General features: G+C 73.2%; 43 protein-coding genes. 16 read left to right on the forward strand and 27 right to left on the reverse strand.

Annotated elements, in window-relative coordinates:
• The 5 genes from AC3ERT_RS32210 to AC3ERT_RS32230 form a co-directional block, all read right to left on the reverse strand.
• Positions 1-123 (reverse strand): LacI family DNA-binding transcriptional regulator (locus tag AC3ERT_RS32210; protein WP_435137136.1); only part of this gene is annotated, 123 nt, incomplete at its 3' end.
• A gap of 126 nt (positions 124-249) precedes the next feature.
• On the reverse strand, positions 250-1911 hold the full coding sequence (locus AC3ERT_RS32215; protein WP_435178372.1) for a glycoside hydrolase family 13 protein: 1662 nt from the start codon (positions 1909-1911) through the stop codon (positions 250-252).
• A gap of 159 nt (positions 1912-2070) precedes the next feature.
• The gene (locus AC3ERT_RS32220) at positions 2071-2979 is read right to left on the reverse strand and encodes a carbohydrate ABC transporter permease (protein WP_335982552.1); all 909 of its coding nucleotides are present in this window, start codon (positions 2977-2979) and stop codon (positions 2071-2073) included.
• A 23-nt stretch (positions 2980-3002) separates the two neighbouring features.
• A complete protein-coding gene (locus AC3ERT_RS32225; RefSeq protein ID WP_435137127.1) occupies positions 3003-3950 on the reverse strand; it encodes a carbohydrate ABC transporter permease in 948 nt (315 codons plus the stop codon).
• Between the two features lie 177 nt (positions 3951-4127).
• On the reverse strand, positions 4128-5498 hold the full coding sequence (locus AC3ERT_RS32230) for an ABC transporter substrate-binding protein (RefSeq protein WP_435178374.1): 1371 nt from the start codon (positions 5496-5498) through the stop codon (positions 4128-4130).
• Between the two features lie 547 nt (positions 5499-6045).
• Between AC3ERT_RS32230 and AC3ERT_RS32235 the strand changes: the two genes are divergently transcribed.
• Positions 6046-9018: a CBM35 domain-containing protein gene (locus AC3ERT_RS32235; RefSeq protein ID WP_435178376.1), complete on the forward strand. Its 2973-nt coding sequence runs from the start codon at positions 6046-6048 to the stop codon at positions 9016-9018.
• A 49-nt stretch (positions 9019-9067) separates the two neighbouring features.
• Here AC3ERT_RS32235 and AC3ERT_RS32240 read toward each other — a convergent pair whose 3' ends face one another.
• Together AC3ERT_RS32240 and AC3ERT_RS32245 are read right to left on the reverse strand one after the other, a co-directional pair.
• Entirely contained in the window at positions 9068-10429 is a 1362-nt protein-coding gene (locus tag AC3ERT_RS32240) for a DEAD/DEAH box helicase (protein WP_435178378.1), read from the reverse strand.
• 61 nt (positions 10430-10490) lie between these two features.
• Positions 10491-11297, reverse strand: coding sequence for a LysR family substrate-binding domain-containing protein (locus AC3ERT_RS32245; protein ID WP_435137117.1), 807 nt, complete (start codon positions 11295-11297; stop codon positions 10491-10493).
• Positions 11298-11356: 59 nt separating this feature from the next.
• Here AC3ERT_RS32245 and AC3ERT_RS32250 point away from each other — a divergent pair, with 59 nt between their 5' ends.
• A complete protein-coding gene (locus AC3ERT_RS32250) occupies positions 11357-11749 on the forward strand; it encodes a DUF5997 family protein (RefSeq protein WP_435178380.1) in 393 nt (130 codons plus the stop codon).
• Here the strand turns inward: AC3ERT_RS32250 and AC3ERT_RS32255 are convergent.
• From AC3ERT_RS32255 to AC3ERT_RS32275, 5 genes are read right to left on the reverse strand one after another with little or no spacing between them, the layout of a single operon-like run.
• A complete protein-coding gene (locus AC3ERT_RS32255) occupies positions 11709-12731 on the reverse strand; it encodes an ROK family protein (RefSeq protein WP_435178382.1) in 1023 nt (340 codons plus the stop codon). The two genes, AC3ERT_RS32250 and AC3ERT_RS32255, sit on opposite strands and share 41 nt — an antisense overlap.
• Complete coding sequence (locus tag AC3ERT_RS32260; protein ID WP_435178384.1) at positions 12728-14521, reverse strand: dipeptide ABC transporter ATP-binding protein; 1794 nt, start codon at positions 14519-14521, stop codon at positions 12728-12730. Before AC3ERT_RS32260 ends, AC3ERT_RS32255 begins: the two co-directional genes overlap by 4 nt.
• The gene (locus AC3ERT_RS32265) at positions 14518-15432 is read right to left on the reverse strand and encodes an ABC transporter permease (protein ID WP_435137105.1); all 915 of its coding nucleotides are present in this window, start codon (positions 15430-15432) and stop codon (positions 14518-14520) included. The genes AC3ERT_RS32260 and AC3ERT_RS32265 overlap by 4 nt, the downstream gene beginning before the upstream one ends.
• Complete coding sequence (locus tag AC3ERT_RS32270) at positions 15429-16388, reverse strand: ABC transporter permease (RefSeq protein WP_435137102.1); 960 nt, start codon at positions 16386-16388, stop codon at positions 15429-15431. The genes AC3ERT_RS32265 and AC3ERT_RS32270 overlap by 4 nt, the downstream gene beginning before the upstream one ends.
• A 48-nt stretch (positions 16389-16436) precedes the next feature.
• A complete protein-coding gene (locus tag AC3ERT_RS32275) occupies positions 16437-18251 on the reverse strand; it encodes a peptide ABC transporter substrate-binding protein (protein ID WP_435178386.1) in 1815 nt (604 codons plus the stop codon).
• 300 nt (positions 18252-18551) lie between these two features.
• Here AC3ERT_RS32275 and AC3ERT_RS32280 point away from each other — a divergent pair, with 300 nt between their 5' ends.
• The 3 genes from AC3ERT_RS32280 (at position 18552) to AC3ERT_RS32290 (ending at position 22180) form a co-directional block, all read left to right on the forward strand.
• Positions 18552-19802 carry an ROK family protein gene (locus AC3ERT_RS32280; protein WP_435137096.1) on the forward strand — a complete coding sequence of 417 codons (1251 nt, stop codon included), beginning with the start codon at positions 18552-18554 and terminating at the stop codon, positions 19800-19802.
• Positions 19803-19883: 81 nt separating this feature from the next.
• Positions 19884-21407 carry a M81 family metallopeptidase gene (locus AC3ERT_RS32285; protein WP_435178388.1) on the forward strand — a complete coding sequence of 508 codons (1524 nt, stop codon included), beginning with the start codon at positions 19884-19886 and terminating at the stop codon, positions 21405-21407.
• A 32-nt stretch (positions 21408-21439) separates the two neighbouring features.
• Positions 21440-22180, forward strand: coding sequence for a copper homeostasis protein CutC (locus AC3ERT_RS32290; RefSeq protein ID WP_435137090.1), 741 nt, complete (start codon positions 21440-21442; stop codon positions 22178-22180).
• Positions 22181-22381: 201 nt separating this feature from the next.
• Here AC3ERT_RS32290 and AC3ERT_RS32295 read toward each other — a convergent pair whose 3' ends face one another.
• The 6 genes from AC3ERT_RS32295 to AC3ERT_RS32320 all read right to left on the reverse strand — a co-directional run bounded on the left by AC3ERT_RS32295 (position 22382) and on the right by AC3ERT_RS32320 (position 33260).
• Complete coding sequence (locus tag AC3ERT_RS32295; RefSeq protein ID WP_435178390.1) at positions 22382-25768, reverse strand: family 78 glycoside hydrolase catalytic domain; 3387 nt, start codon at positions 25766-25768, stop codon at positions 22382-22384.
• Positions 25769-25943: 175 nt separating this feature from the next.
• On the reverse strand, positions 25944-28829 hold the full coding sequence (locus tag AC3ERT_RS32300) for a discoidin domain-containing protein (RefSeq protein ID WP_488180750.1): 2886 nt from the start codon (positions 28827-28829) through the stop codon (positions 25944-25946).
• Positions 28830-28960: 131 nt separating this feature from the next.
• Complete coding sequence (locus AC3ERT_RS32305) at positions 28961-30004, reverse strand: glycoside hydrolase family 32 protein (RefSeq protein ID WP_435178394.1); 1044 nt, start codon at positions 30002-30004, stop codon at positions 28961-28963.
• 131 nt (positions 30005-30135) lie between these two features.
• Positions 30136-31014: a carbohydrate ABC transporter permease gene (locus AC3ERT_RS32310; protein ID WP_435178396.1), complete on the reverse strand. Its 879-nt coding sequence runs from the start codon at positions 31012-31014 to the stop codon at positions 30136-30138.
• A 5-nt stretch (positions 31015-31019) separates the two neighbouring features.
• Positions 31020-31964 carry a carbohydrate ABC transporter permease gene (locus AC3ERT_RS32315; RefSeq protein ID WP_335982520.1) on the reverse strand — a complete coding sequence of 315 codons (945 nt, stop codon included), beginning with the start codon at positions 31962-31964 and terminating at the stop codon, positions 31020-31022.
• Positions 31965-31979: 15 nt separating this feature from the next.
• Positions 31980-33260: an ABC transporter substrate-binding protein gene (locus AC3ERT_RS32320; protein WP_435178398.1), complete on the reverse strand. Its 1281-nt coding sequence runs from the start codon at positions 33258-33260 to the stop codon at positions 31980-31982.
• Between the two features lie 417 nt (positions 33261-33677).
• Between AC3ERT_RS32320 and AC3ERT_RS32325 the strand changes: the two genes are divergently transcribed.
• Together AC3ERT_RS32325 and AC3ERT_RS32330 are read left to right on the forward strand one after the other, a co-directional pair.
• Complete coding sequence (locus tag AC3ERT_RS32325) at positions 33678-34706, forward strand: LacI family DNA-binding transcriptional regulator (RefSeq protein ID WP_435137069.1); 1029 nt, start codon at positions 33678-33680, stop codon at positions 34704-34706.
• A 113-nt stretch (positions 34707-34819) separates the two neighbouring features.
• Positions 34820-35329 carry a peptidylprolyl isomerase gene (locus tag AC3ERT_RS32330; protein WP_335982514.1) on the forward strand — a complete coding sequence of 170 codons (510 nt, stop codon included), beginning with the start codon at positions 34820-34822 and terminating at the stop codon, positions 35327-35329.
• A gap of 128 nt (positions 35330-35457) precedes the next feature.
• Here the strand turns inward: AC3ERT_RS32330 and AC3ERT_RS32335 are convergent, their stop codons facing one another.
• On the reverse strand, positions 35458-36636 hold the full coding sequence (locus tag AC3ERT_RS32335) for an alanine--tRNA ligase-related protein (protein WP_435178400.1): 1179 nt from the start codon (positions 36634-36636) through the stop codon (positions 35458-35460).
• 404 nt (positions 36637-37040) lie between these two features.
• Between AC3ERT_RS32335 and AC3ERT_RS32340 the strand changes: the two genes are divergently transcribed.
• Together AC3ERT_RS32340 and AC3ERT_RS32345 are read left to right on the forward strand one after the other, a co-directional pair.
• Entirely contained in the window at positions 37041-39197 is a 2157-nt protein-coding gene (locus AC3ERT_RS32340; RefSeq protein WP_435178402.1) for a SpoIIE family protein phosphatase, read from the forward strand.
• Between the two features lie 55 nt (positions 39198-39252).
• Positions 39253-40401: a PP2C family protein-serine/threonine phosphatase gene (locus AC3ERT_RS32345; protein WP_435178404.1), complete on the forward strand. Its 1149-nt coding sequence runs from the start codon at positions 39253-39255 to the stop codon at positions 40399-40401.
• Between the two features lie 16 nt (positions 40402-40417).
• Here the strand turns inward: AC3ERT_RS32345 and AC3ERT_RS32350 are convergent, their stop codons facing one another.
• Positions 40418-41350, reverse strand: a complete 933-nt coding sequence (locus AC3ERT_RS32350; protein WP_435178406.1) for a MerR family transcriptional regulator — start codon at positions 41348-41350, stop codon at positions 40418-40420.
• A 110-nt stretch (positions 41351-41460) separates the two neighbouring features.
• Here AC3ERT_RS32350 and AC3ERT_RS32355 point away from each other — a divergent pair, with 110 nt between their 5' ends.
• Together AC3ERT_RS32355 and AC3ERT_RS32360 are read left to right on the forward strand one after the other, a co-directional pair.
• Positions 41461-43005, forward strand: a complete 1545-nt coding sequence (locus tag AC3ERT_RS32355; RefSeq protein ID WP_435178408.1) for an alpha/beta fold hydrolase — start codon at positions 41461-41463, stop codon at positions 43003-43005.
• Positions 43006-43087: 82 nt separating this feature from the next.
• Positions 43088-43288 (forward strand): hypothetical protein, encoded by a 201-nt coding sequence (locus AC3ERT_RS32360; protein WP_435137049.1) that lies wholly within the window; start codon positions 43088-43090, stop codon positions 43286-43288.
• Between the two features lie 19 nt (positions 43289-43307).
• On the opposite strand, the gene AC3ERT_RS32365 is transcribed toward AC3ERT_RS32360, so the two are convergent.
• Positions 43308-43769 (reverse strand): Lrp/AsnC family transcriptional regulator, encoded by a 462-nt coding sequence (locus tag AC3ERT_RS32365; protein ID WP_435137046.1) that lies wholly within the window; start codon positions 43767-43769, stop codon positions 43308-43310.
• 93 nt (positions 43770-43862) lie between these two features.
• Here AC3ERT_RS32365 and AC3ERT_RS32370 point away from each other — a divergent pair, with 93 nt between their 5' ends.
• Positions 43863-44300 (forward strand): rhodanese-like domain-containing protein, encoded by a 438-nt coding sequence (locus tag AC3ERT_RS32370; RefSeq protein ID WP_435178410.1) that lies wholly within the window; start codon positions 43863-43865, stop codon positions 44298-44300.
• An 18-nt stretch (positions 44301-44318) separates the two neighbouring features.
• Here the strand turns inward: AC3ERT_RS32370 and AC3ERT_RS32375 are convergent, their stop codons facing one another.
• Both AC3ERT_RS32375 and AC3ERT_RS32380 read right to left on the reverse strand, forming a co-directional pair.
• Positions 44319-45137, reverse strand: coding sequence for an EI24 domain-containing protein (locus AC3ERT_RS32375; protein WP_435178412.1), 819 nt, complete (start codon positions 45135-45137; stop codon positions 44319-44321).
• A gap of 56 nt (positions 45138-45193) precedes the next feature.
• Positions 45194-46234 carry a zinc-dependent alcohol dehydrogenase family protein gene (locus tag AC3ERT_RS32380; RefSeq protein ID WP_435137037.1) on the reverse strand — a complete coding sequence of 347 codons (1041 nt, stop codon included), beginning with the start codon at positions 46232-46234 and terminating at the stop codon, positions 45194-45196.
• A gap of 146 nt (positions 46235-46380) precedes the next feature.
• Here AC3ERT_RS32380 and AC3ERT_RS32385 point away from each other — a divergent pair, with 146 nt between their 5' ends.
• Together AC3ERT_RS32385 and AC3ERT_RS32390 are read left to right on the forward strand one after the other, a co-directional pair.
• Positions 46381-47586 (forward strand): PP2C family protein-serine/threonine phosphatase, encoded by a 1206-nt coding sequence (locus tag AC3ERT_RS32385; RefSeq protein ID WP_435178414.1) that lies wholly within the window; start codon positions 46381-46383, stop codon positions 47584-47586.
• Between the two features lie 86 nt (positions 47587-47672).
• The gene (locus AC3ERT_RS32390; RefSeq protein WP_435178416.1) at positions 47673-48218 is read left to right on the forward strand and encodes an NUDIX hydrolase; all 546 of its coding nucleotides are present in this window, start codon (positions 47673-47675) and stop codon (positions 48216-48218) included.
• A gap of 24 nt (positions 48219-48242) precedes the next feature.
• On the opposite strand, the gene AC3ERT_RS32395 is transcribed toward AC3ERT_RS32390, so the two are convergent.
• The 4 genes from AC3ERT_RS32395 to AC3ERT_RS32410 are packed head-to-tail and all read right to left on the reverse strand — an operon-like array spanning position 48243 to position 54159.
• Positions 48243-50378, reverse strand: coding sequence for a dipeptide ABC transporter ATP-binding protein (locus tag AC3ERT_RS32395; RefSeq protein WP_435178418.1), 2136 nt, complete (start codon positions 50376-50378; stop codon positions 48243-48245).
• Positions 50379-50428: 50 nt separating this feature from the next.
• The gene (locus AC3ERT_RS32400; protein WP_335982488.1) at positions 50429-51355 is read right to left on the reverse strand and encodes an ABC transporter permease; all 927 of its coding nucleotides are present in this window, start codon (positions 51353-51355) and stop codon (positions 50429-50431) included.
• Positions 51342-52295 (reverse strand): ABC transporter permease, encoded by a 954-nt coding sequence (locus AC3ERT_RS32405; protein WP_435138010.1) that lies wholly within the window; start codon positions 52293-52295, stop codon positions 51342-51344. The genes AC3ERT_RS32400 and AC3ERT_RS32405 overlap by 14 nt, the downstream gene beginning before the upstream one ends.
• Before the next feature lie 10 nt (positions 52296-52305).
• Positions 52306-54159 (reverse strand): ABC transporter substrate-binding protein, encoded by a 1854-nt coding sequence (locus AC3ERT_RS32410; protein WP_435178420.1) that lies wholly within the window; start codon positions 54157-54159, stop codon positions 52306-52308.
• Positions 54160-54693: 534 nt separating this feature from the next.
• Between AC3ERT_RS32410 and wrbA the strand changes: the two genes are divergently transcribed.
• Both wrbA and AC3ERT_RS32420 read left to right on the forward strand, forming a co-directional pair.
• Positions 54694-55296, forward strand: coding sequence for an NAD(P)H:quinone oxidoreductase (gene wrbA / locus AC3ERT_RS32415; RefSeq protein WP_335982482.1), 603 nt, complete (start codon positions 54694-54696; stop codon positions 55294-55296).
• 193 nt (positions 55297-55489) lie between these two features.
• Complete coding sequence (locus AC3ERT_RS32420) at positions 55490-56080, forward strand: lytic polysaccharide monooxygenase auxiliary activity family 9 protein (protein ID WP_335982480.1); 591 nt, start codon at positions 55490-55492, stop codon at positions 56078-56080.
• The last annotated feature ends 74 nt before the right edge of the window (positions 56081-56154 follow it).

The raw sequence follows: 56154 nt of genomic DNA on the forward strand, positions 1-56154 counted from the left end.
GACGGCGGTGAGGACCGCCTGCCGGGTCGCGTCGGACACCCCGGGTTTGCCGTTGAGGACGCGGCTGACCGTCGCCTGACTGACGCCCACCCGACGGGCCACCTCGGAAAGTCTACGAGCCATGGGGCATCACTCCGTGCGTGTCGGTCGTGGGTCGTGGGCCGGGACGAAGGGGCCGCCCGGTGCGGGGCGTTCGGGGCCGGGCGGCCGCTTCGCGGGGAATGCGCGGCGGAAATGGCGGAAATGCGGTCAGGGCCGGCGCAGCCAGACGGTCGTGTCGGGCGGCAGGTGGCCGGTCGCCGGGTCGAAGTCCACGTCGCTGGCCAGGAGCAGGTGGGTGTCCGGCGGCAGCGGCGCGGGGGCGGGGGAGAGGTTGGCGAGGCAGACGAAGCCGTCGGCGCGGGTGAAGGCGAGGACGGCGGGATCGTCGACGGGGAGCCACCGGAAGTCGAGGGCGCGCAGGCCGGGTTCGCCGCGGCGCAGTGCGAGGGCGGTGCGGTAGAAGGTGAGCATGGACCCGGGCCGGCCGTCCTGGGCCTCGGCGGTGCAGGAGGCCCACTGCGCGGGCTGGGGCAGCCAGGGTGCGGCCTGGGCGGTGTCGGGGCTGAAGCCGAAGGGGGGCCGGTCGCCGGACCACGGCAGCGGGACGCGGCAGCCGTCACGGCCGACGTCGGTGCCGCCGGTGCGGTGGAAGATCGGGTCCTGCCGCAGGTCGTCGGGGATGTCCTCGACCTCCCACAGGCCGAGTTCCTCGCCCTGGTAGATGTAGTGGCCGCCGGGCAGCGCGAGCGCGAGCAGGAGGGCAGCGCGGGCGCGCCGGGTGCCGAGCGCGAGGTTGGTGGGGGTGCGGTGCTGGCGCAGGGCGTGGCCGAAGGAGGAGTCGGCCCGGCCGTAGCGGGTGACGTGCCGGGTGACGTCGTGGTTGGACAGCACCCAGGTGGGACTGGCGCCGACCGAGGCGTGGGAGCTCAGTGTGGCGTCGATGACGGTGCGCAGGGCGGCCGGGTCCCAGGGGCTGTTGAGGTAGTCGAAGTTGAACGCGGTGTGCATCTCGTCGGGCCGCAGGTAGTGGGCGAAGCGGACCGGGTCGGCGAGCCAGACCTCGCCGATCAGCGCGCGCGGCGGGGAGTAGGCCTCGGCCAGGGCGCGCCAGGAGCGGTAGATGCCGTGGACGTCGTCCCGGTCGATGTAGGGGTGCGGCAGCGGCGGGGCGGCCGGGTCGAAGTCGGGCAGGGCCGGGTCCTTGGCGGGCATGGTGGCGGAGTCGATGCGCACGCCGTCGGCGCCGCGGTCGAACCAGAACCGCAGGACGCTCTCGTGCTCCTCGCGCACCTTGGTGTTGTTCCAGTTCAGGTCCGGCTGCTCGGGGGCGAACAGGTGCAGGTACCACTCGCCGGGGGTGCCGTCGGGGTTGGTGGTGCGGGTCCAGGCCGGGCCGCCGAAGACCGACTGCCAGTCGTTGGGCGGCAGTTCGCCCGCCGGGCCGCGGCCGGGCCGGAACCAGAACAGGTCGCGGGCCTCGGCGCCGGGACCGCAGGCCAGCGCCTCGCGGAACCAGGGGTGCCGGTCGGAGACGTGGTTGGGCACGATGTCCACGACGATCTTCAGGCCGAGGGCGTGGGCCTCGGCGATCAGGGCCTCGGCGTCGGCCAGGGTGCCGAACGCGGGGTCGATCCGGCGGTAGTCGGCGACGTCGTAGCCGGCGTCCGCCTGCGGGGAGGCGTACCAGGGGCTGAACCACAGGGCGTCCACACCCAGGCCGGCCAGGTAGGGCAGGCGCTCGCGCACACCGGTCAGGTCGCCGACGCCGTCCCCGTCGGAGTCGGCGAAGGAGCGGGGGTAGACCTGGTAGATGACGGCGTCCCGCCACCACGGGGACTGCTGGGCGGCGGTGTCGTTCGCTGTGGCCACGGGGGCTGGCTCCTTGGTTGAGAGGACGTGCGCCGTTCGCGGGCGCGGCGGGGCGGGCCCGGCCGCGGCGGCCGGGCCGGCGGGGTCGGCTGGGCGCCGGGCGTGTCGGTTCGGCTGGGGGCCGGTACGTCGGCGGCGGGTCGTACCGTCCGGCGGGTCTCAGCCCTTGAGGGCGCCGGCGGACAGGCCGCCGAGGATGTGCCGTTGGAAGAAGAGGAAGAGCACGATCATGGGGACGGCCGCGATGGCCAGCCCGGCGATCATCTCGGTCGGCGGGACCTGCGTGGTGGAGGTCGACAGCCGGTGCAGGGCGACGGAGAGCGTCTGCTTGTCCGGGTCCTGGAGCACCAGCAGCGGCCACAGGAAGTCCTTCCACATCCCGACGACCGAGAAGATGGAGATCACCGCGAGGACCGGGCGGGACAGCGGCAGCACCACGCGCAGCAGCACCTGGAGCCGGCCGGCGCCGTCGATGGCGGCGGCGTCGAGGATGTCGCCGGGGATCTGGTCGAAGAAGCGCCGCAGCACGTAGATGTTGAAGGCGTTGGCCGCGCCCGGCAGCCACAGCCCCCAGGGCGAGTTGAGGAGGCTGACGTGCAGGATCGGCAGGTCGGTCACCGTCAGGTACGCGGGCACCAGGAGCGCGGCGGCCGGCAGCATCAGGCTGGCCAGCATCCCCGCGAAGACCACCTTCCCGAAGGCCGGGCGCAGCTTGGACAGCGCGTAGGCGGCGCAGACGTCGACCGCGATCTGGATGAACCAGCCGCCGACCGCGTAGTAGACGGTGTTGAGGAAGAAGTGCGCGATGTCCATCTGCGTCCAGGCGTCGTGGTAGGCGGCGAGGTGGACGGACTTCGGCAGCAGGGTGGGGGTCTGGGCGGCGAACTGCTTGGGGGTCTCCAGCGCGGACGAGGCCATCCAGTACAGCGGGAACAGGAAGGCCGCGCAGAAGACCAGCACGGTCACGGTCAGCACGGCGAAGTACACGCGCCGGTTGCGGGGGCGGGCGAGCTCCTGGTCGGAGAGCAGGCTGCGGGTCGCCGGCGAGGAAGGCGTGGTCGTGGACATGGGGTGGGTTCCTTCCCCGGGTGTCAGTCGGCGTCTCGGGTCAGCCGCAGATAGAGCGCGGCGAAGACCCCGAGGACGGCGAAGAGCAGCACGCTCATGGCCGCGGCCAGGCCGAAGTCGTTGTTGACGGCGAAGGCGTAGCGGTAGATCAGCGTCATCACGGTGATCGTGGACGGGTCGGTGAAGCCGGTCATCTGGAACGGCTCGATGAACACCTGCATCGTGGCGATGATCTGCAGGAGGAGCAGGACCAGCATGATGAACCGCATCTGCGGCAGCGTGACGAACCGCAGCCGGGCCCAGATGCCGGCGCCGTCCAGTTCGGCCGCCTCGAACAGCTCCCCGGGGATCGACTGCAGAGCGGCCAGGTACATCAGCGTGGCCCCGCCCATGTTGGCCCAGGTCGAGACCAGCACCAGAGAGATCATCGCGGTGTGCGGGGACTGCACCCACTGCGAGGTGGGCAGGTGCGCCCCGCGCAGGACGGTGTTGAACAGGCCCTGGCCCGGGTCGTAGAAGTACTGCCACAGCATGACGCTGACGATCGGCGGCAGCATCACCGGCAGGTAGACCGCCACCCGGAAGAAGCCCTTGAAGTGCCGCAGCTCGTTGAGCAGGACCGCGATCACGAACGGCACCGCGTACCCCAGCACCAGCGCCAGGCCGGTGAACTCGGCGGTGTTCTTCCACGCCGTCCAGAACAGCGGGTCGGCGAACAGGTGGCGGTAGTTGGTCAGCCCCACCCACTGCGGGTCGGTGATCAGGTTGTCCTGCTGGAAGCTGAGGATCACCCCGCGCACCAGCGGGTACCAGGAGAAGTACGCGAAGCACAGGATGCCGGCGGCGAGGAAGGCGTAGGCCATCGCGTTGTCGGCGATCCGCCGCCGCAACCGCGAGCCGCGCACCGTGCGCGGGTCGGGGCGTACGTGGGGACGCGCGTCGGGACGGTGCGGCGCCAGGGACGTCGCCATAGGGGTTCTCCTCGAAGCTGGATGGGTACCGGCCCGCGGCCGCCGCGACGGGGATCGACGGCCGCGGCGGGCATGCCGGGCGGGCACCGCGGCCTGGTGGCGGCGGTCCGCGGGCCGCGCCGTGCGGTCAGGGCTGTGCGCGGCCCGCGGACGAAGGGACGGAGTGGGCGGGGCTGCCTACTGCCCGGCGAGCAGGGAGTCGACCTGCCGGGAGGCGGACGACAGCAGACCGTCGATGTCGGCGTCCTTCTGCGTGAGCACCTTGGCCATCACCGTGTCCAGCACCGCGTAGATCTGCTGGGCCTTGGGCGGCTCCAGGTTCAGCGGGACGGAGCCGGCCGCCTTCTCGAACGGGGCGTAGTTGGCCACCGGCTGGTTGGCGTACTTCTTGTCCGCCGCCGCCTTGGTCCGCTCCGCCGCCCCGGTCCAGATGTTCGGCTCGGGCAGGCCGACGGGCTGCTTGTTGGCCGCGGCGCGCTGCTGGCCCGCGGTGATCCGGTCGGGGTTCTCGTACTTGAACATCACCCACGCCAGGGCGGCCTTGATCTGCGCGGGGGAGTCCTTCGGGTTGAACATGAACCCGCCGCCGCCGGCCAGCGTGCCCTTGCCGTCCGGCATCGGGCCCAGCCCGTAGTCGTTCGGGTCGCCCTTGTACTGCGAGGCGATGGTGGGGATGTTGTCGGAGGTGGCCAGGTACATGCCCAGCTTGCCCGAGCCCATCATCTGGAGCAGGTCGGCCCACTCCAGCAGTTGCCGCTGCCCCATCGAGCCGTCGGTCCAGCGCATGTCGTGCAACTGCTGGAGGACGGCCTTGCCGGTGGCGTTGTCGAAGTCGGCCTTCCAACTCCCGTCGCCCTGCTGCTTGGCCACGTCACCGCCGCGTGAGTACATCTCGGCGGTGAAGTGCCAGCCGCCGGTGTTGGACTTGCTGTAGTCCCCGTAGCCGACGGTGCCGTGGCCGAGGGCGGCGATCTTCTTCGCGTCCGCGCGGACCTCGTCCCAGGTGGTGGGCGGCTGGTCGGGGTCGAGGCCGGCCTGCTGGAACAGCTTGCGGTTGTAGACCAGGCCCATCGAGTAGTTGCCCTCGGGCACGCCGTAGCTGTGGCCCTGCGCGTCCTGGAAGACCTTGCGCAGCGCCGGCTTGACCTGCGCGGACGCCGGATAGTCCGTCAGGTAGTCGGTGATGTCCGCGGCCTGGTGCTTGGCGATGAGGCCGGCCGGGTCGGTGAAGTAGACGTAGAAGGCGTTCTCCAGCTGCCCGCCCGCCAGCTTGGTGGCGAAGGTCTGCGGGTCCATCTGGCCCTCGTGCGGCACCACCTTGATCTTGGGGTGCGCCTTCTCGAAGGCGGCCACGTCCTGCAGGAAGATCTTGCGGTTCACCGGGTCGGTCTTGGCCGGCATGTCGTTCACCGTGATGGTGACGCTACCGTCCTTGGACGCGGAGCCTTTCGAGGTGCCGCCGCAGCCGCTCGCGGTGAGAGCCAATGCCGCCGCCGCGGCGACGACGACGGCGATGCGGGCTCTGCTGCCCGCCGGGAAACCGGTCATGGATCGTCCCTGAAGTGGAAATGGGGAAGCAGGGGCTCTGCCTCCCCCGAGGTGACGCACAAGTTACGTGCCTCTTCACCTCATGGCAATACGTAAATGCAAAGACGCAAATCGGGGACCGCTTGATGGAACGGGTGCGCAAAAAGCTTACGAAACGGCGTGCAAAACCACGACGTGCGGTGCGGCGGTCCGGCCGGGGCTTCGCCGGGGCTTCCGCCCAGGTCCCAGGGGTGTGCAGGCGGCGGCTGCCCGCGGGCGGGACGGGTTCCGGCGGGGGCGCGGACGGGTCGACGGCCCGCCCGCGGAAGGGCGCGCAAGCGCGCGGCAAGAAGCGGACACCGCACCCGCGCTGCCGCCGCGCCCCGTTTTCACGCGCTTCCACCGAATTCGCCGCCCCTGCTGGGAACTCCCGCCGCGCAAACCCGAAAACGCCCGGAATATGGCGCGCGGCGGTCCGCGAATTCCGGTGGAACGTATTGCCCGGCGGTTAACGCCGCGCTACGTTGCGCGTCACCTCATTCCGCCTCCCCGATTCGGGAGACCCCTCATGCCCCACCATCCTTTCGCCGTACACCGCCGGGCGGTCCTACCGCTGCTGTCGGTCGCCGCGCTGCTGGCCGTCGTCGTCGCGCTGCTCGGCTGGCCCGGGACACCTGCGTCCGCGGCCTCGACCGGCACGACCTACCAGGCGGAGTCGGCGACGCTGTCCGGCGGCGCCAGTGTGCAGAGCGATCACACCGGGTACACCGGCAGCGGCTTCGCCGGCGGTTTCACCGACGGCAACAAGGGCTCCGCCGCAGCCACCTTCACCGTCACCGCGAGCGCGGCCGGCAGCACCCCGGTGACCCTGCGGTACGCCAACGGCACCGGCTCCACCCGCACCCTGTCGGTCTACGTCAACGGCACCAAGGCCCTCGCCACCTCCCTGGCCGCCACCGCCGACTGGGACACCTGGGCCACCCGCACCGAGAACCTCACCCTGGCCGCGGGCGCCAACTCGATCGCCTACCGCTTCGACAGCTCCGACAACGGCAACGTCAACCTCGACGACATCACCGTCACCCCGGCCGCCGCCCCCGCGGCCGGGCAGTACGAAGCGGAGTCGGCGACGCTGTCCGGCGGCACCAGTGTGCAGAGCGACCACACCGGGTACACCGGCAGCGGCTTCGTCGGCGGTTTCACCGACGGCAACAAGGGCTCCGCCGCCGCCACGTTCACCGTCACCGCGAGCGCGGCCGGCAGCACCCCGGTGACCCTGCGGTACGCCAACGGCACCGGCTCCACCCGCACCCTGTCGGTCTACGTCAACGGCACCAAGGCCCTCGCCACCTCCCTGGCCGCCACCACCGACTGGGACACCTGGGCCACCCGCACCGAGAACCTCACCCTGGCCGCGGGCGCCAACTCGATCGCCTACCGGTTCGACAGCTCCGACAACGGCAACGTCAACCTCGACAACATCACCGTCGGCACCACGACCACGTCCCCGCCGACCACGCCGCCGACGTCCCCGGGCGGCGGCAGCGGCAGCGCCCCCGGCCAGGCGTACCAGGCCGAGACCGCGTTCTCCACCGGCGGCCCCTCGACGGCCACCGCACTGTCCGGATACACCGGCAGCGGCTACCTGACCGGCTTCACCGCCACCGGCGCGCAGACCGTCGTCGACGCCTTCGCCGCGTCCGCCGGGACGTACCCGGTCGCGGTCACCTACCGCAACACCACCAGCTCGGCGCAGACCCTCTCCCTCTACCTCAACGGCGTGCGCTCCACCCAGCTCAGCCTGCCCGCCGCGAACGACTGGGCCTACGTGACGAGCCAACTGCCCCTGCGCGGCGGCCTGAACCTCGTCGGACTCCAGCACGACAGCGGCGACACCGGCGACGTGGCCATCGACAGCGTCTCCGTCGACGGCGGAACCGCCCCCGCCGCCCAGGGCGCCACCGTGCCCTGGACCGAGTACCGCGCCGCGAGCGCCTCGACCACCGGCAGCGTCCTGCCGGCCGGCCGCAACTACCCGAGCCTGGCGGCCGAGTCCACCGCGCGCAGCGCGGTGCAGCTGAAGAGCACCGGGCAGTACGTCCAGATCACGCTCACCAAGCCCGCCAACTCCGTGGTGGTGCGCTACAGCATCCCCGACGGCTCCGGCACCAAGCCGCTGTCGCTGTACGCCGGCAGCACCAAGGTCACCGACCTCCAGACCACCGACGCCTTCTCCTGGCTGTACGGGGACGGCTACAACGACACCAACACCCCCGACTCCACCACCGGGCACCACTTCTACGACGAGGTCCGCTACCTCAACGCCACCACCTGGCCGGCCGGCACCGTCCTGAAGCTGCAGAAGGACGCCGCCGACACCGCCGCCTCCTACACCGTCGACGTCATCGACACCGAACTCGTCGACCCCGCCTACACGATGCCGGCCGGCTACGTCTCCGCGAGCACCTACGGCGTCACCCCCGGCAGCGGCGACGTCACCTCCGCGCTGACCAGCGCCGCGAGCCAGGCGGCCGCCGCCGGCAAGGGCCTGTGGCTGCCGGCCGGCACCTACAGCATCTCCGGCCGCGTCAACCTGGCCAACGTGTCGCTGCGCGGCGCCGGCCCCTGGTACACCACCCTCCAGTCCACCGCCCCCAACGGCGACGGCGGCCTGTTCACCACCGGTGGACGCAACCAGATCGCCGACCTGACCATCTCCGGCGACCAGACCTGGCGCAACAACAACCAGGGCGCCGCCGCCATCGAGGGCACCTTCACCGCCGGATCGCTCATCTACGACGTGTGGACCGAGCACGCCAAGGTCGGCATCTGGGCCGCCCCCGGCACCGGCCTGCTCGTCTCGGGCGTGCGGGCCCGCGACATCTTCGCCGACGGCATCCACCTCCACGGCGGCTCCGACGGCAGCCGCGTCGAGCAGTCCTCGGTCCGCAACACCGGCGACGACAACATCGCGCTGGACACCGAGGGCGGCGACGTCACCCACTGCACGGTCTCCCACAACACGGTCCAGCTCCCGGTGCTGGCCAACGGCATCGGCGTCTACGGCGGCGGCAGCAACACCGTGGAGAACAACGCCGTCAGCGACACCGTCGTCAACGGCTCCGGCATCACCGTCACCACCTACTTCGGGCAGAACTTCTCCGGACCCACCACCGTCCGCGACAACCTCCTCCAGCGCACCGGCTCCTACCACAAGAACTGGAGCACCGACATCGGCGCGCTGTGGATCTACGCCGCCGACCAGGGCGACATCCTCCAGCCGATCTCCGTGACCGGCAACACCATCACCGACAGCACCTACCAGGCCGTCCTGCTCAGCTACGACCACAAGATCGCCGACATCACGCTCGACCACGACACCATCAACGGCGCCGGGACCTACGGCATCGACATCTACGACGTCACCGGCGCCATGATCATCAGCAACACCACCGTCACCGGCGCCTCCTCCGGCGGCCTGTACCTCGACGGATCACCCGGCTTCACCGTCACCAAGGGCGACGGGAACAGCGGGCTGTAACCCTCACCGGGGACCCGCCGGGCGCAGGCGCTCCGCCCGCGCCCGGCGGTCAGCGGGCCTTGCGTACGCGCGCGGCCCTGCGGGCCTCGGTCATCGCGCGCGCCTCCGCGGCCTTGCGGGACTCCTTCTTCGGGCGCCCCGTACCGGTGCCCAGCCCCCGGAACGGTGCCTTGCCGGTCTTCTCCCTGTCCTGCACCGGTGGACGCCTGGCGCCGGTGATGCCGGTCAGTGCCGCCTCGCCGGAGCGGACCCCGGTGACCGTGGGCCGGATGCCGGCGTCCGACATCATCCGGTTCACGTCCCGGCGCTGGCCGGGCGTGACCAGGGTGACCACGCTGCCGGACTCCCCGGCACGCGCTGTGCGTCCACCGCGGTGGAGGTAGTCCTTGGGGTCGGCGGGCGGGTCCACGTTGACGACGAGGTCCAAGTACTCGATGTGGATGCCGCGGGCGGCGACGTTGGTGGCCACCAGCACGGTGATCCCGCCGTCCTTGAACTGGGCCAGCGTGTGCGTGCGCTGCGGCTGCGACTTCCCGCTGTGCAGGGCGCCCGCCCGTACACCGCTGCTCCGCAGGTGGCGGGTGAACTGGTCCACACCGTGCCGGGTGTCCAGGAACATCAGCACGCGCCCGTCGCGGGCCGCGATCTCGGTCGCCGTCGCGAGCTTGTCGGCGGGATGGACGTGCAGTACGTGGTGCTCCATCGTCGCGACGGAGCCCTCCGCCCGGTCGACCGCGGCGTGCACCGGCTCGCTCAGGTACTGCCGGACCAGCTGGTCGACGTTGCCGTCGAGCGTCGCGGAGAACAGCATCCGCTGCCCTCCGGGCGGCATCCGGTCCAGGATCTCCGTGACCTGCGGCAGGAAACCCAGGTCGCACATCTGGTCCGCCTCGTCCAGCACGGCGATCCGCACCCGGTCCAGGTGGCAGTCCCGCCGGGCCACCAGATCGGCCAGCCGTCCCGGCGTCGCCACCACGACCTCGGCACCCGCCCGCAGGGCCGCGACCTGCCGGTTCACCGACAGTCCGCCGACCACGGCCGCCGAGCGCAGCCCGACCGCCTGCGCGTAGGGGGCCAGCGCCTCGTGCACCTGCTGGGCGAGTTCCCGCGTCGGCACCAGGACCAGCGCGAGAGGGTGCTTCGGTGCGGCGCTGCGGCCCGCGGTGCGCGCGAGGAGCGCGAGCCCGAAGGCCAGGGTCTTGCCCGAGCCGGTCCGCGCGCGGCCGAGGATGTCCCGGCCGGCCAGCGCGCTCGGCAGGGTGGCCGCCTGGATCGGGAACGGTTCCCGCACCCCGCGCGCCTCCAGCACCCGCACCAGCGCGTCCGGGAGGTCCAGCTCCGCGAACGAACCTGCCGTCCGATCGGACCTGCCGGGCCCAAAGCGGCCGGCGGACGGCTGCTTCGTCGTCATGGGGTCCTGGTCCTTCCTCGTGTCGGCAGCCCCGAACCGACGGGGCCCCTTGTCCGGTGGGCTACGAGCGGCGGCGGGGTTTGCCGCGCCCGCCGCCCGTACTGCCGCTCCTGCGGGTGGGTTTCGCGCTGGAGCCGGACCCGCCGCGTGCGGGCTGCCGGCGCCCGTCCGCCGCCTTGCCCGGGCTCTTGCCCTGGGTGCCCTGTGCGGTCTGCGCGGTCCGGCCGCCCTGTGCGGTCCGGCCCGGAAGGGGACGGCCGCGGGTGCTGTTGACGGTGCGCCCGCGCACGATGCCGATGAGGTGCTCCACCAGGTCGGTCGTCCCGTCCTGCGACCAGGACAGGGCGACGCGGGACTCGGGGGCGCCCGGGACCGGCCGGTAGGTGAGGTCCCTGCGGTGGTGCAACCGGGCCAGGGACTGCGGGACCAGCAGCAGGCCCACGCCCGCCGCGACCAGTTCCACGGCGTCCGCGGTGGTGGCGGGGCGCTCTCTCGCGGGCTGCCCCGGCAGCTTCTCCCAGGTGAGGGTGGAGTCCAGCGGGTCCAGCACGATCTCGTCGGCGAGGTCGTCCACGGTCACCTCGTCGACCGCCGCGAACAGGTGGTCCTTGGGGACGACGACCACCGTCGTCTCCGTGTAGAGCGGGATCGCGCTGAGGTCCGGCCCGTCCACCGGAAGCCGGACGAATCCGGCGTCCGCGCCGGACCCGCGGTCCCGCAGCACGCCGAACGCCTCCGCGGCGGTCACCTGCACCAGGGTGAGCGGGATCTCCGGCAGCCGCTCGTTCCAGATCCGCACCCACTTGCTCGGTGTCACACCCGGAACGTATGCGAGCCGGAACGAGGAGGGTGCTTCCGAGCCTGTCACGTCACCAGGCTATCCGCTGCTGGTCAAAGGCGGCACGCACGCTCGTTATCCTTGACGGCATGACGTCGCAGCAGACCACCCAGACCATGAAGCCCGCGACGGCGGCGAAGAAGCTGGGCGTGTACCTCCCGGCCACGCCCGCCGGGTTCCAGGAGGGTGTCGTCTCCCGCGCCGAGCTGAAGGCACTCCAGACCGATCCTCCCGAGTGGCTGGTGGAACTGCGGCGCCGCGGACCGCACCCGCGGCCGGTGGTTGCCGCCAAGCTCGGCGTGTCCATCACGGGCCTGGCACGCGGCGGCGTCACCGAGGCGCTCACCACCGAGCAGATCGAGGCGCTCAAGCAGGACCAGCCGGAGTGGCTGGTCCAGGAGCGCACCGTGCAGGCCGAGTTCCGCAGGGAAGTGGTGCGGATCAAGGAGAAGAACGCGGAGCGCGCGGCCCGTACCCACTGACCGGCGCAGCCTCGGCGGCCGGTGCGGCGCCGGCCGGCGATCCCGCGCGCAGTTCCGCGCGCGCCCGGGACGCCGCCCCGATCGCGACCGCGTCGCTGCCCAGCAGTGCCGGGACCAGCCGGATCGGACAGCCGCTGACCGGTGGTTCGGCGGCCAGGGCGGCGAGCACCATCGGTTCCAGCAGCGGCCAGGCGCGGCTGACGCCGCCGCCGATCACGACCGTGGTGACGTCGACCATGCCGGCCGTGATCAGGATCGCGCGCGCGAGGGCCGCCCCTGCCGCCTCGAACACCGCGAGCGCGTCCCGGTCGCCGGCGGCGGCCGCGGCGGCGACCCCGCGCGCGTCGGTGTCCCGTCCGGTGCGCTCGGCGTACCGGGCCGCCAGCGCGCGGCCCGAGGCGAGGGTCTCCAGGTGGCCCCGGCCGCCGCAGGAGCACAGGAGCTCGCCGAAGCCGGGGATGTGGCCGATCTCCCCGGCCGCGCCGTGCGGTCCGTCCATGAGGGCGCCGTCCACCCACAGGGCGCCGCCGACGCCGGTGCCGAGCGTCATGCCCAGCGCGTGCGACTCGCCCGCGACGGCGCCGCGGGCGACTTCACCGCGCAGGAAGGCGTTGACGTCGTTGTCGAGGAAGGCGGGCACGTGGAGTGCCGCCTGGATGGTGCCGGTCACCGCGAACCCGGCCCAGTCCGTGAACGAGTCACTGGCGACCAGCACATGGCCGGTACGCGTGTCGACGATGCCGGCCGCCCCGACGCCGACCCCGGCCAGTCGTGACGGCACGCGGTCGAGCAGCAGCCGCAGCCCGTCCAGCACCGTCCCGACCATGGCGCCTCCGCCCTCGGTGGCGGGCGTGGCGAGTTCGACGCGGTCCAGGACCTCCAGGGACTCGGTGCACAGGATGACCTGTGTGGTGGTGCCGCCGATGTCCACCCCGGCGAAGACCGCTCGCGTGGGCCGCGGTGGCGCGGGTGTCGTCGTCACGCGGTCACGCCCGATCCGCCGGCGGCCGATCCGTCCCTGCCGGGCCCCTCGGCCCCGGTCTGCCGTTCGGCGCGCCGGCGGCGCTGGAGCACCGGGTCGGGGACGGGGACGGCCGCCAGCAGGCGGCGGGTGTAGTCCGTCGCCGGATGCAGCAGGGTCACCTCGCTGGGGCCCTGCTCCTCGATCCGGCCGGCCCGCATGACGACGACGCGTGCGGCGAAGTCCTGCACCACGGCGAGGTCGTGGGAGACGAACAGGCACGCGAAGCCGAGGTCGTCCTGGAGTTCGGTGATCACTTGAAGGACCGCTTCCTGCACGCTGACGTCGAGCGCGCTGGTCGGCTCGTCGGCCACCAGCAGCCGCGGATCGAGCACGAGCGCCCGGGCGAGGCTGACCCGCTGGCGCTGGCCGCCGGACAGCTCGCGGGGGGTGCGCCGGGCGAAACCGCGCGGCAGCCGGACCCGGTCCAGGATGTCCGCGACGCGGTCCTGGCGCTCCTTCGACGACATCCGGCGGCGGTGGACGCGCAACGGCTCCGCGACGCACTCACCCACCGACATACGGGCGTCGAGCGAAGCCACCGGGTCCTGAAGGACGACACCGACGCCGGACCGCAGGGAGCGGCGGGACCGCGCGGAGACCTTCCGCAGGTCGGCGCCGAAGAGGGTGACGGTGCCGGCGGTGGGGCGCACCAGCCCGAGCGCGACGCGGGCCGCGGTGGACTTGCCCGATCCCGACTCGCCGACCAGGCCGACGGTCTCGCCGGGCCGCACGCTCAAGGACACGTCGTCCAGGGCGCGTACCGCGCCGCGCCCGCGGCCGAAGGCCACGGTCACCGCCCGCAGGTCGACCACGGACTCGGCGGACCCGGCGGCTCCCGCGGACCGGGCAGATCCGGACGTCGCGGAGGCGCCGGACTTCGTGCCCGTGCCCGCCGCCACGCCCCGGGGCGCCGCCTCTTCGGGTTCCGCCACCGTCAGGCGCGGCACCGCCGCCAGCAGCCGTTTGGTGTAGTCGTGGCGCGGGCGCAGCAGGACGTCCTCGACGGGTCCGGTCTCGACGATCTCGCCCTGGAGCATGACGGCGACACGGTCGGCGAAGTCGGCCACCACGCCCATGTTGTGGGTGACCAGCAGCACTCCGGTGCCGGTCTCGGCGGTGAGGCGGCGCAGCAGGTCGAGGATCTCGGCCTGCACGGTGACGTCGAGGGCCGTGGTGGGCTCGTCGGCGATGAGCAGCACCGGGTCGTTGGCGATCGCCATGGCGATGACCACGCGCTGGCGCTGGCCGCCGGACAGTTCGAAGGGGAACGCGGACGCCCGCCGGGCCGGTTCGGGAATGCCGACGCGGCGCAGCAGTTCGACGGCGGCCTGCCGTGCCTCGCGGGCGGACAGCGGGCGGTGGTTGCGGATCACCTCGGCGATCTGGTCGCCGATCCGGGTGAGCGGGTCCAGGGCGGTGGCCGGCTCCTGGAAGACCATGGAGACGGTGCGGCCCCGCAGCCGGGCCAGTTGGTTCTCGCCGGTGGCCACCACGTCGGTGGCGCCCAGCCGGGCCCGTCCGGTGGCGTGGGCGTTGTCCGGCAGCAGGCCGATGGAGGCGAGCGCGACGGTGGACTTGCCGGACCCGGACTCGCCGACCAGGGCGAGGGTCTCGCCGGGCCGGACGTGCAGTGACACCCCGCGTACGGCGGGCACGTCCCCGGTCTCGGTGGAGAAGACCACGCTGAGGTCGTCCAAGTCGAGGATGGCGTCCCCCGCGGCCGCGGTGGGGTGTTCGGCGGCGTTCATCGGCGTCCTCTCACGTCGAAGGCGTCACGGAGCCCGTCGCCGATGGCGTTGAAGGCGCACACCACGAGGATGACGGCAAGGCCCGGCGGAAGGATCAGCCACCAGCGGCCGGAGTACGTGGCGGTCAGGCCCGCGGAGAGCATGCCGCCCCAGTCGGTCTTCGGCGGCTGGAGGCCGAGCCCCAGGTAGGACACGTACGCCACGAGCAGGATGGCGTCGGCGACCTGGAAGGTGGCCGCCACCACGATCGTGGAGACGGAGTTGGGCAGGATGTGCCGCCCGACGGCCCGGGTGTGGGTGCCGCCGATGGCGCGCAGGGTGTGCACGTAGTCGCGGTTCTTCAGGGTGAGGGTCTCGGCCCGCACCAGGCGGGAGGGGACCAGCCAGGAGACCAGGCCGAGGATCACGATCAGTCCGAGGACGCCCGGGGTGGAGATGGCCGAGACCACCAGGAGGATGAACAGCGCGGGGATCGCGATGCCGGCGTCGACGACGCGCATCATGGCCGCGTCGACCCAGCCGCCGGCGTATCCCGCGGCCGCGCCCCACAGGGTGCCGATGACGGTGGCCAGGACGCCCGCGGCCAGACCCACCACGAGGGAGACCTTGCCGCCGTACATGAGCCGGCCCAGTTCGTCGTGGCCGACCGCGTCGGTGCCCAGCAGATGGCTCCCGCTCGGTGCGAGGTTCACCTCGGTGAGCGTGGTGTGGATCTGGTCGGTGGAGTACAGCAGCGGGCCGGCGAAGCAGAACAGGAAGAACAGCACGACCACGGCGAGACCGACCACGGCCAGCCGGTTGCGGGCGAACCTGCGCAACGCCAGGCGCAGTCCCGCGGCGGCGACCGGGTCGGCCGGCTCGGCCGCCGGCCCGTCGCCGGGCAGCCGGCCCGGCTGGAGTACGGCACTCATGCGCGGTCCTCCTTCACTCGGGGATCGATGATCCGCTGGACGATGTCGGCGAGGAGGGTGCCCACGACGGTGGCGACGGCGATCACCAGCACGCAGCCGAGCAGCACCGGGTAGTCCGACGACTGCGCGGCGGTCCAGAACAGCAGCCCCATGCCGGGGTAGTTGAACAGCTGCTCGACGACGAGGGCGCCGCCGAAGAGCACCGGTACGTAGTAGCCGAGCATCGCCACGACCGGGGTGAGCGAGTTGCGGAACACGTGGCGCCGCAGGATCGCGCCGCGCCGCGAGCCGCCGGCCCGGGCGGTCCTGACGTAGTCCTCGGAGAGGTTCTCCAGCGTGGCCGCTCGCATGTACCGGCTGAAGACCGCCACGACGGAGGCGGCGCCGGCCACCACGGGCAGGACCAGCCCGGCCGGATCGGCGAAGACCTGCGCGAGGGAGTCGCCCTGCGGGGCCTGCGCGGGGAACCAGGGCAGAACGTGGCTGAAGACCAGCACCAGGATCAGGCCGAGGAAGTACACCGGCGTGGAGTAGGCGACGAAACTCAGCGTGGTGATGACGTAGTCGACCGGCTTGTTGCGCCGGACGGCCTGCCACATGCCCAGCGGCACCGCCAGCAGCAGCCCGACGAGCGCGGACAGCACCGTGAGGACCAGCGTCTTGGGCAGGCGCTGCACGATGAGCTGGGAGACCGGCTCGTTGAGCGTGTAGGAGGTGCCGAGGTCCCCGTGCAGCAGGCGGCCGAGGTAGGCGCCGTACTGCACGGGCAGCGGCTGGTCGAGGTGCTGGGCGTGGTCGAACTGCGCGATCTGCTGGGGGGTGGCCTGCGGGCCGAGGATTCCGCGCGCGGGGCCCCCGGGCAGGGCGTGCAGCAGGCAGAACGTCGCCACCGTCACGATGAGGATCACCGCGATGGCCTGCAGGACGCGTCTAGCCAGGTACAGGTAAGTGTTCATCGACTTCCGAACGGTTCGATCAGTGCCGTCGTGGGACCCGGACCGGGCTCACTTGCCGGTCCACTGCCACTGGGCGGGGTGGAAGTCGGCCAGCGAGTCCTGGGCGAAGCCGCCGAGGCCGTTCCTGATGACCGAGATCTGGTAGTCGGGCTCGGGCAGCCAGACCACCGGCAGGTCCTTGGCCAGGGCCGCGCTGTACTGCTGGACCGCGGTGTCGGACGTCGACGTGGTCGACTGCGCGATCAGCTTGTCGACCTGCGGGTTGGAGTAACTGCCGAAGTTCGAGCCGCCCTTGGTCTGGAAGAGCGAGTCGCCGGTGGGGAAGGCGGGGAAGTACCAGCTGCCGGCGGTGCCGAAGAAGGACAGCTGCCACTTGCAGGACGCCTGGTCGGAGGTGCACTGCGGGGTCTGGGCGAGCACCGAGTTGACCGGCGCGGTCTTGATCGAGAAGCCGATGCCGGTCTTGGCGAGCGACGACTGGATGGCGCTCATCATGTTGTCGGTGACGGTCGATCCGGACTGGGAGAGCACCTGCATGCGGAACTCGGTGCCCTTGGCGACACCCGTGCCGCACTGGCTCGCGGCGGAGCCGGGCCGCACGCAGGTCATCGTGCCGCCCTGGTCGGCCCAGCCGTGCGCGGTCAGCAGCGCCCTGGCCTTGGCGGTGGAGAACGGGTACGGGTTGTCCTTCTGCGCCGCCGAGACGAAGTCGGAGCTCTGCGCCTGCGGGACCGGCCCGTAGCCGGGGACGGCGGTGCCGTTGAAGATGACCTTGGCCAGGCTGTCCTGGTCGATGGACTCCTGCACGGCCTGCCGCGCGTACAGCTGCTTGAACACCGCCCCCATCGCGGGGTTGTCGAAGTTGTAGGGCATGTACGTGACCGCCCAGCCGGTCCACGGCTTGACGGTGTAGCCCTGACCGGTGAAGGACGCCTTCTGGTCCAGGTCGGTGGCGTTGATGTAGCCGTAGTCGACCTGCCCGGATCGCAGCGCGTTCTCCTCGGCGGCGGTCGTGGTGAACGGCAGCAGGTTCACCGTCGGGATGTGCGCCTTCTCGCCGCCGTCGTACTTCTTGTTCGCCGTGAGCACGACCTTGCCCGCGGTGGAGAACGAGCGGACCGTGTACGGCCCGCTGACGGTCTTCCACAGCGGGTCCGAGGCGTACTTGGAGATGTTCTTCGCCGCCGAGTTCAGGAACGTCCACACCTGCTTGGCACCGGCCGTGGTCGTGTCGGCGTCACTGACGGCGGCGGAGGCGGAGGTGCGGTCCCACAGGTGCTGCGGCAGCGGCGTGATCTGGCTCAGCTCGTTCGCCAGCATCCACTGGTCGTTGTAGGACCGGTCGAACGTCAGGGTGAAGCGGTGGTCGTCCAGGACCTTCAGGCCGGTCCAGTTGTCGGGCGCCTTTCCGGCGCTGTAGCCGGCCCACTGCGCTTTGTTCGCCTTGATGACGTTGAACCAGAACTGGACGTCCCGGGAGGTGATCGGTTTGCCGTCGCTCCAGTGCCGGTCCCCGAGTGTCACGGTGACGCTCCTGCCGTCCGCAGCGAAGTCCGCCGCGGAAGCTATCGACGCCTTCTTGTTCCAGTTGATGGTGCCCGTGGAGCCGTCGTAGGCGACCAGCGGCTCCCACAACGAGGCAGCTATCGAGACGTTGTTGGTGTTGAGGTGGGCCGGAGTGCCGATCGGCAGTATCCAGTTCGGCGTGAAGTTCGCGGGCAGCGCGTAGTTGATGGAACCGGACGACGCGGACGACGACGAGCCGTTCGCTCCGTTGCAGCCTGCGAGCAGCGATCCGGCGGCGAGCGCGGCGCCCGCCACCAGGGCCCAGCGGCGGCGTTCCGTCGTGCGGACAGGAAACATGATTCTCCTCAGGTGGACGACCGCTGGAACCGGATATACCGGAAACTTCTGGGACCGGCGGGTGCGGAACAGTCAACGACGTCTCCGGTCGAAAAAACAAACCCCTGTTGATAACAAGTATGTTTCTGCTGTTTCGAAAAAAGGTCCGCCGCATCGACCGAAGAGGCCCGATTTCCCGGCAGTGGCGGGGTTTCCGGTCCGGTGGCCGGGATTCTCCGGAGGGCGGACGCCCCTTCCTCCGGAAGCCTTCCGGGCGTACTGTCGGCGCCGTCCACCGTCAAATCGGAAGTAAGTTTCTCCATGCCCGACGTAAGTCCGCCGCACAGGAACAGCGCCTCCGGCACACCGTCGCTCGCCGAGCGCGTCCTGGAACTCATCGCCTCCGGGCAGGGCACCTCGCGCGCCGAACTCGCCGAGCGGCTGGGCGCGTCGGCGTCCACGATCTCGCTGACCGTCGGCCAGTTGGTCAGCCGCGGACTGGTCGCCGAGCACGGCACCAGCGCGTCCACCGGCGGCCGTCCCCGCAAGATCCTGCGGATCGGCGCCACCGACGAGTTCGCGGTCGCCGCCGACCTCGGCGGACGGCACGCACGCATCGGCGTGGTGCTGCCCGGCGGGGAGCTGACGGACGTCTCCACGGTGCCGTTCGCCATCGCCGACGGGCCCGAGGTCGCCCTGCCGGAACTGGCAGAGACCCTGGAAGCACTGGCCGAGGGGCACGGGCGCAGGAGGCTGCGGGGTGTCGGTGTCTCGCTGCCCGGGCCGGTGGACGTGCAGTCCGGGGCCGCCACGCTGCCCTCACGGATGCCGGGCTGGAACAGGTTCCCGGTCGCCGACTGGCTGCAGGACCGGTTCGGCGTGCCGGCCGCCGTGGAGAACGACGCCAACTGCATGGCGGTCGGCGAGCACGCCGTCCAGCCCGTGGAGCGGCGCCAGTCGATCATGGTGAAGATCGGCTCCGCGATCGGCACCGGCATCATCGTCGACGGCAAGCTCTACCGGGGCGCCACCGGCGCGGCCGGCGACATCACCCACGTCCGGATCGACGCGGCCGGCGACACCCCGTGCTCCTGCGGCAACACCGGCTGCCTGGAGACGGTCGCCTCCGGAGCGGCCCTGGTCCGCATCCTGCGCGAGCGCGGCGCGGCGGTCGCGTCCCTGGCGGACGTGGTGCGGCTGGCGTCCGACTCCGACCCGCTGGCCACCGGCGCCGTGCGCCAGGCCGGCAGCTACCTGGGCACCGTCCTCGCCGCGAACGTGAACTTCTTCAACCCCGACGCCGTGTACCTCGGCGGCATCCTGTCCACCCTCGAGCCGTTCGTCGCCGCGGTCCGCAGCCGCCTCTACGAGGGCTGCCACCCGCTCGTCACCGAGCACCTGACCATCGCCCGGGCCAGCCTCGGCGCGGACGCCGGGCTGTTCGGCGCCGGCCTGTTCGCCCTGCAACGCGCCATGGCCCGGGCGCTGCACGACGCGACCGAGGCCGTCCCCGCCGGCGCAGGTGCTCTGCCCAGGACCCACCCGCGCGGCCCGGCGCGCCTCGACGGCTGACCGGCGGCCGCGCGTGCCGCGCGGCCGCCACTGCCGCCACGCCGACGTAACCCCCGACCCCGACCACCGCAGGAGCAGCCCATGCCGCGTTCCCGAACTCCCGTAGCCCGCCCGGTCATCGCCATCGCCGGGATCGGCATCGAGTCCTCGACGTTCTCGCCCGCCCGCACCCAGGCCCCCGCCTTCCACCCGTCGCGCGGCGAGCAGGTGCTGGAGCGCTACCCGTTCCTCGCACCGGGCGAGCCGCTGCGGGAGGCGGCCGCATGGCACGGCGCGCTCGTCGGCAAGTCGCTGCCGGGCGGCACCGTCACCGCGGCGGCCTTCGCCGAACTGTCGGACGAACTCATCGCCCGCCTCGCGGACCTGCCGCCGCTGGACGGCCTCTGGTACGACATCCACGGCGCGATGACCGTCGAGGGTGTCGACGACGCCGAGGCGGTGCTGCTGGACCGAATCCGGGCCACCGTCGGTCCGGACGTCATCGTGTCCACCTCGATGGACCTGCACGGCAACGTCTCCCGCGAACTGGCCCACCGCAGCGACCTGATCACGTGCTACCGGATGGCACCGCACGAGGACCACATGGAGACCAAGGAGCGCGCGGTCCGCAACCTGGTGGACCTGCTGGTGACGGGCGTGCCCAGGCCGTTCAAGGCGTGGGTGCCGGTGCCGGTGCTGCTGGCCGGCGAGCAGACCTCGACCCGGATCGAGCCGGCCAGAAGCGTCTACGCCGCGGTCGCCGAGGTGGAGGCGCTCGACGGCGTCACCGACGCGGCGATCTGGGTCGGCTACGCGTGGGCCGACGAGCCCCGCAACCGCGCGGCGGTGGTCGTCACCGGTCCCTCGCGGGACGCTGTCGCCGCGGGCGCGGAGCGCCTGGCCCGGGGGTTCTGGGACCGCCGCAGGGAGTTCGGGTTCGTCGCGCCGACCGGCACGCTGGACGAGTGCCTGGACCAGGCGCTGTCCTCGGCGCGGCGCCCGTACTTCGTCAGCGACACCGGCGACAACCCCACGGCCGGCGGGGCGGGCGACGTGACCTGGGGACTGGCCCGGGTGCTGGCCCGGCCGGAGTTCCGCGACGCCGGCGGGCCGACGGTCCTGTACGCCTCCGTGCCCGGCCCGGCGGCGGTGGCGCGGGCCCGGCAGGCAGGAGTCGGCGCGACCGTGACGGTGACGGCGGGCGCCGAGGTCGACGACCGGCACGAGGGACCGCTGACGATGACGGGCGTCGTGCACGCCGTGCGGGACGGCGACCGGGACGCGCGGACCGAGGTGGTGCTGCGGGTCGGCAGCGTCTTCGTGATCCTCACGGAACTGCGCAAGCCCTACCACCACGAGCACGACTTCACCGACCTGGCGCTCGACCCGCGCGGCGCGGACATCGTCATCGTCAAGATCGGCTACCTCGAACCCGAGCTGTTCGCGATGGCCGCGGACTGGAAGATGGCGCTCACCCCCGGCGGTGTCGACCAGGACCTGGTGCGGTTGGGCCACCACCGCATCCGCCGTCCGATGTTCCCCTTCGACCCGGACATGGCCGCGCCGGACCTCACCGCCCGCCTGATCGCGCCCTCGGACGAGCCGCTGACCGGGGGCGACGAGTGAGCTCGGCGCGGCGTCTGCAACTGGAGATCGCCGTGGCGAGCCCCGCCGGCGCCCGGGTTGCGAGGCAGGCGGGGGCCGATCGGGTGGAGCTGTGCTCGGCCCTGGAACTGGGCGGAGTGACCCCGTCGGGCGCGCTGGTCGCGGCGGCGTGCGCGGTCGGACCCCCGGTGCACGTCCTGGTCCGCTGCCGCCCGGGCGACTTCGTGTACGACGCGGAGGAGGTGGCGCTCATGGCCGCCGAGGTGCGCGAGGCGGTGGCCGCGGGTGCGGCGGGCGTGGTGGTCGGCGCGCTGACCTCGGCCGGTGCCCTGGACACCGGGGCGATGCGAAGACTGCTGGACGCGGCCGCCGAAGCGGGGAGCGCGGCCGGCCGCCCGGTCGGGGTGACCGTGCACCGGGCGATCGACCAGGCGGCCGACCCGGTGGCCACGGCCGTCCTGGCGGCCTCGCTGGGCGCCACCCGCATCCTGACCTCGGGCGGGGCGGTGACCGCGCCGGCCGGGGCCGGGACGATCGCCGCGATCGCCGCGGCCGTCCCCGCCACCGAGGTGATGGCCGGCGCGGGCGTCGGACCCGGTGACGTGGCAGCGCTGGCGGCCACCGGTGCGGCGGCGGTCCACCTGTCGGCGAAGCGGGCCGCGCCCGCCCGGCGGGGTGGGACGTGGGTGCCGATGGGTCCGGCGAGCGGCTCGGCCGGCACCGACACCCACTTCGTCACCGACCCGGAGATCGTGGCGGCCGCGCGGGCAGAGGTCGACGCCGTCAACCGCTGAGCACGGCCGCCGCCCCTGGCGCCGGTCGTCACCGCGCGGGGCCGGAGCGCCTGCCGACCCGTCCGCCGCAGGAGTGTTCCCGTGTGCGCGACAGGCCCCGGACCCGCCGCGCTGCCCACCGCCGCCCCCCCGGCCGCGTCACCGGCGCCTTTCGCGGGCCGCGGGGGCGCCGGGCGGGGCGTCAGTTCACGGCCGTGCGGCTCACGGCCGTGCGGCCCGGAAGGACCACGCGCCCGTGCCGACGCGGTACACCGCCGTGTCGGCGTCGCGGCGCACCAGCACCGCGCCGCGCGACGGCGTCACGACGGCCTTCGCCCCGCCGGCCGGGGCGAGCGGCACCGCCACCGTGGCGCTGGTGTTGGGCGGCACGGACACCGCCAGCGACAGGGACGTGCCCGAGCGCCGCCAGGAGCTGGCGACGCGGCCGTGCGGAGTGTCGTAGGTGGCGTCGACCGTGGTGAGGTCGCCGACGACCGCCGGGGCCAGTGCGAGTTCGGAGAAGGCCACCGAGTCGGCGGTCTGGGTGATGCCGCCGAGCCCCGCGGTGAACCACTCCTCCAGCGCGCCGAGCATCCAGTGGTTCTGCGAGGCGCTGGTGCCCATGCCGCCCCACGACTCGGCCAGTGACGTCGAGCCGGTGGCCACCATGTGCCCGTAGCTGGGGTAGGTGGTCTGGGTGGCGATGTCCCAGATGACGTCGTGCCGGCCGGCGCCGGCCAGCACCCGCAGGGCCGCGGGCAGGCCGACCTCGCCGACCTCCAGGTGGTTGCCCGCGGCGCGGATGGCGGCGATCAGCGTGGCCAGCACCGCCGCCGACCGCGCCGCCGGCACGAAGCCGGCGTCGAGCGCCAGCGCGTTGCAGGCCTGGCTGCCCGACGCGTAGGTGGCGCCGGACGCGTCGAGGTAGGCGGCGTTGAAGGCGGCGGTGATCCGGGCGGCCAGCGCGTCGTACCGCTTCGCGTCGCTTCTCTCGCCCAGGACGCCGGCGATGTGGGCCAGCGTCGTGGCCAGCCGCTTGTAGGCGTAGGTCTGCACCACCTTGGTCGGGGTGGTGGTCTCCACCGACTCCCAGTCGCCGAGGCCGCCGTCGAGCAGGTCTCCCGAGGCGAGGCCGCCGAGGTATTCCAGGTAGCGCTTCATCGCCGGATAGGTGGAGCGCAGGGTCGAGGTGTCGCCGTAGGCGCGGTACAGCTGCCACGGCACCAGGACGATGGAGCCGCCCCAGTTGGCGTCGTAGCGGTAGGCGCCGGCGAACAGGGCGATCTCCGGTGCGGTGGTGGGCACCATCCCGTCGGGGGCCTGCGCCTCGATCATGTCGCGCACGAGCTTGCGGCCGTACGCCTCGATGTCGTAGTTGCGGGTGGCGGCGCCGAGGGCCAGGCCGGTCTGGTCCAGCCAGCCGAGCTTCTCGCGGTGCGGGCAGTCGGTGAACACCGAGTACATGTTGCTCTGCACGGACCGGTCGATGATGGTGTGGATGCTGTTGAGCAGGTCGTCGGAGCAGGTGAAGGAGCCCGCCTCGGGGTTGGCGGTGCGCAGGACGAGGGTCTTGGCGTCACCGAGCGAGGGGGCCCGGGGCAGGCCCCGCACCTCCAGGTAGCGGAAACCGTGGTAGACGAAGCGCGGCTGCCAGATCTCCTCGCCTGAGCCGGCCGTCACATAGGTGTCGTAGATCGGTTTGCCGGTGGTCGACTGGTCGACCGTGCCGGCCGCGGTCAGCTTCTCGCCGGGCAGCATCGTCACCGTGGTCCCGGCCGGGCCGCTCATCCGCAGTTGCTGCCAGCCCGCGCTGTTGGTGGCGAAGTCGATGACGTACACGCCCTCGGAGGGCGAGGTGATCGCGACGGCGGGGTGGACGTCGACGATCTCGATGGGCGGGGCGAGCCGTCCCACCAGGGCGGTGCCCGGCGCGGGCGGGGCGGTGACGGCCGCCTGCTGCCAGGCGCGGCGGTCGCCTTCGGGGTGGTCCCAGCGGGGCTGCACGCGGCGGGCGTCGAAGTCCTCGCCGCCGTACCAGTTGCTGAACGTGGTCGGGCCGAGCGCCGTCAGCCAGCTGCCGTCGGTGGCCACGGTGTGGCTGCGGCCGTCGGTGTAGCGGATCTCCAGCTGGGCGATCAGCCGCGGCGGCCCGAAACCGGCGGTGGCCTTGATGTAGCGGCTGGGGTTGTCGAGGGTGTTGAAGACGTCCCACATGCCGTTGCCGATCTCCACGCCCACGGTGTTGCGGCCGCTCGCCAGCAGCTTCGTGACGTCGTACGTGGCGTACGGCACCTCGGTCAGGACGTTGGTGTTCGGCGGTTCGAGGACCGCGGTGCCCGCGGCGCGGCCGTTGACGGTGGCGGCGTGGATGCCGGCCGCGGAGATGTACAGCCGGGCCCTGGCCACCTCGCCGGAGACGGTGAAGTCCTTGGCGAACAGCGGCAGTGCGGCCGGCGCGTCGTGCATGCTGGAGGGCGGGTAGGGCTTGTCGTCCTTCTTCACGTCGGCGACGCCGGTGAAGGGCCCGGCCGGGTCGTCGGCGGCCGAGACGCTGAACGTCCTGGGGTAGTCCGGGGTCATGCCCCACTGGCTGGGCGCGTCCCAGCGCTGGTAGACCACCACCGAGTCGAACGTGACGGCCGAGCCCAGGTCGAGCGTGAGCACCACCGGGTCGTCGGAGATATCGGTGTCGGACCGGACACTGCTCTGGTAGCCGTACGGCGCCTGCGTCGAGGTGAGCTTGCCGTCGGTGAGGTACTCCGGAGCCCACTGCCCGGGCACGGTCAGGGTGTCGGACGCGGTGACGGGCGCGCCGTGCGCCAGGTCCACGCCGGGGCGGGCGGAGTCCCGCACGGCGATCTCGGATATCTGCAACTGCGGCTTCCAGTGGGCGGTGTCGTCGAGCGCCGACGCGGGACGGCCCAGGTCGGTGACGGTCACCCGGACATAGCGCGCGGTCCGGGGTGCCGCCAGCTGCGCGGTGACGCCGTAGGGCTGCTCCCACTCGGCGTTGCCGATCCACCGCGCCGCCCAGTCGCCGGCGTCGAGCAGGCCGGTCTCCCACACCGCGGGCGCGCTCCACGCCGTCGCGCCGCCCTGCTCGTCCCACACCCGCACCCGCCAGAACGCCTGGGTACGGGCCGGGACCGGCTTGCCGCCGTAGGGGACCGAGAAGGTGCGCGCGCCGCTCACCCGGCCGCTGTCCCACAGGTCCGGGCGCCCCCGGCCGAGCGCGGCGGCGCTGGTGGCGACCTGTACCTGGTACGCCTTCTGCCGCACCGCGGCCGCGGTGGGCGCGGCGCCGGCCGGCAGGCCCAACCGCCAGCTGAGGGTGGGGCGTTCGACGTCGATGCCGAGCGGGTCGGTCATCGCCGCGGCCCGCAGGCCGAGGGGGGTGACGCCTCGGGCGGCGGCCGCGGGCGTCCCCTTGGCGGCGTCCGCGGCGGCGCTCGACACGCCCGCCGCGCTCAGGCCGAGGGCGCCGATCGTCCCGCCGCCCAGCAGCAGGAACTGCCGGCGGCTGGTACCGGCGGCCCCGGCGTCCTGCCGGGTGTCGTCGCGGACCTCTCCTGGCGTGTGGCGCCGCGGGTCGGACTCGGGTCCGGGCATGGCGTTCTCCTTCTGATGTGAATCGTTTCATTTACGGCGCGCGCGGAGCCCGGTGGGGCGTGCCGCGGGGATGTCCGTGCGGGTGACGCGACGGGCGCGGCCCCGCGTCCTCACCCGGTGTGCGGGGCACCTCGGGGGAGGACGCGGGCCGGTCCGGCGTCAGGGTGCGAAGGGGTCAGGGTGCGTAGACCTGGACCTCTGCCAGCTGCATCTGGTACGCGCCGCTCTCGTCCGCCCGCAGGTCGGTGCCCTGCACGCGGACGTAGCGCGCGCTCTGCGGGCCGAAGGCGAACGCCTGCGGGGAGCCGTCGACCGGCTTCGGGTAACCGGTCTTCGCCACCGCCGTGGTCCAGTGCGTGCCGTCCGTCGAGACGTCGATCGTGAAGTCGATCGGGAAGTCGCTGCCCACCAGTGTCTGGTCGAAGTTCTTCGGCCACAGGGTGACGCTGCCGACGGACGTCGTCCTGCCCAGGTCCACGGTCAGCGACTCGGTGTGGTTCTCCGCCTGGTCGGAGTCGCTCGCCCAGCCGAAGGAGCCGGCGACGCTGAACGGCTGCGCGTCCACCGCGGTCGCCGCGCCGTAGTTGCCGTCCTCGATGCTGCTGGTGGCGGTGACGGGCTGGTGGGCTGCCAGGTCGTCAGGGGTCGGCGGGGTGGTCAGCACGTAGCCGGCGGCGCTGCCGCGGGTCAGGGTCACGGTGTGCGCGCCGGCCCCGGTGTAGGTGTAGCGCACCGTGCCGAGGTCGTCGGCGGTCGCGCGGTGGCTGCCGTGGTTGTCGGTGACCGTGTAGGTGGCGTGCGGGGTCTGCCCGGACCACTGGAGGGTGACCGGCTGCCGGGCGGCGCTGTAGTCGACGGTCTCGCTCAACTCGTCGTGGTAGGTGACCGAGAGCCGGTCGGCGCTGTGGATGGTCCGGGAGACCGCGGTGCCGTTCATCGCGGCCGGGATGTTCGGTGCCACGGTGACGCCCGCGGCGGTCGGCTGGATGCCGAGCACGTCGCTGTACAGGCCGGTGGCGCCGTTGGCGTTCGCCGGGAACCACGCCTCCTGCCCGCCGGCCCGCGCGGTGAGGAACCACGTCAGCCGGCTCCATCCGTCGAAGCCGTCCTGCGTGTAGCGCTCCAGCGTGTTGTCGAGGTACGTCAGCGACCGCGAGCGCTCGCCGAGCACGGCGGCGGCGCGCATGTACTCCTCGGTCATCATCGGGTAGATCGCGCCGTTCTCCAGCCCGGTCTCGAACCCGTTGCCGTGCGAGCTCTCGGTGTCGCGGTTCAGCGCGATGAAGTTCTCCGGCAGCATGGTCAGGCCGTAGCGGCGCATCTGGGTGTCGATGCCGTCGAGGATCTGCCGGCCGCGCTGGAGGTCGACCAGCCCGAAGTAGATCGCCTGGAGGTTGATCTGGGTCTGCTGCACCTTGCCCTGCACGGTGCCGTCGGCGTTGCGCCAGTACGCGAACATGCCCGTCCCGGGGTCCCACAGGCCGCCGTCGGTGTCGTCCCGGTTGAACCGGGACTTCAGCTTCGCGGCGATCGAGGCGTACTCATCCGCCTGCGCGGTGTCGTGGAAGACGTCCTTCTCCAGCCCGGACCACTGCACCAGGGCCTGGTACATCAACTCGTTGACGTAGCCGCTCTCGTACGACACGTACTGCGCGTCGTTCCACTCGCGGATGCCCTTCTTCGACGCGCTGCTGGTCAGGTCGTTGTGGAAGAGGCCGTCGCCCGGGTCGTACTGCTGGTCGACCATGAACGCCAGGGACCGCTCCACCGACGAGCGCATCGAGGTGAGCCACGTCCGGTCCGGCGAGTACTGGTACATGTCCGCGACGGCCGAGGCGTACGACGGGTCCGCGTCGTACAGGCTGCCGTCGCCCCACGGGTGGTCCAGGTGGTAGGTGCGGCCGGCCATGTGGCCGGAGGAGGACTGCGCGGTGTCGCGGAAGTACGTCAGCAGGCGCTGCTGCGAGGCGGTCATGGCCGGGTCGTAGTAGCCCTGCACGGTCCGGTCGGCGTACACCATGTCGTACGGCCCCACACCGGGATTGCGCAGCCCGACGGTGGACATGCCGAAGTTCTTGTCGATCACGCCGGAGCGGCCGAAGTCGTTGAGCAGCGAGGTCAGGGCGGCGGTGTCGGCGACGCCCTTGATGGTGCCGCCCAGCGAGTAGTAGCGGGCGTAGTCGTCCGCGGCGAAGGTGTAGCTGACGGTGTCGCGCTGCGACGGGGAGGTGGCGACGGGCGCGAAGACGTACGCGTCGGTGCCGTTGGAGCTGTGGCCGCCGTAGACCAGGCCGCTGGCCGCGCTGCCCGCGGTGTAGTTCCAGGTGGGTGAGGTGGACAGCTCCGTCTCCTGGTAGGTGTTGCCGTCGCCGGTGTAGGAGAACTCGGTGGCGATGTTGCGGTTGCCGGTCGCCGTCACGCTCAGCGCCTGCCGGGTGGAGCCGCGCAGCATCGTGAAGTCGGACTCCTCGACGCCGTAGCGGTCCAGGTTCTGGGAGAGGAAGAACGAGTTCTGCCCGGTGTAGGCGTTGCCGAGGGGCAGGTCGCCGCCATCCTGGGGCCGCCGGATGTTGTCCCACACCCGGGCCCAGCCGAAGGTGAGCTGGCCGTTGTGGCGCACGGACCGGTCGGAGGTGTCCAGCCAGTCGTAGCCGCGGCTGGAGCTGAGCTCGATCCCGGCCCCGGTCAGGTCGAACCGCCAGGTCTCCTCCAGCGCGACCCGCGCGTTCGCCATGGTGAAGGACGCGGTGACGCTGCGGCCGTGCACCGAGACCGACGGGTCGGCGGCCAGCGCCGTGCTGGTCAGTTCGGAGCCGTCGGCGCCGAGCCGGACCGAGCTGTAGATGCCGGCGTCCAGCAACTGCGTGCCGCCCATGGTGAAGGAGGTGACGACCGACCTGCCGCCGTAGGAGTACACCATGCGGAAACCGCCGTCGGTCATGGTGACGGTCCGGGCCGCTTTGTCGACGACGACGGACGCCTGGGCCGCGGCGGCGTGCTGCGGTGCGGCCAGCAGGCCGCTCAGCAGGGAGCCGACGAGCAGCCCGAGGGTCAGCACCACTCGGCCGGCCGCGGTGCGCCAGGCCCCTTCGGTCCGGGGCCCCGCTCTTCCGGTTCTCCGGTCCTCCGCGGTGGCCGCGCCTCGTGGGGCGCGTGGGGCCCGTTCGGTGCGTGGGGTGCGTGCGGTCCTTCTCATGCGGGGCTCCTGTCGGTGTTCGGCGGCGGGGTGCCGGCGCCGGTGGCGCGGGTGATGCCGCGCATCTCGCGCTGCGCGTAGCCGCCCAGCCGGACCGGGTCGCGGTGGGTGACGGCGCAGTAGTAGTGCTCCAGCCGTCCGTTCCAGCTCATGACGGCGGGCTTGTGGGTGTGCAGGGAGTCGATGGAGCCGGCCGGGCCGACGTCGAGCAGGATCTCCTTGGACTTCACCCAGGTCCGCAGGTCGCGCGAGGTGGCGAAGCCCTCGCGGGCGTGCCCGTCCTCGGCCAGGCCGAAGTAGAACATGATCCAGAAGTCCCCGTCGCGCAGCACGCAGGGGTCCGAGGCGAAGCGCTCGTCGAACGAGCCGGGACCGCCCACGCTCAGCACGGGGTTCGCGTCATGGCGGGTCCAGTGCGCCAGGTCGCTCGAGACCGCCAGGCCGGTCTGCTCGGTCCACGGCCACTGGTCGCGGTCCTTGGCGTTGTAGAAGGTGTAGAAGAGCCCCTCGTGCTCCAGCAGCCAGGACTTGTACAGCCCGCCGCGCTCCCAGGCGCCGCCGTCGCGGGGGTCCAGTACGGCGCCGGTCTGCTCCCAGTGCAGCGGGTCGCGGCTGCGGACGAAGCCGATCGAGGCGGGGCCGGCCTCGTAGCCGGCCGCCGGGTAGGCGTGGAAGGTGCCGTAGTGCCACCCGTCGAAGTCGCGCAGCTCTCCGGCCGACCACAGGTCGTTGTCGCGGGCGATCGACGTCAGGGCCGCGTTGTAGCGGCGCAGCGGGTCCGACGCGTCGCGGGCCAGCACCACCCGGCCGGGGCCCCAGCCGTGCTCGGCGTCGTTCCAGGCCAGCGCGGTCTGGTAGCCGACACCGTCCCAGCCGACGTAGGTCATGCCCTGCCGCCCGTCCCGGGAGAACACGAACGGGCAGTCCACGGCGTGGCTGTCGAAGGTGCCCTCGGTGAACGAGGGGGCGACGACCAGGCGTTCGTCGCGGCACGGGGTGGCGATGCGGTCGATGGGATATTCGGCGGACTGCGTGGACATGGGGGTTCCCGATTCTCTCTGCGGGCGCACCGGGCCGGGCGCCGCCTGGGGCGGGCGCCTGCCCGGGCATCGATGTGAGCGTTCATACGGCGCGCCGGCGGGCGGTTCCGCGCCCGGACCGGCGGCCGGGCTCACTTCCCGGTCCCGGCCATCAGGCCGGAGACGTAGTAGCGCTGGAGCAGCATGAACAACACGACGCAGGGCAGCATGGTCACCGTGATCCCGGCTTGCAGCGCCCCCCAGTCGATGGTGTTGAGCGGGCCGTTCTGCGCGTTCACCAGGGCCACCGGCAGCGTGAAGCTGGAGTTGTCGTTCAGCAGCACCAGCGCGGCCAGGAACTCGTTCCAGCCGGCCAGGAAGGCGAACAGCGCGACCGTCACCACGCCCGGCCTGACCAGCGGCAGCATCACCCGGGGCAGCGCGCTCAGCTTCGAGCAGCCGTCGATCTCGGCCGCGTCGCCGATCTCCTCCGGCACGCTCTCGAAGGAGTTGCGCATCATGTAGACGGCGAACGGCATCTGGAAGGTGGCGTACACCAGCGCCAGGCCCAGCAGCGAGTTGGTCAGCCCCAGCCAGATCATCACGGTGAACAGCGAGACCAGCAGCGCCGGGTAGGGCACCAGCAGCATGCCGACGGTGAGCCCGAACAGCGCCTTCTTGCCGCGGAAGCGGTAGCGGGCGAAGGCGTAGCCGGCCGGCACCGCGACAGCCGTGGTGATCACCACCGTCATCAGCGTCACCGCGAGCGAGTTGAGCACGTACGTGCCCAGCGACGTGCCGGAGCTGTCCAGCTTGGCGAAGTTCGCCACCGTCCAGTGCGCCGGCCACCACTTCGGCGGCCAGGCGTTCGCCTCCGCGGCGGACTTGAACCCGCCCACGGTGGTCCACACGATCGGGAACGCGAAGAGCAGCGCCAGCACCGCCGCGAGCACGATCCGTACCGGGTTGCGGCTGCGCTCGCGCACCGCGACGGGGGAGCGGCGCGCTCGCGCCGCCTCGGACATCACCATGGCGGTCAGCCCTTTCCGCGTTGCAGCCGGACCTGGAGCACGGAGATCCCGGCCATCACCGCGACCACCACCACGGCCACCGCGGCGGCGTAGCCGCGCTGGAAGCTCAGGAAGGCGGACTTGTAGAGGTAGTAGACGACCGTCAGGGTCGAGCCGTCGGGGCCGCCCTTGGTCATCGTGTAGAACTGGTCGAAGCCGAGGAACGTCGTGGTGACGGTGAGCAGCACGACCAGCGACAGCGGCTTCCTGATCAGCGGCAGCGTGATGTCCTTCAGCACGCGGACCGGGCCCGCGCCGTCCAGCCGGGCCGCCTCGTAGATCTCGTCGGGGATCGAGTCCATGCCCATCAGCAGCACCAGCATGGCCAGGCCGACCGTCTTCCACACCGTCATGACGACCACCACGGCGAGCGTCGTGGACGGGTGTGCGTACCAGTCGGAACCGCCGGCGGACAGCCCGAGGTGCTGCGCGAGGTACGGCAGCACGCCGGTGCGCGCGTTGCTCATCGACAGCCACAGCAGGCCGGCCGGCGCGAAGCCGATGGTGACCGGCGCGAACAGCAGGGCCCGCACCGCGGTGCGCCCGGGGAACCTCGGCCGGACCAGCAGCGCCAGCGCCAGCGACACCGCGATGCCGATCACCGAGGTGACGGCGGTGTACTCGGCGGTGAACCGGACCGCGTGCCAGAACTGCCCGGAGGACAGCGCCTGGCTGTAGTTGGACGTGCCCGCCGGGGTGTGCGCCCCGAACGCGGGCCAGTGGAAGAACGACATCCAGATCATCAGGCCGAACGGCAGCACGAAGAATAGGCCGATGATCACGGCGCTCGGTGCGGCGAGCGCCCAGCCCTGCAGGTTCTCCCCGCGCCGGCGTCCGGGCGGCTGTGCGCCGGGCTTTCGCGCAAGGCGTGCAAGGCGCGCGGGGCGCGGGAGGGTGGCGGTGGTGGCCATGGCGACTGCCTCCCGCTACTGGTGGGTCAGCGCGTCGGCGGCGGACTGCGCGGTCCTGGCGGCGGCCGCGGGATCGGCCCCGTCGAAGACCACCGAGCGGATCATCGTCAGCCAGGGCCCCTGCGGGTCGGCGACGACGTCGTTGTAGTACGGCGACGCGACCACCCGGCCGTGCGGGACCAGTGACGCGGGCACGGCGAACTGGTCCCCGAGCGAGCCGGGCACCTGCACGTCGGTGCGGACCGGCAGGGCGGGCAGCTTGAGGTAGACGTCCTGCTGGGTCTTCTTCGACACCAGCCAGTCGATGAAGTCCCATGCCTCGTCGACGTGCTTGGACGACGCGGAGATGGACGCGGCGTCGCCGCCGGAGAACGTGCCGAGCTGGCCTGCGGTCGGGCCGGGTATCGGCGCGAGGCCGAAGGTGAAGCCCTTGGACTTCGCGTCGATGGCGGTGGTGTTGACGCCGTTGCCGCCCGCGAAGTCGATGCCGATCTTGCCGGAGGCGAAGACCGAGAAGAAGCCGTCGCCGGTGTCGGTCTTGGCGGTCTGGGGGATGTCGCCGTGCTGGTAGAGCGTCTGGAGGAACTTCAGCGCGTTCCGGGTGGGGGCGTTGTTGAACTGAAACGATTCATTAGAACCCACGACTTCGCCCTGCTGGGCCCAGATGAGCGGTGAGACGTCGTAGGCGAGCGTGCTCGGGGCGTTGCCCGAGAGGTAGAAGCCCTTGTCGCCGTGGCCGAGCCGGGTGATCGCGTCGGCGGCGGCGGTGATACCGGCCCAGGTGGTCGGCGGCTTGTCCGGGTCGAGCCCGGCCTGCTTGAAGAGGGTCTTGTTGTAGAGGTAGAGCGAGGTGTCGGCGACATAGGGGACGCCGTAGACCTTGCCGTCCTTGGTGGCCGCCTCGGTGTGCGCCGGTGCGAGGTGGCCGGCTGCGCCGTCCGCCTTGAGCAGGCCGGACAGGTCGAGCACGGCGCCGGTGCTGACCACCTGCGGCATGTAGACCACGTCGGTGGCCAGGATGTCCGGCAGCGCGCCGGACTGCGCCGCCGCGGCGAACTTCGTCATGTACTGGTCGGCCGGGACATGGGTGATCTCGACCTGGTTCTTGTGGGTGGCGTTGTACGCCTTGACCACGGCGTCGGTCACGGCCTCGTTGCCCGGGCGGACCCAGAGCTTGAGCTTCGCCCCGGTGTCCTTCGCCTTCACCGACGACGGCGACGGGGAGCCGCCGCCCGAACTCGCGCCGCACCCCGTCGCGGTGAGCACCGCGGCGACGGCGACGGCCGCCAGTCTCATTGCCGTTCTTGTGTGTCCGTTCATGGCCAACCTCGTCGTGAGTAGCCCCCCGGCGCGGCGGTGCGCGCCCGGCGCCGCGCCGGGGGCGGGGGTCAGGAGATGGGAAGGGCGGGGGGAGGCGCGGAGGCGCTGGGGGGAGCCAGTGCGCGGCCGCAGGCGGAGAAGTGGCGCCGGCCACGTGACGGCAACCGGTTTCCGTTTCTGAACATAACCCACCCGAAACTTGCTGGCAATGACTTGGTCGGCAGCAAGCAGACTCGAAGGAGAAGGTCCACCAACGGCTGCTGTGACCAGCCGCTACGCCGTCAAGCACCCCTGAAATCAGCCGTATTCGTGCCAGATCGTGTCACCGGATGGCGTCGGTCGGCGGGCACGGGGAGCGCGGAAAATTTTTCCTCCGTCAGGTACCGTGTATCCGTGAGCGAGGAAAACAAGGAGAGCGCGCGGCCGCGCAAGGCGACGGTCAGGGACGTCGCCGAGCGGGCCGGCGTGTCGATCAGCACCGTCTCCAAGGCCCTCTCCGGCAAGGGGGCCGTGCGCCATGAGACCCGTCAGCGGGTGCTCCAGGCCGCCGAGGCGCTGAAGTACCAGAGCAGCCAGTTGGCGACGAGCCTGTACACCGGCAGGACCGACATGGTCGGGGTGATCGCCGGCGACACCTTCGGGCGGCTGGCGGTGCCGGTGCTGCTGGGCGTGATCGAGGCGCTGGCCGAGCGGGAGGTCGCCCTGCTGCTGTGCGACGGGCGCGGGGACCCGATCCGGGAGCAGTTCTTCGCCGAGTCGCTGCTGCGCCGCCGGGTGGACGGCATCCTGGTCGTCGGCAGCGGCGCCTCGCCGCGCGAGCCGATCGGCGCGGACCTGCCGGTCCCGGTGGTCTACGCGTTGGAGTGGTCGACCCGCGGCAAGGACGTCTCGGTCGTCCCCGACGACGCGGAGGGCGCGCGGAGCGCGGCCCGGCACCTCGTCGCCACCGGCCGCCGGCGGATCGCGTTCATCTCGGGTCCGGGCCGGGACGTCGCCACGAAGGTCCGGCTGGCCGGTACCCAGGAGGTGCTGGCCGGCGCGGGCGGGCGGCTGGTGCACGAACCGCTGCTCGGGCACTGGACCGAGGGCTGGGGCCGGCAGGCCGCGATCCAGCTGCTGCGCGCGGGTGAGGAGTTCGACGGCATCGCGTGCGGCAGCGACCAGATCGCCCGCGGCGTGCTCGACGTCCTGCGGGAGAACGAGGTGCGCGTCCCGCAGGACGTCGGGGTGGTGGGCTTCGACAACTGGGACGTCATGGTCGAGGCGAGCCGCCCGCAGCTGTCGTCGGTGGACATGAGCCTCACGGAGGTCGGCCGGACCGCGGCCCAACTGCTGCTGGCCTCCATCGAGGAGGACGTGCCGCCGGGAATCCACCGCATCGACTGCCACCTCGTGCCGCGGGAGTCGACCGCGCTGGCGTGAGACGCACCGCCGGCGGGGGACCGGCCGGGATCGTCCGGAAGGTGACGGAAACGCCCCGGCGTTCGACCGCCCCCTGTGCTCGGGCGCCGGTCAGGGATGTCAGGATGGAGCCCATGGACAACAAGGACAACGTCTACTTCGACATCTCCATCGACGGCGCGCCCGCCGGGCGCATCGTCTTCCGCCTGTTCGACGACGTGGTGCCGAAGACCGCCCGCAACTTCCGTGAGCTGGCCACCGGCGAGCACGGCTTCGGCTACGCGGGCTCCGCCTTCCACCGCGTCATCCCCGACTTCATGCTCCAGGGCGGTGACTTCACCAGCGGTGACGGCCGCGGTGGCAAGAGCATCTACGGCAACAAGTTCGAGGACGAGAGCTTCCAGCTCCGCCACGACCGCCCGTTCCTGCTCTCCATGGCGAACGCCGGCCCGAACACCAACGGGTCGCAGTTCTTCGTGACCACCGTGGTGACCTCGTGGCTGGACGGCAAGCACGTCGTGTTCGGCGAGGTCGTCGAGGGCCAGGACCTGGTCAAGAAGATCGAGAGCAAGGGCTCGGGCAGCGGCGCCCCCAGCGCGAAGGTCGTCATCACCGAGTCGGGCACCGTCCCGGCCGCCGCGTGACACCGACGCACCCTGTGGCACCGACCTCCGCCTGACCTCCAGGCATACGGCGCCCCCGCAGCGGAGACCTCCGCGGCGGGGGCGCCGTGCTGCCGTGACCCGGCGGCCCCGGGCTCCGGCGAGCCCGCTCAGCGCTCGGCGCGCAGGGCGTCGACCAGGTCCCGCGGCAGCCCGTGCGTGTCGTGCAGGTAGGCGTAGTCGTCCTCGCCGAGCCCGCCGGTGAAGCGGCCCTGCGACAGCACCCGCCGGCCCCGCACCAGCTGCGCGGCGAACCGCCGCTCCTCGTCGAGGAGCACCTCGCGCACCCGGTCCGAGCGCAGCCCGAAGTGGCGCAGCGAGACCTCGACCGGCTCCGGCGGGAGGTCGGCGAGCGTACGGTCCGGGTCCTCGCGCCACAGCACGGCCAGCACCCGGCGGACCAGCCGCCGCAGGACGTAGCCGTGCCCGGTGGCGGCCGGCCGTACCCCGTCGGCGACCAGGACGGCGGCCGAGCGCAGGTGGTCGGCGGTGACGCGGTGGGTGGCCGGGTCGCCCTCCCACAGCCCGGGCAGCACCTCGCGCCAGGCGTCGAAGACGTCCGAGTCGTAGACCGAGGGCTTGCCCTGGAGGATGGTCACCAGCCGCTCCAGGCCCATGCCGGTGTCCACGCTGCCGCGCGGCAGCCGGTGGAGGGAGCCGTCGGCGCGGCGCTGCCAGCACATGGAGACGTGGTTCCACACCTCCACCCAGCGCGGGTCGGTGCCGGGGGTGCCGGCCGGATCGCCGCCGCCGGTCCACACGAAGATCTCCGAGTCCGGGCCGCAGGGCCCGGTGGGGCCGTTGGTCCACCAGTTGTCCGGGCCCAGGCGCTCCACCGGCACCCCCAGCCCGCCCCAGGCGCGCTCGGTGGCGGTGTCGGGTCCGAGGGCGTCGCCGGGGCGGCCGGTGTCGCCGCCGAAGACGGTGGCGTGCAGGCGGGCGGGTGGGATGCCGTAGCCGTCGACCAGCAGTTCGTAGGCCCAGGTGACGCTGCGGGTGCTGTCGTAGTCGCCCAGCGACCAGGAGCCGAGCATCTGGAAGGCGGTGAGGTGGGTGGGGTCGCCGACCTCGTCGAGGTCGGTGGTGCGCAGGCAGCGCTGCACGTCGGCCAGCCGGCGGCCGGCCGGGTGCGGGCGGCCGGTGAGGTAGTCGGTGAGCGGGTGCATGCCGGAGGTGGTGAAGAGCACCGGGTCGCCGGGCGGCCGCACCAGGCCGGCGCCGGGCAGGATGTGGTGGCCGCGGTCGCGGAAGAAGTCGAGGAAGGTGCGGACGGTCTGCTCGCTGTCCATGGCGGTGCGCCTTTCGGGCTCGGGCGGCCGGTCGAACGGCCGCCGGAGGCCCTGGGCAGGAGTGCCGAAGCGGGAAGGGAGCGCGCGCCGCGCGCACCGGCGGACCGTTTTCCGGTCGCCGGGGGAGAGGGGTGAGGTCAGGCGGCGGCAACCGGCGAGCTGGTCGCTCGCGCGGTCGCGGTGGTGGTGAGCGGCGTGACCTTCATGCCCCGACGGTAACAGCGCCGGTCCGCCCGGCGCCGCCCGTTTTCCCTGCGGGGTCGCCGGTTTCCCGCGCGGAGCCGCGCCGCGGCGCACCCGGCCGCCATGAACCAGACATTTACGGCAATACGACATTCATGCGACAGTAAGAACCAGCGCGCGGCCCTCCCGCGCGTGCGCCTCAGCGAGGGGAGCCGACGCCGATGAAAGCCCCCGGCGCCCGCGCCGCCGCAGCGGCCGACGACCACACCGCCGAACCGGACCACCCGTTCGGCCGCTCCACCGCCGTCTTCGCGCAGTTCGACGGCCCCGCGCACCTCCTGCGCAGCGCCAACCCCGCCTTCCACGACATCCTGGGCACCGACGCCGCCGCCCTCGGCCGCCCGCTCGCCCACAGCGTGCCCGAACTCGCCGAGCAGGGCCTGACCGCGCTCCTGGACGACGTCTACCGCACCGGCCGCCCCTACTCCGGCCAGGACATCCTGGTCCGCCTCGACGCGGGCGGCCACAGCCACGAGGCGTACTTCGACCTCACCGTGGAACCCCGCCACCGCCACGGCAGCCGGCAGGTGTGCGGCGTACGGCTGCTCGGCGTGGACATCACGCCCGTCCGGCACGCCCAGGCGCTCGCCGCCGAACAGCGCGCCCTGCTGGAGCAGATCGCCCGCGACGCCCCCGTGCACGAGGTCCTGGCCGGCATGACCCGCACCATCGAGGAGCTGTCACCCGGGGTGATCGCCTCCGTGCTGCTCGCCGACCCCGACGGCCTGCACCTGCGGCACGGTGCCGCGCCCGGCCTGCCCGACTTCTACAACGAGGCCATCGACGGCCTGCCCACCGGCGAGGGCATGGGCTCGTGCGGCACGGCCGCGCACCGGCGCCGGCCCGTCGTCGCCACCGACATCGCCACCGACCCCTCCTGGGTCGACTACCGCGACCTCGCCCACCGCGCCGGGCTCGCCGCCTGCTGGTCCACCCCGATCATCTCCTCCACCGGCCGCCTGCTCGGCACCTTCGCGATGTACCACCGCACCCCGCGCGCCCCGCAGCCCTCCGACCTCGCGCTGAGCTCCGCGTTCGCCCGGATCGCCGCGCTCGCCGTGGAACGGCACCGCGCCGAGGAGGCCCGCGCCATCGCCGAGGCCAAGGAGAAGGCCGCCCGGGAGGACCTGGCGTTCCTGCTCCAGGCCGGCACCGCGCTCGGCCGCGACCTGGACTACGAGCAGACCCTCCGGCACCTCGCCGAGCTGTGCGTGCCCGACCTCGCGCCGGTCTGCGTGGTCGACGCGGTCGCCGACGGGCGGATGCGCCGGATCGCCGCACTGGCCGCCGAGCCGCGCGCGCAGCACCTGCTCGACGTCCACGCCGACGGGGCCGCACCCGCGCCCGAACCGCCCGGCAGCACCCGCATCGCCCGCGGCGCGCCCGACCTGCCCGGCCCCTGGGCGGCCCTCGACGTCACCGGCCACGTCCGTATCCCGCTGCGCGAGCGCGGCCGCGGCTACGGCACGCTCACCCTGCTCACCACCGGCGACGACCCGCTCGACTGGCGCCGGGTCGCCCTGGCCGAGGAACTGGCCCACCGCGCCTCCACCGTGGCACGCCACGCCCGCCAGTACCGCGACCGGGCCCGGCTCGCCCACGACCTCCAGGCCGGACTGCTGCTGGCCGACATGCCCGAACTGCCCGGCGGCGAACTGGCCGCGTACTACCGGCCCGCCGGCGAGGGCCTGGACATCGGCGGCGACTTCTACGACGTGTTCGCGCTGCCCGGCGACCGGTGGGCGTTCATGATCGGCGACGTGTGCGGGCGCGGCGCCCCCGCCGCCACCATCACCGCGCTCGTCCGGCACACCGCCCGCGCCGTCGCCCCGCTGCTCGGCGACCCCGTCGCCGTGGCCGGCGCGATCAACACCGCGCTGCTGGAACGCGCCCCCGACAGCGGCGGCGACTTCGTCACCCTCGTCTACGGGCATCTGCTGTCCCGCCCGGACCGGCTCGACATCGACCTGGTCCGGGCCGGGCACCTGATGCCGGTGCACCACCGGCCCGGCCGCCCGCCCGAGCCGGTCCGCAGCGAGGGGATGCTGCTCGGGGCGTTCCCCGACGCCGTGCCCGAGCCGGCCGCGCTGCGGCTGCGCGCCGGCGAGTCGCTGGTGCTGGCCACCGACGGCATCACCGAGTCCCGCGACCGCGGCGGGCGGGAGTTCGGCGAAGCCGGCATCACCCGGGCGCTGGCGCGCGTCCAGCCGGTCACCGCGCCCGACGTGGTCTCCACCGTGACCAGCGCCGTCGCCCGGCACACCGCGGGGGTGCCCACCGACGACGACCAGGCGCTGCTGGTGCTCACCGCCCGATGACGGCGGGGCCGTGCCTGGACGGGAAGTACGGCGCGCCCGGCAGTAGGTTGGAGGCATGGAGTCGAGCGGCGCCGACGGGCAGTCGGTCGGTCGGCGGGCGCTGAGGCCGCCACCGATCCTCTTCGCCGTCGCGCTCGCCGCGCTCGCGGCCCTGCTCGCCGTCGACATCCTGGGTGGCCAGGAGATCCGGATCAGCGGCGTGTTCGTGGCCGTACCGGCGCTCTCGGCGGTGTTCCTCGGGCCGGTCGAGGTCCTGGTGATCGCGCTCCTGACGCTCGGCGCCGTCGGCTGGGCGGCGGACGACAACGGGTCCAGCCTCACCGCCGCGAATTTCCCCGTCATCATGACCACCGCGGTCCTGGTCGGCGCCGGCTCGGTGCTGGCCGCCCGGGTCCGGCGCCGCCGGGAACGGCAGCTCGCCCAGGCCAGGAAGGTCGCGGAGGTCACCCAGCAGGCGCTGCTGCGCCCGCTGCCGGACCGGCTCGGCCCGGTCACGATCTCCTCGATGTACCTCGCGGCCGACGAGGAGGCGGCGATCGGCGGCGACCTGTACGCGGCGGGCACGAACGACCGCGGCGGCCCCCGCGTCCTCGTCGGCGACGTGCAGGGCAAGGGCCTGGCCGCGGTCGAGGTCGCGGGCCTGCTGATGAGCGCCTTCCGCCGGGCGGTACGGTCCAGGGTCCCGCTCGGGGCGCTGCCCGGCTACCTCGACCGCGCGCTGCACGCGGAACTGGTGGACCTGGAGCGCGGCGGCGACCCCTGCGAACCCGGCGACGCGGTCGGCGACGACTTCCTGGAGCGGTTCGTCACCGCCGTCGTCGTGGACATCGACGCCGACGGCAGCGCCGTGCGGATCGCGAACCGCGGCCACCCGCCGCCGCTGCTCATCCGCGGCGACACCGTCCACCAGCTCTTCCCCGCCGTCCCCGACCTGCCGCTCGGCCTGGGCGACCTCACCCGCTCCGACCAGCACGTCGACCGCCACGACCTGACCGTCGGCGACATCCTGCTGCTCTACACCGACGGCGTCATCGAGACCCGCGACGCGGCCGGCGCCTTCTACCCGCTGGCCGACCGCCTCACCCGCTGGACCCGCGACGCCCCCGGCGCCCTCCTCACCGACATCCGCGCCGACCTCCTGCGCCACTCCGCCGCAGGCCTGGCCGACGACATCGCCATGGTCGCCCTCCAACGCGTCGTGTAGGGCCGGCGGCGGCGGGTCAGGCGAGTGCGGCGGTGAGCCAGGCGTGCGCCGCCCCCGGCGTGGGCCGGTCCGGACCGGTGACGAGGGCCACCAGGTCCCAGTAGCGGTCGATGCGGGGGTCGGCGGCGAGCACGCCGTGCAGCCCGCGGCGGAAGGCCCCGGTGTCCGCGACTCGCAGGGAGGCGGCGTAGGCGGCGACGAAGCAGTCCAGCGCCTCGCCCGCGTGCGGTGCGCGCCCGGCCCGCAGGTGCGGCGCCGCCAGGTCGTACGCCTCCTCCAGGCCCTGGTAGAGCACCGCGGGCCGGTGCCCGGACCCGGCCCGGTGCGCGGCCGGCTGGCCACTGCCGCCGCCGGTGCACTCGGCCGAGACGAAGGCGTGCAGCCGGGCGAAGGCGAGCGCCTGCTCGGGCGTCGGGTCGTCCGGGGGCTGCGGGACGGCGATGTCGACGACGCGCGCGGCCACCGGCGCCGGCATCCGCGGCGGCAGCCAGCGCCGCCAGAAGCGGGCCATCGCGGCCGTGCCGGGCGGCGCCTGCGTCGCGCACACCGCGCCGAGCAGCCGCAGCCGCTCGGCCCGCTCGGCGGGGTCGCAGTCGTGCAGCAGCCGCAGCGCCGTCTGCTGCCAGCGCAGCGCGGCCAGCCGCGAGCCGACCTCGCGCAGGCGGCCCGCGACCGCCGCCTCCAGCGCACCGCCGGCCGGCAGCGTGTCCGGCCCGCCGCCGTCCTCGCGCAGCACGCGCGCGATCTCCGCGACGCCCAGCCCGAACGCCCGCAGCGAGCGGATCGTGTGCAGCCGGTCCAGCGCGCCGGGCCCGTAGCGGCGGTGGCCGCCGGCGCTGCGGTGCGCGGCGGGCAGCAGGCCCCGGTCGGAGTAGAACCGCACGGTCTTGACGGTGACGCCGGCGCGACCGGCCAGCTCGCCGATGGTCCACAACTCGCCCGGTGGCATGGCTTGAACCTCCCTCAGGGGGAGTTCCTACGGTACCGGCGGACCGGGCGGCAGGCCGCCGTCCCGGCCGGCGCGCACCCGCGCGCACAGGACAGGTGAGGAGGCGGGCGATGGCCGGGAACACGGCGTTCGTCCTGGTGCCGGGGCTGCACACCGGCGGATGGATCTGGCAGGACGTGGCGGAGCGGCTGCGGGCCGCGGGAGCCGAAGCCGTCGCGCTGACGCTGAGCGGCGTGGGCGGGGAGACCGGGCCGGAGGGCGCCGGCCTGGAGGCGCACATCGCGGACGTGCTGCGCGCGGTGGAGCGCGCGGACGCCCGCCGGGTGGTGCTGGTCGGCCACTGCTACGGCGTCCACCCGGTGGTCGGCGCGGCGGACCGGCGGCCGGACCGGGTGGCGCGCGTGGTGCTGGTCGACACGCCGATGCCGCGGGACGGGGACCCGCCGGCCGCGCTCGTACCGCCGCACGCCCTGCGTACGGAACTGCTGCGCAGGTGCGCCGACGAAGCGGAGGGCGTGCGCACGCACGGGGACGTGGCGCCGCCGTCGCGGGAGGGGTGGCGGGAGTACGGCAGCCTCCACGGGCTCGGCGAGGCCGGGGCCGAGCGGCTGGCGGGGCGGGCGGTGCCGCAGCCGTGGGCGGCGCTGGCGCAGCCGCTGCGGCTGGCCGGTGCGGCGGGCGCGGCCGGCACCGTGCCCACCACGGGGGTGCTGTGCACGGCGAACGGGGCGAGTCTGGCGATGGTCGAGCAGGCGCTCGCGCTGGGCGACCCGAGCCTGGGCTATCTCGGCGCCCCGCACCTGACGTATCTGGAGATGGCGACCGGGCACTGGCCGATGCTGTCCGCCCCGGGCGCGACGGCCGAGGTGCTGCTGCGCGCCGCGGCGGGCGAGGGGACCGCCGCCCGCGGGCCGTCGGCTGAGCGGCGGCCGGGGTACCTGCGGCCGTTCGTGGTCGATGTGCCGGCGCGGCCGCGCGAGCGGACCGGCCGGGTGGACTTCCATCTGCCCGACGGCGACGGGCCCTGCCCCGCCGTGGTGTTCGTGCACGGCGGGCCCGTGCCGGCGGGCGCGCGTCCCACCCCGCGCGACTGGCCGGGGCTGGCCGGCCACGCCCGGCTGGTGGCGCGACTCGGCGCGGTCGGCGTCGTGGTGGACCACCGGCTGCACGACCTGGCCGGTTTCCGGACGGCGGCGCAGGACGTACGTGACGCGGTCGCCCGCGCGCGCTCGCATCCGCGGGTGGACGGCGGGCGGGTCGCGCTGTGGTTCCTGTCGGTCGGCGGGCTGCTCGCGGCGGACTGGCTGGCCGAGCCGGCGGACTGGCTGCGGTGCGTCGCACTGTCGTATCCGGTGCTGGCGCCGCTGCCGGGGTGGGGGGTGGAGCCGCGCTTCCGGCCCGCGCGGGCGGTGCGCGGCGCGGGCGGCCTGCCGGTGGTGCTGTCCCGGGTGGGCCGCGAGCGGCCCGAGTTCGCCGCGACCGTCGAGGAGTTCCTCCTGGCGGCGCGCGAGGCGGGGGTGGGCGTCCAGGTGGTCGACGCGCCCTCGGCGGAGCACGGGTTCGACACCGGCGAGGCGACCGACGAGGCCCGGCACGCCGTCACCACGGCCGCCCGGGCGGTCCTGTCCCACCTGGCCGCGCCGGGTCGCGGCTGACAGCCGGCGCCGGACCGGAGGGGCGAAGGCGTCCGCAAAGGGGTAGGCGACAGGTGTGTGACGCGTTTCCGAAGGGGGAGAGATGGGCGACACCGTGGTGATGTGCGCCAAGGGCCATGTGTTCCGCGGCACTTGGATCGCAGGGGTGTCCTTGACGACGGTCCGGCTGGGCCCGCGGCGGATCGGGTGGTGCAAGGCGGGGCGGCACGTGTCGGTGCTGCGGCGCGCCGAGGCCGGGGAGTTGACGGCGGCGCAGCGGCAGGTGCTGGACGGCGAGGTCTGAGCCGCGGGGCTCCGGCAGCTCAGGCGAGGGCCGAGGTGACGGGGCGGTCGGGGAGGGGGCTGGAGTAGACGACGGTGGTGGTGACCGGGCCGAGGGCGGCTATGCGGCCGGTGGTCGTCTCCAGATGGCGCATCGAGCGGGCGAGGACCTTGAGGACGAAGCAGTCCTCGCCCGTGACGTGGTGGGCCTCGGTGATCTCGGGGGTGGTCGCCAGGACGTCGTGGAAGGGCTTGTAGTTGCCGGTCGGGTAGCGCAGGCGGACGAAGGCCAGGATGCCGAGCCCGAGGCGCTCCGGGTCGACCACGGCGGAGTACCCGCGGATCACCCCGCTCTCCTCCAGGCGCCGCACCCGCTCGGTGACGGCGCTGGCGGACATGGCGACACTGCGCGCCAACTCCGCGTAGCTGGCGCGGCCGTCGTGCTGCAGGGCCTCCAGGATGCGCAGGTCGGTCCGGTCCAGGAGCGGGGGATCAGCGGTCATGGCCGAGTAGTACCACGCTTTCCCCGGTGCGTGGCGCCGAGGACCGTGGATCGTCGGTTCCGGCGCCGGCGCGCGCTTCGTAGCCTTTCGGGCATGACATACACACCTGAGAGGGCCGCCGCCTTCTTCGCCGACCGCCTCGCGTTCCAGACCGACGTGTCCGACGTCCGGGCGTCGCTGTCGGGCGGAGAAGCCGGGTTCGTCCTGGTCGACTCGCGCGCCGCCGCGGGTTGGGCGCAGGGCCACGTGCCCGGTGCGGTGCACCTGCCCACCGCCGAGATCCCCGCGCGCGCCGCGGACCTCCTCGACCCGGCCGTCCCGGTCGTCACCTACTGCTGGGGCCCGGGCTGCAACGGCGCCACCCGCGCGGCGCTGGCGCTGGCGCGGCTCGGCTACGAGGTCAGGGAGATGATCGGCGGTATCGAGTACTGGACCCGCGAGGGGTTCCCGGTGCGCACCGCCGACGGCACCGAGCTGCGCCCGGCCGACCCGCTCACCGCCCCGGCCGGAGCGGCGGCCTGCGCCTGCTGACAGCGCCGGGCGCGAGCCTTAGGAGGGGGCGGCGCCCGGGGTGCCGGGTTCCTGCGGCGACGCGGCGGCGGTGGGGGCGTCGGGCTGGGCGGGGGGCGGTGGCGGCGGAAGGAGTTCGCGGACCAGCAGCGTGGCGCCCGCCACCGCGCCCGGCATGAGGACCACCGCCACGAAGGGCACCAGGAAGGCCGCCGCCAGGGGGACGCCGAAGCCCAGCACCAGCGGCAGGCGGTGGCGCAGCAGGCGGGTGCGGGCGGTCAGGTCCACCGCGCGCCGCTCGAAGGCGACCGTGGTCAGCTCCAGGGCGAGGAAGAAGCCGGAGACGCAGAAGCCGGCCACGGGCACGACGGTCTGCCCGGCGACCGGGACGAAACCGGCCGCGAACAGCAGGACCCCGAAGACGGCCGCCCACAGCAGCACCCGGGCGCTGTCGCGGACGGCGGTCCACACCTCCCGCCACAGCGGCCGCTCCGGAGCCTGCGGGCAGTCGCCCTCGCCGCGCTCCACCCGGGCCGAGAGCGCCTCGTAGAAGGGGTCGCCGACCAGCAGCGTCACCGCGGTGAAGGAGATCACCGACAGCAGCAGCCCGGTGCCGAACAGCAGCGCGGTGAGCAGGCCCCGGAACAGGCCGGGCCAGGGCGAGGCCCAATGGTCGGCGAAGGGCGTCGCCCAGTCGACCAGGTCCCCGGCCCACAGGGCGAGCACCACCAGCGCGACGACGTAGCCGACCAGCGCGATCAGCGCCGGGACCATGCCGAACCGCCAGTCGCGCCGGTGCCGCAGCACCCACCGCTGACCGTCGGCGAGCAGCCGCACGCCCCTGATCACGTCACCCATGCGGGGGATCGTACGGTACCGGGAGCGGCCGGGTCAGCCGGTGCGGCCGGGGGCGATCACGGTCCGGGGGTGATGACGGTGATGCCCGACGGCGACCCCTCGCTCATCGCGGCCAGCGCGGCAGGCGCCTGGTCGAGCCCGATCACCGAGCGGACCAGCAGGTCAGGGCGCAAGGTGCCCGCCGACACCTGGCGCAGCATCTCCGGGTAGGCGTGCGCGGCCATCCCGTGGCTGCCGAGCAACTCCAGTTCCAGGGCGAGCACCCGGCCCATCGGCACCTCGACGCTGCCGCCGGCCAGCAGCCCCACCTGCACATGGCGCCCGCGCGCCCGCAGCCCGGCGACTGACGCCGCGCAAGTGGCCGCGGAGCCCAGCGCGTCCAGCGACAGGTGCGCGCCGCCGCCGGTCGCCTCGCGCACCGCCTCCGCGGTGGCCGCCGCCGACGGCTCCGGCGCCAGGCACACCGCCGCGCCGAACTCCCCGGCCAGCCGCAGCGCCTGCGGCGACGGGTCGACCGCCACCACCCGCGCCCCGCCGGCCACCGCGACCATCACCGCCGACAGGCCGAGCCCGCCGCAGCCGTGCACGGCCAGCCACTCGCCCGGCCGCAGGCGCCCCTGCGCGACCACCGCCCGGTACGCCGTCGCGAACCGGCACCCCAGCGCCGCGGCCGTGGTGTACGGCAACCGCGCGGGCAACTCCACCAGGTTGACGTCGGCGCGGCGCACCACCACCAACTCCGCGTACGAACCCCAGTAGGTGAAACCGGGCTGCTCCTGCCGCGCGCACACCTGCTGGTCGCCGCGCGCGCACACCGCGCAGCGGCCGCAGGCGTGGACGAACGGCGCCGTCACGCGCGCACCCGGCCGCAGCCCGTGCACCCCGGCGCCGACCGCGACGACCTCGCCGGCGAACTCGTGGCCCGGCACGTGCGGCAGCGTCACCGAGTCGTCGTGGCCCTGCCAGGCGTGCCAGTCGCTGCGGCACAGTCCCGTCGCGGCGACCCGCACCAGCGCGCCGCCGGGGGGCGGTTCGGGGTCGGCGACCTCGCGGACGGCGCCGGGCCGCCCGAACTCCTCGAACACCACGGCCCGCACGGGCCCCACCGCCTTCCGCTCGCGCCCGCCGGGCGGCGGTCCGCCCGACAGCATCCCAGCCGCGGCCCCGCCGGCCCGCACCCAGCCCCGCCGACCGGGGCCGTATTACCGTAAGAAGGGACGAACGTGACGATACGCTCCTGTACGTGACGATCCCTCACCGACGGGGGCGCCCTCGGGCGTCCGGCACCCGGCAGAGCCGGCTGGCGTGGTGGTCTCCGGCGCTGCTGACGCTCCTCATCGGCGTGCTCGCGGTGCTCACGCCCCAGGACTTCGCGGTCAGCCGGCTGCTGCCCGCGGCGCCCGCGCTGGCGGCGTCCATGTGGTCGGTGTCCGCCACGCTGCTGCTCGGCGTCCTGACGCTGGCCGCGATGTTCGCCATCCAGATCGCCTTCGCCGAACCCGCGACGGCCTTCACCGCGTTCGCGCTGGCCGCCGTCACCGCCGCCGCCGCGTACGCCGCGCATGTGCGGTTGCAGCGCGAGCGCACCCTGTCGCAGGTGCGGTCGGTGGCCGACGCGGCGCAGGCGGTGGTGCTGCGGCCGGTGCCGCACCGGCTCGGCGGGGTCGGGATCGAGACGCTGTACCTGGCAGCCGCGGAGGAGGCGCGGATCGGCGGCGACTTCTTCGAGGCGGTCGACACCCCGTACGGCGTGCGGGTGCTGCTCGGCGACGTACGCGGCAAGGGCCTGTCGGCGGTCGGGGTGGCCAGCGCCATCACCAACGGCTTCCGCGAGGCCGCGTACGACGTGCCGGACCTCGGCCGGCTCGCCCGCCGCCTGGACACGAGCATCCGGCGCTACAGCGACACCGTCACCGCGCCGGACGCCGGCGAGGGCTTCGCCACGGCGGTGCTCGCCGAGGTGCGGCCCGGCCGGCGGGAGGTCTCGCTGGTCAACTGCGGGCACCCGCCGCCGATCCTGCTCAGCGGCGGCCCCGACGGCGCAACCGGCGCAACCGGCACGGGAGCCGGCGCGGCGACGCGGCCCGGCAGCCGGGTGCTGGACCCGTCGGCGCCGTCCCCGCCGCTGAACATGGCCGCGCTGATCGGCGGCGAGTACACCGTGGACACCCTGCGGCTCGGCCCCGGCGACCGGCTGCTGTTCTACACCGACGGCGTCACCGAGACCCGCGATGCGGCCGGCGGCTTCTTCCCGTTGCAGGAGTGGGTCGCGCGGCAGACCGCGGTACCCGCGCCCCGCCTGCTGGAACTGCTGCACCGGCAGCTCGTGCGGTTCAGCGGCGGCGCCCTCGACGACGACATCGCCGCGCTGGTCGTGCACTGCGAGGCCGGCGCCTGCGGTGAGCCGGCCGCGGCGCCCTCGGGCGCGTCCCCGGTGCCCGACCCGTGAAAACCCGCGGGCGCCGCCGCCCGAAGCTGTGCGACGATCACCCCTTTGACGCGGTGGCGGCACAACTCGCGGGCGGAGGACGGGCGATGACGGCGACAGGACCAACGGAGGCCGGAACGGCGGCGGACGGCGGCGGCCGGGAACCGGCGGGCGGCGCGCCGCCGGTGGAGGTACGGCACCGGCTGCGGGTGGCGGCGTACGGGGTGTGCGTGCGCGACGGCCTGCTCCTGCTGTCGCACCTGCGGCCGTACGAGGACAAGCCGGCGGCGTGGACGATGCCGGGCGGCGGGCTCGAACCCGGCGAGGACCCCTACGACGCGGTCGTGCGCGAGGTCGAGGAGGAGACGGGCTACCAGGTCGCCGTCGACCGGCTGCTGGGCATCGACTCCTTCCGCGGCAGCCGGGTCCTGGACTCCGGTGTGGTGGACGCCTTCCAGGGGCTGCGGATCGTCTACCGGGTCCATGTGGTCGGCGGTGAGCTGCGCGACGAGGCCGACGGCTCCACCGACCGCGCCGCGTGGGTGCCGATGGCGCGGCTGCCCGCCCTGGACACGGTCGAGCTGGTCGAGGCGGCACTGCGGCTGGACCGCGAGCAGCCCCCGTCCGGGCGGGCGGCCGGCCTGGAGCCGTGACGAGCCGGGGCGTCCGGCCGGAGCTCAGGCCGAGGCGGGCAGCGGCTCGGCGGGCACGGGCTCGCGCAGCGGATGGTGGCAGGTCGCGGTGTGGCCGGGGCCGAAGGAGCGCGGGGCGGGCTCCTGCTCGGCGCATCGGTCGGTGGCCAGCGGGCAGCGGGTGCGGAATCGGCAGCCGGACGGCGGCGCGGCGGGGTTCGGCAGCTCTCCGCTGACGCCGGTGCCGTGCTTGGCCCGCTCGGCCGCCGGGTCCGGCACCGGCACGGCGCTCAGCAGGCCCGCGGTGTAGGGGTGGGCGGCGCGCAGGTGGATGTCGTCGGCGCTGCCGACCTCGACCAGCCGGCCGAGGTACATCACCCCGATCCGGTCGGCGAGGTAGCGCACCACCGCGAGGTCGTGCGAGATCACCACGTACGACAGGCCGTGCGACGCCTGGAGCCGCTTCATCAGGTTGAGCACCTGCGCGCGGACGGACACGTCGAGCGCGGAGACCGGCTCGTCGGCGACGACCAGCCGGGGGCTGAGCGCCAGCGCCCGGGCCAGGCCGACGCGTTGGCGCTGGCCGCCGGAGAACTCGTGCGGGAACAGGTCGAGCCCGCGGGCGGGCAGCCCGACCTCGGCGAGGAGTTCCGCGACCCGCGCGCGCTGCTCGCGTGCGGTGCCGATGCCCTGGATGCGCAGCGGCTCGCGCAGGATGCTGCCGACCCGCATCCTCGGGTCGAGCGAGGAGAAGGGGTCCTGGAAGACCATCTGGAGGTCCTGCCGGCGGCGCCGCAGCTCCCGGCCGCGCAACGCCCCGAGGTCGGTGCCCTCCAGGGTGACGGTGCCGGCGTCGGGCCGGTCCAGGCCGACCAGCAGGCGGCCGAGCGTGGTCTTGCCGCAGCCGGACTCGCCGACCAGGCCGAAGGTCTCGCCGTGGCCGAGGGTGAAGGAGACATCGGAGACGGCGTGCACGACCCGCCGGCCGCGCCCGGGCAGGTGCGCCCCGCCCACCGCGAACTGACGTACCAGGCCGCGTGCTTCGAGCAGCGGCCGGGCGGGGGAGTCCGGGGCGTCCACGGCCTCGGGTGCGCTCTTCGGCCCGGCCGCAGCGCTCTTCGGTTCGGCGGCCTCGCGCTTCGGTTCGGCGGGCACGCTCTTCGGACGGGCCGCCGGGCGCGGTACGGCGGGCAGGTCGCCTTGCGGCCGCGGCCCGTCCACCGGGTGCCAGCAGGCGAAGCGGTGCTCGGGCGGCCCGGTGAGCGCGGGCTGATCGGTGCGGCAGCGGTCGGTGGCATGCGCGCAGCGGTCGGCGAACGCGCAGCCGGTCGACGGGCCGGTCAGGTCCGGCGGCAGGCCCGGGATGGTCGGCAGCTGCCGGGCCGGGTCCTGGTCCAGCCGCGGCACCGAGGCCAGCAGGCTCTGGGTGTAGGGGTGGCGCATGCCGTGGAAGAGCCGGTCCGTGCCGGTGCTCTCGGCGATCCGCCCGGCGTACATCACGTTGACCCGGTCGGCGTGCCCGGCGGTGACCCCCATGTCATGGGTGATGAGGATCATCGCCATGCCCAGCCGGGCCCGCAGGTCGGCGAGCAGGGTGAGGATCTGCGCCTGGATGGTGACGTCGAGCGCGGTGGTGGGCTCGTCGGCGATGAGCACGCGCGGCTCGTTGGCCAGCGCCATCGCGATCAGCACGCGCTGGCGCAGCCCGCCCGAAAGCTGGTGCGGGTAGTCGCCGAGCCGTTCGCGCGGGTGCGGCAGCCCGACCAGGCCGAGGACCTCCGCGGCGCGGTCGGCGGCCTCGGCGCGGGTGCCGCCGCGGTGCAGCAGGACCGGCTCGGCGACCTGGTGGCCGATGGTCTTGGTGGGGTCGAGCGAGGTCATCGGGTCCTGGAAGACCATCGCGATCTCGTTGCCGCGCACCGCGCGCAGCTCCCGGGCCGGCAGCCCGACCAGTTCGCGGCCCGAAAGCCGCACCGAGGAGCCGTCCTCGATGCGGCCGCCGGGCGGCAGCAGCCCCATCAGCGACAGCCCGGTCATGGACTTGCCGCTGCCGGACTCGCCGACCAGGCCCAGCGTCTCGCCTTCCGCGAGGTCGAAGGAGACGTCCTCCACCGCCCGTACGACACCGCGGCTGGTGCGGATGCGGGTGGTCAGGTTCCGGACCTGGAGCAGGGCGGCCATGGTGTTCCTCGATTCGTCGCCGGCGGCGGCGGGGGAGCGGTGCGGTGCGGTCAGGAGCGGTGCTGCCGGACGTCCAGCGCGTCGTGGACCGCGTCGCCGATCAGGTTGAAGGCGACCACGGTGATGATCAGGACCACCGCGGGCGGGTACACCAGCCACCAGTAGCCGTCGTAGAGGTAGTCGAGGCCGCCGGTGAGCATGGTGCCCCAGTCGGCGTGCGGCGGCGGCAGGCCGAGGCCGAGGAAGCTCAGCGTGGACAGGGTGAGGATCGAGTCGGCGACGGTGAAGGTGGCGCTGACGATGATCACCCCGGCCGCGTTCGGCACCAGGTGGCGCACGACGATCCGCCGCCCGGTGCCGCCCATCATCCGCGCCGCCTGCACGAACTCCCGGGTGCGCAGCGTCAGTACCTCGCCGCGCACCAGCCGCGCCGAGCCCAGCCAGGACAGCAGCGACAGCACCACGATGATCAGCCCCAGCGACGGGGTGAACATGCTGACCACGATGAGCAGCAGCACCAGCCCGGGCAGGGCGAGGAAGGTGTCGACCGCCCGCATCATCACCGCGTCCACGAACCCCCCGAAGTACCCGGCGAACGCGCCGTACAGGGTGCCGATGAAGGTGGTGGCCAGCGCGACCGCGAAGCCGAGTTCGAGCGAGGAGCGGCCGCCGGCCATGAGGCGTCCCAGGACGTCGTAGCCGGAGGCGTCGGTGCCGAGCGGGTGCCCGCCGCCGGGCGGCAGTTCGGCGAGGTCGAGGTGGACGGTGACCTGGTCGGTCCGGTAGAGCAGCGGCCCGAGGAAGCAGAAGGCGGCGACCACCGCCACCACGCCGAGCCCGATCAGGGCGCGCGGGTCGCGCAGGAAGGCGGCGGCCGACAGGCGGCCGGAGCCGCGCCGGACGGCGAGGGCGCCGGCTTCCGGCGCGGGCGCCGGGGCGGGCCCGATGCCAGCGGGCCCGGTGTCATGGGTGGTCATAGCGTATCCGCGGGTCGAGGAGGCTGTAGGCGATGTCGGCGAGCAGGCTGGCGACGACGGTGGCGACGCCGACCACGAGCGTCGAGGCGAGCAGCACCGGATAGTCCTTGCCGGTGGCCGCCTGGTAGAACATCAGCCCCATCCCCGGGTAGTTGAAGACCGACTCGGCGATCACCGCGCCGGTGACGATGGCCGGGGCCGCCAGCCCGAGCAGGGTGATGATCGGCAGCAGCGAGTTGCGCAGCACGTGCCGGCGCAGCACCAGCCCCTCGGGCAGCCCCTTCGCGCGGGCCACCAGGACGTAGTCCTGCGCGAGGGTGCTGATCGCCGAGGAGCGCATGTAGCGGCTGAAACCCGCCACCGTGACCAGGCAGAGCGTCACCACCGGCAGCACCAGCCCGCGCGGGTCGGAAAGGATGCCGCCGACCGACTCCGCCTGCGGCGCCTGGGAGGGCAGCAGGTGCAGCTGCACCGAGAAGAGCGCGACCAGCAGCAGCGCGAAGAAGAAGTCCGGCATCGAGTACAGCACGAACGACACCACCGTCAGCGCGTGGTCCACCGCCCGGTCGCGCCGCAGGGCCTGGTAGATGCCCATCGGCAGCGCGACCGCCAGCGCCAGCACCGTGGACAGCCCGAGCAGCACCGCGTCGCGCGGCAGCCGCTGCGCGATCAGCGTGGACACCGGCTGGTGCATCGAGTAGGACGTGCCGAAGTTGCCCTGCGCCGCCTGCTTGACGAAGGTCAGGAACTGCACGGCCAGCGGCTTGTCGAGGCCGTTGGCGGCGTTGAAGACCGCGATCCGCTCGGAGTTGGCCCGCATGCCGAGGCTGGCGCGGGCCGCGCTGCCCGGCTCGAGGTGGATCAGCGCGAAGGTCACCACCATCACGCCGATCACCACCACGACCGCCTGCCCGGTCCGGCGCAGCAGGTAGGCCGTCACCGTGTGCCCGTCATGAGGTGTAGGCCCAGTCCTCGTAGTCGATCGTCCCGGAGAACGGGTTGAGCGGCACGACACCTTGGAGCTTGCTCCGGTACACCAGCAGGCTGCTGCGCAACGGCACCCACAGCCAGGGGAGTTGGCGGGCGGCGTAGTCCTCGTAGGTGGAGAACGCCGCCTTCGACGAGCCGTACTCCGTGGCCTTGATCAGCTTGTCCATGGTGGGGTCGGAGTAGCCGCCGTAGTTGCCGGAGCCGCCGGTGTCGAAGAAGCCGGTGCCGTTGGGGTAGAGCGAGTAGGGCTCGTAGCCGAAGTCGGCCAGCTGCCAGCCGCACGTCGAGGACGGGTGGGAGGCGGCGGTGCAGGTGCCGATGGTGCCGATCAGCGTGTTGAACGGCTCGGCCTTGAGGTTAAGGGTGATGCCCGCCTGCGCCTCGGAGGACTTGACGGCGGCGTTCTGTTCGTCGGTGGTGGCGCGGCCGGAGGAGTAGAGCAGCTGGAAGGTGAGCGGCTGGCCGGCCTTGATGCCCGCGCCGCACTGGCCGGCGCCGGTGCCGGGGTTCTGGCAGGTGCTGGTGCCGCCGGGCACCACCTTCCAACCGTGCGCCTTGAGCAGGGCCTTGGCCTTGGTGGGCGAGTACGGGTACGGTCCGCCGGACTTCTCCAGCGGTGTCGCCCAGGTGCTGGTGGCCTTCACCGGGACCGGCCCGCTGCCCGGGTCGGCGTAGCCGTTGTAGACCTTCGAGACGATCTGCGGGCCGTTGATCAGGTACTGGAGCGCCTGGCGGACGTACAACTGCCGCAGCACCGTGCCGACTTTGGCGTTGTAGAGGTTGGGCAGGATGCCCGCGACACCGGGGATGGGCACGCTGGCGATCGAGTAGCCGCTGGAGCGCAGCGCCTGGGCCTGCTTGACGTCGTTGAGCGGCAGCCCGGCCACGTCGAGGGAGCCGCCGGAGCGCAGCGCGTTCAGCTCCGGGGTGTCGGTGGTGAAGGGCTGCATGACGAGCTTGTCGACCGAGGGCTTGGAGGTGCCGGAGTAGGCCGGGTTGGGTACGTAGCTGTAGTAGCCGTTGCTGCGGAACTCCTTGAGCTTCCAGGGACCGTCGACCACCTGCCACAGCGGGTTGGTGGCGAAGGTGCCGATCTTCGCCCCTTCCTTCTGGAGGTAGGAGTAGACGGCCTGGGCGCCCGCGGTGGTCGTGTCGTGGTCGCCGACCGCCCCGGTGGCGGAGGTCTTGTCCCACGCGTGCTGGGGCAGCAGCGGGATGGTGCTGAGCACGTCGTCGGTGTAGAAGTCCGGGTTGTAGGACCGGGTGAGGTCGAGCACCACCGTGTGGGCGTCGGGCGTGGTCACCTTGGAGACGTCGTCAGGGAAGAGCCCGGGCTGGTGGGCCTGCCAGTTCTTCGCGTCGGCCTTGAGCAGGTTGTACACGAACGTGAAGTCCCGGCTGGTGATCGGCTTGCCGTCCGACCACTTCCAGTCCTTGAGGCGGATCGTCACCCGCTTGTCGCCGTTCGAGTACTCCAGCGCGGAGAACAGGCTCTTGTCCTTGTTCACCTGCGACGCTGCCCCGTCGCCGGCGTACACCAGGTACGGCCACAGGGCCTCGGTGAGGTTGGCGTTGTACCCGTTGGAGTTGGTCGCCGGGGCCAGCGGGAAGATGAAGTCGGGCGTGGCCGCCACGGCGGCGACGGTGATGGTGCCGCCCTTCTTCACCGGGCGCTTGCTCGCGGTCGCGTGCTGCCCGTCGGAGATCGTGCCCCCGCCGCCCCCGCCCCCGCCGGTGCACGCCACCGCGGCCATCGCCAGCGCCACCGCGACCGCGGCACCTCTGGTACGTCGGATCACGCGCATGCGTGTCATCGCCCTCCCCACTTGTGCGGCAGCGCCCCAGGACCGGTGAACCCATGTCTCGTATGTCAGGTGCACGACAGTCGATGCGTCAGGGATCTACCCCGCCCCACGCCGACTGAAGCGCCGATCCGACCGGTGTCCGGAACCTCCGCGTACGCGGGAGGGCGCTTGTTGATCACGACCAGCATGGGGGCCGAATGTTGCGGGAGTGATGCGGCGGTGTGTCACTGCCTCCTGGGGTGCGGGGTGTTCGTGCGCTGGGCGGGTGCGGGAGCGGGCCGTGTTCCGGGTGCTGCGCCCGCGTCCCGTGCGGACCCGTGCCCCCGCCCCCCGTGCCCCCGTGTCCCCGTGCCCCGTGCCCCGTGCCCACGCGTCGCGTCCGTCCGGGTGAACCACGGGCGGCGCGGGCCGACGGTCGCGGCCGGGGGCGGGGCGGGCGCGGAGAGTTGGGGCGTGGGGCCGCGCGGGTGCGGCGATGCGCGCCGCCCGCCGGCCGTTTGACGCACCACCGAAGAGACTGTCGAGCGAGCGGGAGATGTGCGCGTGTCCGTCCGAGTTGCCGTCATCTACTACAGCGCCACCGGGAACGTCCACCAACTCGCCCAGGCCGTGGCCAAGGGCGCCGAGCGCCGGGACGCGGAGGTGCGCCTGCGCCGGGTCCCCGAACTCGCCCCCGACGCGGCCATCGACGCCAACCCGGCCTGGCGCGCCCACGTGGACGCCACCAAGGACACGGTGCCCGAGGCGACCCTCGAAGACCTGGAGTGGGCCACCGCCTACGCCTTCGGCACCCCGACCCGCTTCGGCAACGTCACCTCCCAGCTCAAGCAGTTCATCGACCTGACCGGCGCGCAGTGGCAGGCGGGCGTCTTCCACAACAAGCCCGCCACCAGCTTCACTTCGGCGATGAACCCGCACGGCGGCCTGGAGTCCACGCTGCTGTCCCTGAACAACGTCTTCTACCACTGGGGCTGCGTGATCGTGCCGCCCGGCTACACCGACCCGGTGCTCTTCCCGGCCGGCGGCAACCCGTACGGCACCAGCTGGGCCAGCGGCGGCGGGCAGGGGCCGGACAAGGCGACCCTGGACGCGGCCGAGTACCAGGGGCGCCACCTCGCGGACATCGCGACCCGGCTGGCAGGCTGACACCCCGTCAGATCGTGGCCGCCGGCCGCGGTGCGGCTGCCTCGCGGGGCGGGCGGCCGCGGTTTGTCGGGTCTTGGGCGGGAATCGATCGGCGAGTTGGCCGGTTTTTGATGTGGACATGCTCAGTTGACATGATTAGCGTGCGGCTTGGTCTAGACCTGACCTGGACCGCCCCCCACCTCAGGAGTCCTCCATGCGCAAGAAGATCGCCACCGCGGTCGTCGGCGTCGGCGTCGCGTCCGCCTTCGCGCTGAGCACCGGCAGCGCCAGCAGCCACGGCTACATCAGCACCCCGCCCAGCCGCGCCGCCCTGTGCGCCGCCGGCACCGTCACCAACTGCGGCGACATCCAGTACGAACCGCAGAGCGTCGAGGGCCCCAAGGGCTTCCCCGCCGCCGGCCCCGCCGACGGCAGCATCTGCAGCGGCGGCAACTCCCGCTTCGCCCAGCTCGACGACCCGCGCGGCGGCGGCTGGCCCGCCACCCAGGTCACCGGCGGCCAGAGCTACACCTTCACCTGGAAGCTCACCGCCCAGCACTCCACGACCGACTTCTCGTACTACCTGACCAACAGCAGCTACGACCCCACGAAGCCGCTGACCCGGTCCGAGATCGACACCACCCCGTTCCTGACCGTGCCCTACAACGGCGCCCAGCCGCCCGCCACCGTCGTGCACCAGGGCACGATCCCGACCGGGCACACCGGCAAGCAGCTCATCGTCGGCGTGTGGACCATCGCCGACACCGGCAACGCCTTCTACTCCTGCGCCGACGTGCAGTTCTGACCCTCCGCGGGCTGCCACCCGGCCCGGGGGGGGGGGGGGGGGGGGGGGGGGGGGGGGGGGGGGGGGGGGGGGGG

This window comes from Actinacidiphila sp. bgisy145 (assembly GCF_057708125.1).

What these genes read in the sequence shown, in the direction of transcription:
- AC3ERT_RS32320 (WP_435178398.1), bottom strand. Translation starts at nt 33,260, where the DNA reads ATGAGACTGGCGGCCGTCGCCGTCGCCGCGGTGCTCACCGCGACGGGG.
- AC3ERT_RS32365 (WP_435137046.1), bottom strand. Translation starts at nt 43,769, where the DNA reads ATGACCGCTGATCCCCCGCTCCTGGACCGGACCGACCTGCGCATCCTG.
- AC3ERT_RS32340 (WP_435178402.1), top strand. Translation starts at nt 37,041, where the DNA reads ATGAAAGCCCCCGGCGCCCGCGCCGCCGCAGCGGCCGACGACCACACC.
- AC3ERT_RS32375 (WP_435178412.1), bottom strand. Translation starts at nt 45,137, where the DNA reads ATGGGTGACGTGATCAGGGGCGTGCGGCTGCTCGCCGACGGTCAGCGG.
- AC3ERT_RS32275 (WP_435178386.1), bottom strand. Translation starts at nt 18,251, where the DNA reads ATGTTTCCTGTCCGCACGACGGAACGCCGCCGCTGGGCCCTGGTGGCG.
- AC3ERT_RS32240 (WP_435178378.1), bottom strand. Translation starts at nt 10,429, where the DNA reads ATGACGACGAAGCAGCCGTCCGCCGGCCGCTTTGGGCCCGGCAGGTCC.
- AC3ERT_RS32230 (WP_435178374.1), bottom strand. Translation starts at nt 5,498, where the DNA reads ATGACCGGTTTCCCGGCGGGCAGCAGAGCCCGCATCGCCGTCGTCGTC.
- AC3ERT_RS32345 (WP_435178404.1), top strand. Translation starts at nt 39,253, where the DNA reads ATGGAGTCGAGCGGCGCCGACGGGCAGTCGGTCGGTCGGCGGGCGCTG.
- AC3ERT_RS32225 (WP_435137127.1), bottom strand. Translation starts at nt 3,950, where the DNA reads ATGGCGACGTCCCTGGCGCCGCACCGTCCCGACGCGCGTCCCCACGTA.
- AC3ERT_RS32400 (WP_335982488.1), bottom strand. Translation starts at nt 51,355, where the DNA reads ATGACCACCCATGACACCGGGCCCGCTGGCATCGGGCCCGCCCCGGCG.
- AC3ERT_RS32330 (WP_335982514.1), top strand. Translation starts at nt 34,820, where the DNA reads ATGGACAACAAGGACAACGTCTACTTCGACATCTCCATCGACGGCGCG.
- AC3ERT_RS32250 (WP_435178380.1), top strand. Translation starts at nt 11,357, where the DNA reads ATGACGTCGCAGCAGACCACCCAGACCATGAAGCCCGCGACGGCGGCG.
- AC3ERT_RS32265 (WP_435137105.1), bottom strand. Translation starts at nt 15,432, where the DNA reads ATGAGTGCCGTACTCCAGCCGGGCCGGCTGCCCGGCGACGGGCCGGCG.
- AC3ERT_RS32305 (WP_435178394.1), bottom strand. Translation starts at nt 30,004, where the DNA reads ATGTCCACGCAGTCCGCCGAATATCCCATCGACCGCATCGCCACCCCG.
- AC3ERT_RS32420 (WP_335982480.1), top strand. Translation starts at nt 55,490, where the DNA reads ATGCGCAAGAAGATCGCCACCGCGGTCGTCGGCGTCGGCGTCGCGTCC.
- AC3ERT_RS32295 (WP_435178390.1), bottom strand. Translation starts at nt 25,768, where the DNA reads ATGCCCGGACCCGAGTCCGACCCGCGGCGCCACACGCCAGGAGAGGTC.
- AC3ERT_RS32390 (WP_435178416.1), top strand. Translation starts at nt 47,673, where the DNA reads ATGACGGCGACAGGACCAACGGAGGCCGGAACGGCGGCGGACGGCGGC.
- AC3ERT_RS32285 (WP_435178388.1), top strand. Translation starts at nt 19,884, where the DNA reads ATGCCGCGTTCCCGAACTCCCGTAGCCCGCCCGGTCATCGCCATCGCC.
- AC3ERT_RS32260 (WP_435178384.1), bottom strand. Translation starts at nt 14,521, where the DNA reads ATGAACGCCGCCGAACACCCCACCGCGGCCGCGGGGGACGCCATCCTC.
- AC3ERT_RS32280 (WP_435137096.1), top strand. Translation starts at nt 18,552, where the DNA reads ATGCCCGACGTAAGTCCGCCGCACAGGAACAGCGCCTCCGGCACACCG.
- AC3ERT_RS32220 (WP_335982552.1), bottom strand. Translation starts at nt 2,979, where the DNA reads ATGTCCACGACCACGCCTTCCTCGCCGGCGACCCGCAGCCTGCTCTCC.
- AC3ERT_RS32270 (WP_435137102.1), bottom strand. Translation starts at nt 16,388, where the DNA reads ATGAACACTTACCTGTACCTGGCTAGACGCGTCCTGCAGGCCATCGCG.
- AC3ERT_RS32360 (WP_435137049.1), top strand. Translation starts at nt 43,088, where the DNA reads ATGGGCGACACCGTGGTGATGTGCGCCAAGGGCCATGTGTTCCGCGGC.
- AC3ERT_RS32335 (WP_435178400.1), bottom strand. Translation starts at nt 36,636, where the DNA reads ATGGACAGCGAGCAGACCGTCCGCACCTTCCTCGACTTCTTCCGCGAC.
- AC3ERT_RS32310 (WP_435178396.1), bottom strand. Translation starts at nt 31,014, where the DNA reads ATGGTGATGTCCGAGGCGGCGCGAGCGCGCCGCTCCCCCGTCGCGGTG.
- AC3ERT_RS32370 (WP_435178410.1), top strand. Translation starts at nt 43,863, where the DNA reads ATGACATACACACCTGAGAGGGCCGCCGCCTTCTTCGCCGACCGCCTC.
- AC3ERT_RS32235 (WP_435178376.1), top strand. Translation starts at nt 6,046, where the DNA reads ATGCCCCACCATCCTTTCGCCGTACACCGCCGGGCGGTCCTACCGCTG.
- AC3ERT_RS32355 (WP_435178408.1), top strand. Translation starts at nt 41,461, where the DNA reads ATGGCCGGGAACACGGCGTTCGTCCTGGTGCCGGGGCTGCACACCGGC.
- AC3ERT_RS32410 (WP_435178420.1), bottom strand. Translation starts at nt 54,159, where the DNA reads ATGACACGCATGCGCGTGATCCGACGTACCAGAGGTGCCGCGGTCGCG.
- AC3ERT_RS32350 (WP_435178406.1), bottom strand. Translation starts at nt 41,350, where the DNA reads ATGCCACCGGGCGAGTTGTGGACCATCGGCGAGCTGGCCGGTCGCGCC.
- AC3ERT_RS32315 (WP_335982520.1), bottom strand. Translation starts at nt 31,964, where the DNA reads ATGGCCACCACCGCCACCCTCCCGCGCCCCGCGCGCCTTGCACGCCTT.
- AC3ERT_RS32395 (WP_435178418.1), bottom strand. Translation starts at nt 50,378, where the DNA reads ATGGCCGCCCTGCTCCAGGTCCGGAACCTGACCACCCGCATCCGCACC.